Source organism: Peptococcaceae bacterium 1198_IL3148 (assembly GCA_036763105.1).
Taxonomy (GTDB): Bacteria; Bacillota; Desulfotomaculia; order Desulfotomaculales; family Desulfohalotomaculaceae; genus JBAIYS01.
In genome coordinates, this window is record JBAIYS010000005.1 from 115,344 (window position 1) to 173,014 (window position 57,671).

A 57,671-nucleotide genomic window follows, 5' to 3' on the forward strand; every position below is an offset into this window, starting at 1 on the left:
TGGAAGATACCTCAAAAAACTCAGTGCTGTTATTAAACGACATTAAAAAAGATGTGCAGAGAATTGAAGAAATTGTAGCAGACCCTAAATTTGAAGATATTGTCAAGCACTCATCCATGGTATTGGGCGAAATTAAAAAAGAAATTAAAAAAGTGGAAGAACTGGAAGATACCTCAAAAAACTCGGCTCTGTTATTAAATGAGCTTAAGAAAGATATAGAAAGAATTGAAGAGATAATTGCTAACTCTAAATTTGAGGATATGGTCAAACATTCTTCTATGGTGTTGGGGGACATAAACAAAGAAATTGGCAAAGTTGAGGACATCATTACCAATCCTGAATATGGTCTCAAGGGGATTAGGGAGCAACTGGATAACCATGCAGTGCGCGATAATATATTAACCACTGGACCATTATTTGTGGACTTCAACGGTCTGTCGGTGACCACAGTGCATTTAAAAGCGCTTAACTATAGTAATCGCCCCCAGAGTGTAACATTTATTATTCACAAGTTAGACGATAACTGTCCGTTCACCGGCGGTGACAGAGAAGTAATGCTAGCTGATATTCCACCCTCTTGCGCCCGATTTGCCGAAATACCTTTAGAAGAATCTGTACAGAATCTGGAAATTAAAGCAGTGTTGAGCGACGCCACCAACCTATTTGTCTACGCCGCCATACTTGATGCTTCCAACCCAGCGGGCAGTTTTGTGCAAAAGGATATTTTGCACTCAGAGTGGTCCCCGATCAGAGTGAAACCCCACTGCCATGATAATTTAGACATTCAATCGGCACCTTTGGAATTAAATTCCATATAATATCTAGAAATATAAAATTCAGGGGGTTGAAACATGCTAAACTTGACCAGAAGATTGGTGGACCAATTAGACCTAAGCGACTATCAAGACCAGCTAGTATCGGTTATCTACAGTTGTGGTGATGCGGTAATTAAAGCCACCGGAGTACTAAACCTTACCGGTGTGGATTTTATTGAGCTGGTGGAACGCAACCCAGAATCACTCGTCAGGGTACAAATTTTACTGCCTGACGTCGAAGAACAAAGACACCATCGGGTATTAATACCGCTGAGAGCAATTTGTAGTATAGCAGCATAATATGCAGTAAAAGCCGGCACCCCAGTGGCCGGCTTTTGATATTATTAATTTCCTACATATTCACTAAGCTGCTGGCAATTACATATAGTGTGATATGAAACTGTATGGGGGGATAATGTGATTTCATTGTGCATGATTGTCAAAAATGAAGCCCACTGCTTGGTTCGGTGTTTGCAAAGTGCCCAGGGCTGTGTGGACGAAATTATTGTTGTGGACACCGGGTCCAGTGACGATACCGTAAAAATTGCCAAACAATTTGGCGCTAAGGTTTTTTATTATCAGTGGCAGGATGACTTTGGGGCAGCCCGCAATTTCAGCCTTGACCAAGCCAGCGGCCACTGGATTATTTACCTAGATGCCGATGAAGAGCTGGCATATGGCTGTTGCCAGCATTTGAAAGCGCTGACTGAAGTGGATGACGCCGACGGTTATTATTTTACCATCAATAATTTTACCGACCAAGGTGAACCCATAAAACACATTAGCGTCAGGATGTTTAGAAACAAACCTCAGTATAGATTTAAAGGCAAATTGCATGAACAGATAACCGACGGAATGGTGCTCTACAACTCGGGCCTCACCATCAATCACTATGGCTACTTGGCCAGCACATGGGTAACCAAAAACAAAGCCCAGCGCAATTATCGCATTAATATACAAATGGTGGCTGCAGAGCCAGAAAATGCTTTTTACTTATATAACCTGGGTAACGCCTGTTGTAACTTAAACGACCTCACTGGGGCAGTAGATAACTACCGCCAGGCTTTACAACATCTAAATCTGAGCGACAATTATGCCCCCAGTGTCTTTATCGCCTATATATCCTGTCTGCTAAAACTAGGGCGAATAGAAGAAACACTCACATATATTGATCTTTGCCAAACACATTTCCCCCATTATGTAGATATTTATTTCTTAGCCGGAGAAGTATACCAGGCTCTGGGCATGATGACCGAAAGTGTTAATTGCTATGAGAAATGCTTGGCGTTGGGGGAAAACCCCGGTGGGAGGTATACTTCCCAAACCGGGGTGGGCAGTTTTCTACCCTGTTTCCGACTGGCAGAGATTTATCAATCCCAGGGAGAACTAAACAAAGCCATCGGTTGGCAATTGTGTGGCCTCAGAATAAAACCCGATCAGGCGCAATTATCGGTGTTGAAACAAATGCTCAGGGAAGTGGATAAACACCCCAGTACATGAAGGGAGATTGAAATGGCAAACTCCATTAGTCTTTGTATGATTGCCAAAGACGAAGCTCATATCATCGGCCGATGCCTTAACAGTGTTCAACCCTATGTTGATCAAATTGTAGTAGTGGATACCGGTTCCACAGATAACACTATTCAAATAGCTAAACAGTTGGGGGCAGAAACATATCAATTTGCCTGGCAGCATGACTTTAGTCAAGCCAGAAATTATTCATTACAATTTGCCAGCGGAGATTGGATTTTGTTTTTGGACTGCGACGAAGAACTGGATGCTGACAGCGGCGCTGAATTAAGAAGGGTAATTTACGATGACAATTACGATGGTTATTGGTTAAACTTTGTTAATATCTATAATAACCGACCCAGCAATAACTTTTTATCCTTTCGGTTGTTTCGAAACAACCCTAAGTTCCGTTTTGAATGTCCCATCCATGAACAAATACTACCCTCGGTGATTAAACAGGCCACCGCCGAAAGAATTGGCCGGGCCAATGTTACAGTGTACCATTACGGCTATGAGAATAGTGAAGTGGAGGCTAAAAATAAATCCCAGAGAAATATTACGCTGTTGCAAAGGGCCCGTCAAGAGTATGGGGATGCAGGATTTATTAACTTTTATCTTGGTGTTGAATATCAGCGGATCGGTGACCACCAAAGGGCTTTAGAACATTACAGATTATCGCTTAACAAAAGCGGCACCGATGATCCTTACACTGCGGCAATGATTAGAAATATTGTACATTGTTACATGCACCTCAATCGCCAGCAGGATGGATTACAATTAATTGATGACTACTTAAAGGTTTATCCAGATTATACCGACCTGATCTATTTAAGGGGCGTTCTTTACTTCCAACTGGCTGATTATCAAAATGCCCTGACAACGCTGAATCAGTGTATTGCCATCGGCCCACCCCCCAAGCATTACTTGTCATTGGAGGGCATTGCCGATACCAAACCAAAAGATTTAATCCATCGGATTGTTAAATTGCTAATCGGGCAAGGAAAACATTTAATTGCCCAAGGATGCCATTCCCAAGGGTATGCCATGTTAGACAGCGCCTTGGAACAACTTGAAAAAACACCCAACAATGACCTATTTGTTGAGTTAATCACTGCCCTAGATTAAAACAGCCTTGCGTCGTAACGCAAGGCTGTTCTGTTTAATGTTGATTTAAAGGGCCATTCTTTTATCATCATCTGGGTGTGGGGGTGGTGGCATCATGCCCCAAAATGGCCTTACCGGTGGGTACCGGTGCTGCTGTGGCATACTGCGATATAGATTATCTTGCTGCAGTGGCTCCACTGGTTCCGGTGCAACTAATGTTGGTGCAACCGGTTCTGGTTTAGGCTCTGGAGCTGCGGCCGGCTTAATTTGCACCACCGGTTCGGTAATCGGAGTATAACTGGAATTATAGTTGTAACCAGAATTATAATCAGAGTTATCCTTTGACTTTTTACTACGACTTCTAACCAACGTCACCACACCGGCAGTAGCCAAACCAAAAACTAACACACCACCGCCAGCTAACAAAGCTGTGGCCAGCGTACTGAGGGACTTTTTCTCTACCCCTTGGGTTTTAGCCAGTACTTCATTATTGTGGTCAATTGAATTTAAAATTGTTTCTGCCCTTTCCAGCAACAAATCATCATCTAACACCAAATCCCAGTCTCGATCTTCGAACAAATCTGAAACATACTGATCTGCCATTACTTGTTCTTTTTTTTGAAACAACATTCTATCTAAGTGATCTGTTGTCTGTGCTATCTCTTTAAATTCAGCATCAATCAATTGTCTGTTGTCAATTGGTTTTGGTTCTACTTTTTTTCTATCCCCTTGATTTCTATACTCATGCCTATGTTCATGTTCTCTGTCTGATTGCCTAAAGGATTCTTGATTAGCATTTTTGGCCTTCACAGCATGATCGTCATCTTTGATTAACATATCCAGTAATTTTGATATGCCTTCCAGTGTTTCCCTGGCTTCAGCCATTTCTTTGCTGCGCTGTTCAGCCTTGGCTTTGGCCTGTTGTTGTAGTTCCTCTAAATCGTCATGTTCCTCTTGATAGTCATCTCGATTATCCTGATCTTCTTCACGCTCTTGATCCTCTAAATCTTCCAGACCTTCCAAATCATCCAGGTCTAGCTGATCCTCTGAGTCGTCAAAATCTAAGTTCACTAGATCCTCTGCAAATTGTTCCAAATCATCATCAAAATCTTCATCACCGATATCTTCTTCCAGTTCATAATCATCTAAGTCTTCTATTTCAACTGTCAAATCATTTTCTAGCTCCACTAGATCGTCAAATTCAAGTTCGCTACCGTCAGGATATGTGACAAACTCTGATTGGGTTTGCTCAAAGTTCTCTAATTCTAGGTCGTCTAGTTCCGCTGTGTCCTCTAATTGTTGATGGGAAAACCTGTTGTTTTCCGTCACGGCCATCTCCTCCAAACTGTTTCTGTTTTCCCGCCCTTATTGGGAAAAACAAAATCTCTGTTCTTACAGATTATTGCAGTAGAGACAAAAAAGTGACAGTTTAACAGTTTGGAAATAATGGTAATTAGCCTTTGCTACAGCATTTTAATGATGGCAGCTGCCATTTGACTGGTGGTGGCGTTACCGCCCAAATCGGCGGTGACATCAATCCCGGCTGTTAGCACCTTTTCCACCGCCAGAGCAATTTTATCTGCAGCTGCAGTTTCTCCCAAGTGTTGTAGCATTTGGATGCCCGACAATACTAAGGCCAGCGGATTGGCTTTATTTTGACCGGCGATATCCGGAGCACTGCCATGGACTGCTTCAAACACCGCATAGCGGTCACCAATATTGGCACCGGGAGCAACCCCCAGGCCACCCACCAGACCGGCACACAGATCAGACAAAATATCACCGTACAGGTTAGGCATCACCAACACATCATAATGCTGGGGGTTTTGTACCAACTTCATACTCATGGCATCGACGATTACCTCTTGGTACTTTATCTCAGGGTATTCAGCGGCTACCTTGCGGGCCGCCTGTAGAAATAAACCATCTGATAATTTCATTATATTGGCTTTATGTACCGCCGTTACCTTTTGTCGATGGTTTTTAACGGCATAGTCAAAAGCAAATTGGACAATCCGTTCCGAAGCTTCCCGGGTAATGATTTTAATGCTCTCGGCGGCGTTATCGCCCACCATATGTTCGATGCCCACATATAAATCTTCGGTGTTTTCCCTCACCACCACCAAATCAACGTTATCGTAACGGCTGGTGATGCCCGGCAATGATTTAACCGGTCTCAGGTTAGCATACAGGTTTAGTTCTTTGCGCAATGTTACATTAACACTGCGAAAACCGCCCCCCACCGGAGTGGTCACCGGCCCTTTGAGAGCAACTTTATTTTTGCGAATGGAATCCAACACATATTGGGGCAATGGGGTACCATGTAATTCAATTACTGCCGCCCCGGCCTCCACCACTTCCCAGTTGATATCAACTCCGGTGGCATCGATGATTTGCCGAACCGCCGCAGTAATTTCCGGTCCGATCCCGTCACCGGGAATCAGCGTCACATTGTGTGTCAAAGTAATCACTCCAAAGTTTTACAGGTTAAAATCGCCGTATTTTCTAAAATGAGCTGCCAAACCGCCGTCATTAAGAATTTTGATCATCACATCCGGCAGTGGTTTCGCTGCAATTTCAATTCCTTTAGTGAGGTTTTTAACCACCCCGGCGGTCAAATCCACTTCCAATTGATCGCCTTGGTCGATTAAATCGGTATCACATTCCACCACCGGCAAACCGGTATTGATGGCGTTGCGATAAAAAATGCGGGCAAAGGATTTAGCTAATACCGCTGCGATGTCAGCATTGATAATGGCCAGCGGCGCCTGTTCTCGAGAAGAACCACAGCCAAAATTGTTGCCAGCCACGATAAAGTCACCGGCAGTTACTTTGCAGTAAAAATCCGGATCTAAGTCTTCCATCACGTGTTTGGCCAATTCCTTCATATCCAGGGTTTTAAATTTATATTTACCAGAAATAATGTAATCGGTATTGATGTCGTCTTGGTTAAATTTATGCACGTTGCCTGTTAATTTCATGTTTTCACCTGCTTTTAATTCAATTTAGAGTAGTTCTCTGGGGTCGGTAATCTGACCATAAAGGGCAGATGCCGCCACTGTGGCCGGTGAACCTAAGTAGATGTGGGCATTACCATTACCCATTCGTCCTTTAAAGTTGCGGTTGGCGGTGGATATAACGTTCTCACCGTCTGATGGTACGCCGTTATGGGTGCCCACACAGGGACCACAACCGGGAGTTACCACCGCCGCACCGGCTCTGACTAAAGTTTGGATAATCCCCTCGGCCATGGCCTCTAAATAAATTTTCTTGGAAGCCGGGGCCACGATTAATCTGACATCGGGGTTAATGGTTTTGTCTTTAAGTATGGAGGCCGCTATGCGCAAATCCTCCAACCGACCATTGGTACAGGTGCCTATGACTGCTTGCTGGATAGGGGTACCTAACAGATTACTAATGCCGGTGACATTGTCCACTCGGTGGGGCATGGCAATCTGGGGCTCTAGGTTAGATACATCATATTCTTTAATGTCGGCATAGACAGCATCGGCATCGGCTGCAACCGGGGTAAATTCTTCATCGGTAAATTGCTTTAACCAAGCCAACGTCTTTTCATCGGCTTCCATCATACCGGCCTTAGCGCCCATTTCAATGGCCATGTTCGATATGGTCATACGGGCATCCACCGATAATGCTGATATGGCCTGGCCGGTGTACTCAGCCGCTTTATAGGTGGCACCATCGGCGGTAACATCCCCAATTAAGAACAAAATTAAGTCTTTGGCGTATACCCCTGCCGGCAGTGTACCATGGCAAACAAATTTAATGGTTTCCGGCACTTTAAACCACATCTTGCCAGAAACCAATCCGCCAGCTAAGTCCGTTGACCCCACTCCGGTGGAAAAGGCATTCAACGCCCCGTAGGTACAGGTGTGAGAATCAGCACCGATCACTAATTTCCCTGGGCCCACCTTGCCGCTTTCCGGCATCAGTTGGTGACAAACGCCCTCGCCAATGTCATAAAACTTAAATTTCTTTGCTTTAGCAAACTCACGCATCAGTTTGTGCAGCGCCGAAACCCCTTCGTTAGGGCTAGGGGAACTATGATCAATCACCATCGCCACCTTACTGGGGTCAAACACCTCTTTACCGTTCATATCATTAAAGGCTCGGATGGCCAGCGGTGATGTGCCGTCTTGGCCCATCACCAAATCTACATTTGCCACTACAATATCGCCAGCATGTGCAGTTTGACCACAGTGGCTGGATAGAATTTTTTCTATAATCGTCTGACCCATATTAATCCCTCTTTCCATGATGTCCGTGGGTTGGACCGAAATAGTCTTCATAAATATACATTAATTCTTTATCGAATAATGTTCGTTTTAGTGAAACCGCCGCCGCCCTTACTTTTGGCAATAATTGTTCGGATTCATGACGGCTTAATACAATGCCATATTCAGCAAATTTCGCCCTCAATGCCGCCGTTCCGGAGTGCTTGCCAACTACGATCTGCCGCTCCAAACCAACCTCTTCCGGCTGGAAGGCTTCGTATGTCTTAGGGTTCTTTAGTGCACCATCAGCATGGATGCCGGATTCATGGGAAAACATGTTGGAACCAACAATGGCTTTCCAAGCGGGCAACTCCCGGCCGGAGGCCCGGGAAACATAATCAGCAACCTCTACAAACATATCGGTTTTAAAACCAAGGTCGATTTTAAATAGGTGTTTCAAAGCCATGACCACTTCTTCTAAAGGCGAGTTACCAGCCCGTTCTCCCAGGCCTAATACCGTAACGCCCACATAGTCAGCCCCAGCTTTAACTCCGGCCAGTGCGTTGGCGGTGGCCATTCCAAAGTCGTCGTGGGTGTGCATTTCAATATCTATATCCACCGCTTGCCGAATTTTAGTGATGTTGTCAAAGGTGGTAAAGGGGTCCAGAATACCCACGGTATCACAATAGCGCAGCCGATCAGCTCCAGCCTCTTTGGCCACTTTGGCATATTGAATCAAAAAGTCGATATCGCTGCGGGAAGCATCTTCAGCATTGGCGGATACATATAAACCATTCTTCTTAGCAAATTCCACCGCCCGGGCCATGTTTTCCAATACCCATTCTCTACTTTTGTTTAGCTTATATTTCATGTGAATATCCGAAGTGGAGATGGAAATTGCCACCGCATCGACGCCACATTCCAGGGATGCTTCGATGTCTTTAATTACCGGACGGTTCCACCCCATAATGCTGGCCTTTAAACCAGATTTGCAGATGGCCTTGATTGCTTCCTGCTCATCCCCTTCCATAGTTGGAATACCAGCCTCAATTTGGTCCACACCCAGTTCATCCAAAAATCTAGCGATCCGGATCTTTTCGCGGTTAGCAAAAACCACACCGGCGGTTTGCTCTCCGTCTCGCAAGGTAGTATCCACTATATGTATCTTCCTTTGTTCCATCTTAAAAGCACCTCCTAAATTTTGTTGCATCGTCTATTAAATAATATAAAACATAAACTTGAACAACTTTAGATTGTATAATATCACAACCAACTAGTGATTTAAAGTAAACCAGCATTTTTATACTGTATACATTTATTTTTAGCCCTGAGCAACGTTTTATTTTAATTAGGTTTTTATTACCATATCTTTTCTTTCTTTTACTTCCTCTTGCACCTGTACAACTTTTTGTAATTAACATCTGTATAATTGTGCAACTATTTAACCAGTCAAATGTTTAAAAACCCAACTGCAAACAGCATTTGTAGGTATTTGATAAAAAATAAGCCTTCCATTAAAGGAAGGCTATTCTAACAAGGCTTTCACCCGCATCGGAGTATTACTCCATACTTCTTCACCAAAATCTTTTAGCAACCGTTCTTTTACTAATTCCTTTTGTTTTTTAGATAGTTCCGGCTGTTTATCACGCCGACCAATGGCCACAACTTTATCATTGTATTGATTTTGATCCACATCGTCCTGAGGTTGGTTGCGACGGGGAAAAGTCAACTCTTCATTGACTTTACCATTTTCATCAAAATAAACGTAATATAACCGCAACGAATCTAAATAGATCGGTGACTTGTTCTCATGTACATAGTTAATGTCCGCAACAATTGCTTTTTTGCCTGCTAAATCAGGGAACAAACGACCGTCCTGCAGCGCCGTTACTGCCACTCTTTTTACCTTACTTTCGGTCATCAAATATAAGCGTCTGTTAACTCTATTGCCCTTTTTGTTGGTGATGGTGCCAGTTATTTTGTGATCAATATTTTCGCCGGCCCTGCTGATCACCACCACATCTGTATCAGTAAGAATGGATAGTAGTCCTTCCCGGAGGTCAAAAATCACATCTCCCAGCAAAGGAATGACAAAACCGTCTTCAATTTTTCGTTTGTTAATGGTTATTGTACCCACCAGCGCCAATATTTCTATAAATCCATCACAGGCGTCACATTGGGATGCCGGAGCCTGACAATTTTCACAGGCTTCCACTTCGTCAAAGACAAAGTTGTCCAGCCTAAACACTTTGGAATTAGCTTCAGCATCACTTGATATATGCACCAGTTTGACGTTAAGCCCTTTCCACTCTCCCATCATTACGTTATAAAATATTTCCCTGGAAGCTGTAATCATGCTTTCCTCCGTAAATGTTCACAAATTATCTTTGCGATATATGATATGCTATTGCAACTTTTCTTTCAACAGTTTATTTACCAAACCTGGGTTTGCTTTGCCCTTGGTGGCTTTCATGGTTTGTCCCACCAAGAAACCAATGGCCGCGGTTTTACCATTGCGGTAATCCTCCACCGACTTGGGGTTATTGGCGATGATTTCTTCAATGATTTTGGTTAGCTCACCTTCGTCGGATATTTGTACCAATCCCTTTTCCTTAACAATGGTAGCCGGTTCTTTGCCGGTGGCCACCATTTCTTCTAACACTGTTTTAGCAATTTTACCACTGATGGTCCCTTGGTCAATTAGTTTTAACAGTTCAGCAAATTGTTTTGCTGTGATGGGACTATCGGTAAGTTCCTGCTGGTTAGCATTCAACAATCCGGACAGATCACCCATAATCCAGTTGCTAACCACTTTTGGCTGTGGAAAATAATCCAGCACTTCTTCAAAGAAATCAGACATTTCCTTGATGGCGGTAAGCACCGAAGCGTCGTATGCAGGCAGACTGTATTGCTCTACATAACGGGCCTTACGACTGTCCGGCAATTCCGGCAGGCCATCTCTAAGCTCTTTAACCCACTGTTCATCTATCACCACCGGCACCAAGTCCGGGTCTGGGAAGTAGCGATAATCCTGGGCCTCTTCTTTACTGCGCATTGAAATGGTAATGCCTTTTGCTTCATCCCAGGTGCGGGTTTCTTGCACAATTTTGCCCCCGTCTTCAAGTACTTCAATTTGCCGCTCAATTTCATATTCCACTGCCCTTTGTAAGGCTTTAAAGGAGTTCATATTCTTTATCTCTGTTTTAGTGCCTAGCTTAGTTGTGCCAACTGGCCTCACAGAGACGTTGGCATCACAACGCAGCGAACCTTCTTGCATTTTACAATCGGATACACCAGTATATTGTATTACAGACCGCAATTTTTCAACATAAGCCCTGGCTTCCTCAGCGGAACGCATGTCTGGCTCGGACACAATTTCCACCAAGGGCATGCCACCGCGGTTATAGTCCACCAGTGTATAAGGGCTAGCCATGATTGTGCCTTGGTGTACCAGCTTGCCTGCATCTTCTTCCATGTGCATATGGTGAATGCCAATGCGTTTGGTTTCTCCACCAACCTCAATATCTAAATACCCGCCTTTAGCTATTGGTAAGTCAAACTGAGATACCTGATAGTTTTTAGGCAAGTCAGGGTAATAATAGTTTTTACGATCAAACTTAGAATAAGAAGCGATCTCACAATTTAGGGCCAAACCTGCTTTGACAGCATATTCCACCACTTTTTTATTTAGAACCGGTAGTGTACCAGGTAGTCCCAAACAGACTGGACAAACATGGGTGTTGGGATCACCCCCAAATTCGGTGGAACAATTACAAAAAATCTTGGTGTTGGTTTTTAACTCCACATGTACTTCTAAACCAATAACAGCTTCCCACTTTGTCACCACTGTTACCTCCTTTATAGCGCCGGGCGCTGCCGGTGAAATTCAGTATTTTGTTCAAAGGTATAGGCCGCCCGCAACATGGTACCTTCACCAAAGGGTTTGCCGATTAATTGCATGCCAACGGGCAACCCGTCCACAAAGCCACAGGGCAGACAGATACTTGGTACTCCAGCCAAGTTTACAGATGATGTAAAGATATCCTGTAGATACATCTTTATTGGATCATCGATATTTTCACCAACTTTAAAGGCCGGTGTGGGAGTGGTAGGTGACAATATTAAGTCATACTTTTCAAAGACTTGATCAAAATCCTGCTTAATTAAAGTGCGCACTTTTAAAGCCTTGAGGTAATAAGCGTCATAAAAACCGGCAGATAGAGCATAGGTTCCCAACATAATCCGCCGTTTTACTTCTTCACCAAAGCCCTCACTGCGACTTTTGATAAACATTTGTAAAATGTCATCGGCGTCTGTGTCCCGATAACCAAAGCCTACCCCATCGAAACGTGCCAGATTTGAGCTGGCTTCAGCGGTAGCAATGAGGTAATAGGCTGGCAAAGCATATTTAATATGGGGTAAGCTGACTTCTTCCACTTCCGCTCCTAAGTTAGCTAGGGTAGCCACCGCGCCTTCAATTACTTGGCGCACATTGGCACCTAAACCTGCAGCCATATACTCCTTAGGAATACCAATTTTTAAACCTTGCACATTATTTTCTAAGTACTTGGTGTAATCCGGCACATCATATTGGGCAGATGTTGAATCCCTATGGTCATGACCACAAATGGCATTGAGCATTAGGGCACCATCGGTAACATCCTTGGTCAAGGGGCCAATTTGATCTAAAGAAGAAGCATAGGGCACTGCTCCATAGCGGGATACCGCGCCATAGGTGGGTTTTATGCCCACCACACCACAAAAGGCCGCCGGTTGTCTAATGGAACCACCGGTATCGGTACCCAATGCCACTATACACTGGTCAGCGGCCACCGCAGCGGCCGAGCCGCCACTGGAGCCCCCGGGTACTCTGTCGGTATCCCAAGGGTTATAGGTGGTATGCATGGTCGAAGTTTCAGTGGAAGAGCCCATGGCAAATTCGTCCATATTGGTCTTGCCAACCATTACCGCGCCAACGGCATTTAGTTTTTCTATTACTGTGGCGTCAAAGGGTGGTACATAATCAGCAAGCATTTTAGATGCACAGGTTGTGGACACACCGGTGATACAAATGTTATCCTTAACCGCCACTGGAATACCCGCCAATGGAGATAATTTTTCTCCGGCTGCGATCTGCTTGTCCACGTTACGGGCGGTTTCTAATGCCTGTTCCTTAGTTAGGGTGATAAAAGATTTAACTTTTTCTTCCACAGCATCAATCCGTTTATACACTGCAGTGGTAATTTCCTCTGCACTAACTTCTTTGTTCACCATCAATTGGTGCAGTTGATGGGCGGTCATCTGATTAAGAGACATACTTATCCATTCCTCCTTAGAAAAACTTGGTATTTGCCATGTTTTCTGGCAAATGCCTTAGTTTTTCTTATACTATCATCCTTAATTCTTATGTCATTTGATAGTGTAGAAAAACGCCGGTTATACCGGCTTAGCATTACAGTATTTTCGGTACTTTTATAAAGTTGCCCTCTGAATCCGGCGCAATGGCAGTGGCCTTGTCATTAGGCAGGTGATCGCCTACTTTATCTTCTCTAAAGACATTTTCGATAGGCAGCACATGGGCAGTGGGAGGTACATTTTCTGTGTCCAATTCTTGTAGAGCGCTGGCGTGTTCTAAAATATCATTTAACTGCTTGGTATAAATGTCCTTTTGCTCTTCGCTCAGCTCTAACCGGGCTAACAAAGCAACATGCTCGACATCTTTCTTACTAATCAATTTAAAAGCACCTTCTTTCTATTGTACAAAAAGCGTTGATTGCGTGGTAATTATCAAAAACTGCCAATATTATACCAAAGTTTATAATCCTTGCGCAAGTTGGCACCCATTAATAGTAAACCCCTGGAATACCAGGGGTTTAGCAATTTATATTTTAGTTGTGTTGCTTGTTTTTCATCTCATCGATGTATTCGGAAATCATTTGCACCGATAAGCCACCGTGAAAGCGTGGTTCACCATTGATGACAGTCAAAGGAGGGGTAAATCTACCCATAATTTCTTGCACTTGTGGATATTCATCCAAACTATCATTCATAATATCTACATAGCTCAGGGTGACAGTGTCACCATACATAGCTTTAACATCACTGGCAAAGTCTTCAAAGTCTGCCCTGGGGTCTGAAGAACCACAACTGGTTCTATTATTTACACCTCAACCACCGGTAAATACCGGCACATTACCGCTAAAAACAATAATTGAAATTTTTTCGCTCACTACATAGCCCTCCTTAAATAGCTAATAATTGCTTATTAATTATTGCTTGAGAAGTTTTTTAAAGTCTTCTTCAGCAAGTATTGATACGCCCAATTTTTGGGCCTTTTCTTGTTTAGAACCCGGGTTTTCACCAACCACAACGTAGTCAGTCTTTTTGCTAACACTGGAAGTGACCTTACCGCCCAATCTTTCTATCGCTGCTTGGGCCTGTTGCCGGGAAAAGCTTACCAGCGTACCCGTTAACACAAAGGTTTTTCCTGTTAATGGCTGATTGTCTAAAATTGTTGTTTCTTCACCAAGGGTATTAATCCCTGCTTGAATTAATCTTTTAATTAAATTTTGATTGGTTTGTTGGCTAAACCAATTGACGATACTTTGGGCCATTTTGGGGCCAACTTCCGGTATGGCAACTAACTCTTCCTCACTGGCTTGGGACAAGGCCACCAGCGACTTAAAATGATCGGCCAATTTTTTAGCCGCCGTTTGACCAACATGGCGAATACCCAAAGCAAATATCAATTGACCCAACGGCCGGTTTTTACTGTTCTCGATGGCATTGAGCAAGTTTTGGGCAGATTTTTGGCCAAACCGTTCTAAATTGATAATATCTTGATATTTTAAGCGATACAAATCTGCAGCATCTTTAATTAGCCCGCTTGCCAGCAGTTGGGTTACCACCGCCGGCCCGAGACCCTCTATATCCATTGCCGGTCGGGAAACAAAGTGGAAAATTCCTTCGCGGTTACGGGCGGGACAACCTAGATTGGGGCAACGGGTGGCAACCTCTCCGTCCACCCGGATGACAGCGGTACCACATTCAGGGCATTTGTCTGGGTAAACAAACTGCCGCTCAGCCCCGGTCCTTTTCTCCGGTAACACCTCCACAATTTCTGGAATTACATCGCCGGCTTTGTGCAACACCACAGTATCACCGATTTTAATATCCTTTTGTTTGATGATATCTTCATTATGTAAAACCGCTCGGCTGACGGTACTGCCTGCCACCGTCACCGGTGTTAAGTAGGCGGTGGGGGTTAAGACGCCAGTGCGCCCCACGCTGATTTTAATGTCTTCTATTTTGGTGATGGCTTTTTCCGCCGGAAACTTATAGGCAATGGCCCAACGGGGACTTTTGGCGGTAAAGGCCAATCTTTGCTGTTGACTTAATTGGTTAACCTTAATCACCAGGCCATCAATGGCATAGGGTAAATCAAACCGTTTATCGTGCCAAGTTTGAATGTAGTCTATTACCTGAGCCATATTATTAAACACTTTAATATTGGGGTTAATGCGGAAACCCAGTTCCTTTAGCCATTGTAACCCCTGGGCATGGCTGGTTATTTGTTGCCCCTCCATTTGACCGATGGCATAAATAAAGGTACTCAATTTGCGACTGGCGGTGATCTTAGAGTCTAACTGCCGAAGGCTACCGGCTGCGGCATTGCGGGGATTGGCAAAAAGCTGTTGCCCGGTTTCTTCCCGCTGGGCATTCAGTCTAACAAAGGCATCTTTGGGCATATATGCCTCCCCCCGCACTTCCAACAGCGGGACTGGTTGCCGCAATTTCAGTGGTATACTGCCCACTGTTTTTAGGTTTTGAGTAATGTCCTCCCCGGTTTCTCCATCACCCCGGGTGGCACCTCTGACCAATAAGCCATCTTGGTAAATCAGTGAAATGGCCAAACCATCTATCTTTAACTCCACAACATATTCCAGGTCTTCTTCTCCTAGGCTGGAACGAACCCGGCGATCAAAGTCATGCAGTTCTTCCTCACTAAAGGCGTTCCCAAGGCTTAGCATCGGTAGCAAGTGTTTAACCGGTTTAAAACCCTGCTGCACCTGCCCCCCTACCCGTTGGGAAGGTGAATCTGGAGTTACCAGTGCTGGATACTGCTGCTCCAATTTGATCAATTGGCACATTAAAGCATCATATTTTTCATCCGTTATCTTAGGGTTGTCTAAAACATAGTAGTGATAATTATGTTCTTCAATCTCACGGCGCAGATCGGCAACCTGCTGCCTTACATCTTCCGAAACTGTCAACAAGGAGCACCTCCTTTTAAATCAAACTAAAACGGCGGATGAGCAATAAACATGGCGGTATGCTGAATTATCCAAGCCGCCGGAACAAACAAAACTTGGGCTAAAATTGTTCCTCCCAGCCTGGTGACCGCCAGGTAAAAGGACATTTGTTTAACATCGTACTGATCCCGCTCGCCCCGCAACGCCTGATCGGTAATCATCGCTGCGGTGGGATCAACCACCATGGCAAACATCAACGTGGCAAAACCATTTACCACTCCGGACAACACTGTGGTGGTGGCCCTAAATTCTGGAAACAGCGCCCCGGCGTACAGTGCCGACAACACACCGGTGGTAAAGATACCGTTGGCAATGAAGTTAAGCCATAAAAATGTGGCTGGCAACTTAGTTTTACTATCCCGTACCCGTTCCACCACGTCCTTTTTCGGCATGTTAAGGCTGCGCAGCAACCCCACCACCCTTTTGGGCGAAAAGATCAGCATAGTCAACATTTTCGGCACCGACTTAACCTCATCAAACCACATAATTCCCCGCACAAATATGCGCACAAAGGCCGGTATCAAAAAAATCCCCACCAGTGTACCCACCGTGGCAGCCACAATCACCAAGCGAAAATCTTGATTGAGCAGGGCCAATTCCGCTTGATAGTTGGCGGTTTCCGCAATTGTTGCCATCTCTGCACCGGGGTTGGCGGCAATGAATCTTTGAATGGCATGTTCCACTATGGATGACATTAAGGGTGCCAGCACCAAGTTAGCGGTGCTGGCAAACAGAGAGATCACATTAAAAAGCGAGTAGGCAATGGCTAACCGCTTAGTGTGCACCCCCGCCGGTCTAACGGAATAAATCAACGTATTAATCATGTGAATAAAGGCAATTAGTATTGCCGCCAACAACAAACGAGACATTAACTACCTCCACTAATATTATTGCCAGGTCGAGGCAGTACCAATCGTTACCAAATGGTTTAATTAACCTTTTCCAACGGTGCATATTCTGCGATCAACTTCTTAATTCCTTGGTTCGGGAAGGTAACCGTTAGCTCGGCGTCTTTTCCTGTTCCTTTAACAGACACGATTACGCCCATACCCCATTTTTTGTGAACAACCTTATCCCCCAGTTGGTAATCGGCAATTACTCTATTGGTACCATCAGCTTTGGTGGCACTTTTAGCACCGATAATGGTGGTGCGGTTACTTTTAACTGGATTGTCGCGGGCCACTAGGTATTCTGGAATCTCGCTGATAAATCTAGAGGCAACGTTGGTCTGCCTTCTGCCAAACAGCGTGCGACACCAGCAATTGCTGAGATAAAGTTGCTCCTTGGCCCGGGTAATGCCAACATATGCCAAACGACGTTCCTCTTCCATTTCGGTTTCGCTGTCCAGTGATCGGGAGTGGGGGAAAACCCCTTCCTCCATACCGGCCAAAAATACCACCGGAAATTCCAAACCCTTGGCGGTGTGTAAAGACATTAAGGAAACCACGTTGGAATCCCCTTGATATCTATCTTGATCAGTCATCAGCGAAATACCCGCCAAAAAGTCCTCTAGGCTGCCGTCCACATTGTTTTTATCATACTCTTGGGTCACCGTCATAAATTCCTTTAGGTTCTCTAACCTGGTGCGGGCATCCACCGTATCCTCTGCCTCCAGTTCATCCCGGTAACCACTTTGCTTTAATACTTCTTCCACCAGTTCGGTGACACTCAAAAATTCCTGCTGCTGTTTCAAATTGTTGTAAAGCTCGGCCAAACTGTGGCAACCAACCTTGACCTTAGCCGTCAGCCCAGGAATTTCAATAAATCTGTTCAATGCTTCTAACATGTTCAATCGGTTTTGTTCTGCCCAGACTAAAATTTTGCTGACCGACGCCGGGCCAATGCCCCGTTTGGGCACATTGATGATCCGTTGCAAACTGTAAGAATCATGGGGGTTAACGGCCAACCGCAGGTATGCCAACAAATCTTTAATTTCTTTGCGGTCATAGAATTTTAACCCACCAACGATGGTATAGGGTATATTGGCGGTGAGCAAACTTTCTTCTATCGCCCGGGACTGGGCATGGGTGCGATAAAGGATGGCAAATTCTTGATAATTGCGCCCCTTATCAATGCCTTGACGAATCATGCGGGTGATGTAAAAGGCTTCATCCCTTTCATCTTCACAATTTTTAATCACAATGGGCTCACCACTACCCAAAGCGGTAAACAATTCCAGCTTTTTGGCACTGGCATTGTGATTAATCACCGCGTTGGCAGCATCCAAAATAGTCTGGGTGCTGCGGTAGTTTTGTTCCAGTTTAACAACTTTAGCTTCGGGGTAGTCCCGCTCAAAACTGAGGATGTTGGAAATATCCGCCCCCCGCCAACCATAAATGGATTGGTTGGGATCACCCACCACACAAAGGTTGCGATGGCGTTGAGCCAGTAGGTTAACCAACACATATTGGGCCCGGTTGGTATCTTGATACTCGTCCACCAAAATATATTTAAATCTATCCTGATAAAAGGTCAAAATATGCTGGTGGTTTTGGAACAACCGCACCGTCAGCACCAATAAGTCATCAAAGTCCAAAGCGTTGTTGCGCTCCAACTTTTCTTGGTACAGCTTGTACACCTTAGCCACCATTTGATCGTAATAATCAAAGGCTTGGGCATCAAATTCTGCTGCCGACATCAATTGGTTTTTGGCGTTAGATATGGCGGCAGACATACCCCGGGAAGTAAATCTTTTATCGTCAATATTCAGTTCCTTCAGGCAATCCTTCAATACTGTCTGCTGGTCTGAATCATCATAAATAACAAAATTGCGATCGTAATTGAGCGCTTGAATTTCTCGACGCAAAATACGCATACAGGCAGAGTGGAATGTACTAACCCATATATCGTGAGATTGTTCCGAGGGTACCATTTCCTCCACCCGTTCTCTCATTTCTCCCGCTGCCTTATTGGTAAAGGTAATGGCCAAAATATGCCATGGGGATACCCCCTGTTGCAACAGGTAACCAATTCTATGAGTTAAAACCCGAGTTTTACCACTGCCAGCACCGGCCAGCACCAACAGAGGGCCATCCACATGTTGCACTGCTTCCCGCTGTTGCGGGTTTAAATTCTCTAAAATATTTTGCATGTTAAACCTCCACAAAGACTATTGCATCGCATCATCAAATTATAACATAAAAACCCAGGGCATAGGCCTTGGGTTAATATTTTAATGTTTGATTATTTTATGCTAAACCAGGCGACCCAGTACCACTTTATCTATGTCTGTGAATTATCCACTGAGAATTCCAGCAGCCTTTGTGAACTGAACCCGAGCCTTTGCGGTGCCCGGTGGCGCCGGTTCGGTAATGCCGGTATAAACCAACCATTGTAAAAATTGTCCTGCTGCACCTTTGGGAATAACAATGCTAAGACCTAACCCTATTTCGATGCCTCTGGCATCCAGCCAGCGCACCTCTGCCAGTGTATTACATATCTGGGCTTCATTACTCCTAAAGCCAAAGTTAAACAGGTAGCAATGACCCTCAGCCTCTTTAAGGCTAATGTCCTGAAATAGCACACCACCCTCACTGGGCACACCAATTACATTATCTGCAGCATCCAACCACGCAACAACGGCAGATAGCACTGGCGCTTCATTAGAATTAGCAGCAAAGCTGAACAGAAAAGAAGAATTATCCGGTAAGTTATCAATCCTTACGTCTTGGGATAATATACCCTCACCTTCGGTAAGGGCTTCTGCCATTCCTGCAAAGCTGTTGCCAAAATTGGGGGCAAAGTTAAGTGGAGCGTTCCAGCCAGTGAAGCCTAGCTCAAAACTGGGATTTTGTAATAAATTGGTGCTGGCCACTGGCGTTAAAATAACCTGATCGATTTCCAAAGTGGCATTTTCACTTCCCGCAGCCTTACTAAATTGTAACCGAGCCCAGGCAACATTTGTTGGCGGCCGATCTGTTATATCAAAATAAGTTAGTCGGGTGTTGGCGTCAGCTTCATCGTCTTGAATAATTAGCATTCTTAATCCAACAGCGATGGAAGTAGATAGACGCTAAATTTCTTACAGATTATATTATAGTGGTAACTAAATAGTACTAACGATGCTATAGTCATTACTATTTCTGACACATATGAAACCTGTTGACATGCTTATAAGCAAATTTTCTCTCTGGAATATTAAGTTTATTGAAAATAATAGTTCCTATAAATGTAAAGATTAAAAATATAGTAAGTATATACAAATTTGCATTTACCATCTACCGTTAAATAACAGGGTTTAGATACTAGATTTAGCCACAACAACTGTAGTAATAACGTTCAAAAGTCTCCAAATTCTTTCGGGTGTTATTCATTGCAACAGTACCTATATTCCATTGCATACTACCTCTGACGTTCATCTTTGTTGCGGTGTTGAAATCTTCCGTAAGCTGTTTTCTAAAATTGCTTATTAATACGTTTACTCTGCAGCATAATTCTTCCTCTGACCGAGCCACTACTTTAATTCCACGTATCATCAAAATGACTAGGTCACCCTCATGTTTAAGTATAGGTTTAAAGTATGATCTAATATAGTTTAAAATTTGAGACACCACCATTTTTTATTGTCTTTACAAACTCTTCTAAATACATGCCTACCTCCTTTGAATCCGTTTAATTACTAGCAGGCCAGCTATTGTTAAAATTAAACCAAAATTTCATGGAACCCATCCTCTTTACAATGTAATACTGTAAGACACAAGGGAGCACCCGTCCCCTGTGTTTGAATAATCCTCTATATATTAGAGTGTCCATAAACTTATTTGGTTTCAAAAATACAAAAATTGTTCTTTAATTAATTAAATTAATTTAAAGAACAATTCTGTACAGCAGTATTGAACAATTTTATCTATGGCGGTTACCTTTTATTCCTTAAATTTTAAATCTCAACTTCTTTACCCAAAATATATCTCATACATATATTTCTATCATCTCCCACATAGCAAAAGCGCTCTAGGCGTTCTACAGGAGTAATATCCTCCCCGAGCATATTGCTATCATCGATTACCAAGGCATTGAAACAATATCCGTCATCAAACGCCCCTACGTTATTAAAGTATCTTCCGCCAGAACGGGTTGCCATATAAAAAGCTTCGGCGAGATTTACAGCTTCCCACTGGGGGTCAAACATATTACGAATTTTTGAGTGCTGAATAGTGCTTGCTATTCCCCTGGCAATTGATAAACTTGCACCCGAACCGATATCACTGCCAATTGCCAAGTTTATACCCATTGCCAAAAGTTTTTTAACTGGCATTATGCCACCGGCATTAATATTTGCCGTTGCATCGGGACAATGGACGGCCATGCAGTTTGGGTTTTTCATCAATGCCAAAACATCATCATCCATAAAAATGCAGTGTGCCATTATGGTCGGTGTTTTGCCAAGTAAATTGTTTTTATAAAATATTTCTGCTTCATTTTTGTAATTAGGAAAAAGTTCCTTACAAACCCTCATCTCATTAACGGCCTCACACATATGAGAATGAACGGGAAGGCCATATTTTTGAGATAAGCTTCCCAATCCAGCCAACAGTTTCTCACTGCAGGTAATGGCAAACCTGGGCACGATTGCAGGCTTTACATTTCCGCCTTTCTGATGCTTTTCGACAAATCTTTCTGTTTCGATAATAGACTTTGCTGTATCCTCGATATAATAATCAGGACTATTCTGATCCATGTTTAGCTTGCCTGTAAAGGCAAACAATCCCCTTTGTTCAAGTATATCGAACAAAATTTCAGATGCTTCATAATGAATAGATGGAAAGCAATTAACATGCAAAGTTCCTTGGCGTAGTAGCTCATCTACAAAATAACCATACACCTTGCTGGCATAATCTTTATCCTTAAATTTTGATTCATTTGGGTAGGTATATGTATTTAGCCAATCCAGAAGTTCTCTATCCATTCCTATGCCTCGTTGCAAATATTGAGGTGCATGCACATGCATATCACAAAAACCAGGAATGATAAGGTTGTTTCCCCAATCGATAATATTTTCCTTTGGAAACCCATCTGGCAATTGGTTATAAATTCCCTTTACAATTCCATCAACAACCAGTATATATGAATCCTCTTTACAAATCAGAGTATCTTTATCCTGACTGTAGATGACATTTCCCCTGTATGCTCTATATTTACCAAGGTTTTCCATTTAATTCTTCTCCTTTTTAACCCGCCCTAGCATTAATGTGGCAAATTTTTTAAAATCTACCAGATGATCTTCAATTATTTTCTGGACAATAGCTAGATTCAGTTTCTGGTAATCATGAACAGCAATGTTCCGAAAACCAACCATGGCTTTAAGGTTCTTTGCCAGTTGTTTATCCACGATGGCATTTTCACTTAAAATATCAAAGGCATCGCCACTGGTTTGCGGAATACCTAATTTATTTTGGGCCACTAAATGCATCGCCAAATCTATACATGCTTCACAGGCTCTTTGGATGTTTAAAATGATAGAATCCTGCTTGGTGTAGTTATTTAAATTATCGGGGTTGCCATCATATTCTTCATTTATCCTTTTTATACATCTTTCTATAACCTGTACTTTATTTAGAATGACATCCTTACTCATAAATTGACCCTCGCCTTGTTATTTGTTCTATAATACAGCGCCGTTCTTCGTTTAGCCGAGCATATTTTTTTAAGGTCAGCATTTCAAATTGCATCCTTCTGTTATCGTCACTGCAATAAATGATTTTGCCAGAGCCCACCACCTGGGCTTGAAAAACAGTTGATGCTTGTTGTAAATTTACTAAATCCACATCTCTATCTAAAATATCCGCCAGTTCTTGAGCGATCATAAAAACTTCATAGGCACTTAGGTCTTTATCGCTTAAAAAAGCAATATCAATATCGCTGCCGGAGTGCATTCTACCGCTCGCCGCTGACCCAAATAGTACAATCAGATACGGTGCAATTTTTTCTATAAGGTGCTCGTTAATCAGTTTGATTTTTTCCGCTCCTATATCCATAAACCACACCTGCTTTCCGTTCTTATAAGTATAATAACAGAAAATTATGATTGTATCTATTGCGCTATGAATATCATAAAAGCGCCCTTAACGAGCGCTTTTAGTCTTGCCTATAGTTTTTTAACAAATTCAGATTTCAATTTCATTGCTCCAAAGCCATCAATTTTACAATCAATATTATGGTCCCCATCAACCAGACGTATATTTTTTACCCTTGTACCCATTTTTATTGCTGATGAACTTCCTTTTACTTTAAGATCTTTTATTACCGTTACAGTATCACCATCATTTAAAACATTTCCATTTGCATCTTTAACAATCTTATTATCTGCACCATTATCAGTCTCTGATTCTAAAGTCCACTCATGTGCACATTCTGGACAAATTAAAAGATTTCCATCCTCGTAAGTGTATTCCGAATTACATTTTGGGCAGTTTGGTAAGTTACTCATAATTTCATTCTCCATTCGTTAATCTCTCTTTCTTTTATAATCCAATTTCAGCCGCATTTGTACGCATACCCAGTATGCATTTGTTAATAACATCGTCAAGCTTCATATTAAGATTTTTACATCCTTGTAGAATCACATCGCGATTCACGCCGGCTGCAAAACTTATCTTTAAGACCAACGGCGCCCCAATAGTCTACATCTTCTCCCGCCTCTGTGGCAAAATAGCGCATTACCGCTTCAACTGCAATACCGTGCCGAATAAAAGCATCATTCTTATTGTATTGTTTTAATACAGACATTGCTTTTTCTCTCATAACTTAAACCCTCTTTCTTTTTTTGCCATATCTAGCTCTTTATTACTCTATCACATCGCCATACCAATTGGTATTTTTTCAAACGCATTAAACGCAACTTAAAATTATTTATGTTTTTTGTATTATCTTGATAACCTGGAACAGTCAGAGGATTCCCATTCAAATTTCTATAACCAATATAACAAAAAACAATTACCACTAGCAATGAATGTACCGTAATTTTTTGTGCTACGCAGTGAAAAGCGCAGCATATGGATAAATCACCCTCTATCTACAACTGGGACAATAAACCTGTCCCCTTGTCCCTGCTGCCTATTGACTTAGCTAATAAGTCTTGTTATTGTTAACCAAGATCGGGTAATAGGTTGACGATAAGGAGAGAAACTATCTGTGTTAAAATTAATCAGCGAAAAAATTAGTGCCGGTAATAAATTAAGTTATGAAGAAGCGTTATATTTATCTAGGATTAAAGAAAGCAATTTGGCTGATTTAATATCTCTAACAAGCCAGATAACTGCAAGGTTTTGTGGCAGTGAGATAGATACCTGCTCAATCATTAATGCTAAATCTGGGCGTTGCTCGGAAGATTGTAAATTTTGTGCACAGTCAGCTCATTTTAATACGGGCTGTAAAGATTACCCGTTAATGAATTGCGAAATGGTACTTCAACATGCTAAAAAAGTTGAACAAAGAGGTATTAATCGATTTGCCATAGTGACAAGTGGCAAAGAACTATCAAATAGTGACTTTGAAAAGATTATTAGCATATACAAAACACTTCGGGAAAATACAACCTTAAATTTGTGTGCCTCTTTAGGTTTGCTTGATGAATATAGAGCCACTAAATTGAAAAATGTAGGAGTTACAACGTATCACCATAACCTTGAAACAGCAGAAAGTTATTTTCCTAATATCTGCACCACCCATACATATCAGCAACGAGTTAATACCATCAAGGCCGTTCAAAATGTAGGGTTAAGAGTATGTAGCGGTGGCATTATATCTATAGGCGAAACTATGGAACAGCGATTAGAACTAGCATACCAATTAAAAGAACTAAATGTAGAATCAGTGCCCATTAATATTCTTAATCCGATTTCCGGTACACCGTTAGAAAATCAAGTGCTTTTATCACCTCTAGAAATTATTAAGACGATTTGCATTTTTAGATTAATTTTACCTAATGTAACGTTACGATTTGCTGGCGGAGTAAAAAATGCCTTGGGGGAACTTAGGGTATTAGGCTATTTAGGCGGCATAAACGCTTCGATAATAGGTGATTTTTTAACCACGCCCGGCGCAGATATTGATAAAGAATTACAATTAATTAACCAATTAAGGTATTCAAAGAAGGCCCCTAAATAAGGGACCTTCTTTATTTTATTTAAGAGCCAATTGCGCCCAAGTTCATAAGCCTTTTCAATTAGCATTCAAATATGCATAAAGACGATCAATCACTAATTTCAATCAAGCAGACATCTGCCACATATAAATAGAAGATGCAAAGACTAGAACATCTGCGTCATTAATTGCTTGATATATATGCCTTGGGCATGTCGAAAAAATAGCTAATAAGTTAATAGAAAAATCTTTGCTAAGTATCATATTTAATAACGTTGATGTATATGTTTAACCATAAAATATTTCTCCAAATAAATCTTATATGCAACCAAATTAGATGCACTAGAAGTGATGAAATATGATTATCTACACTGAAATTGGACATGTAATTGAAAATCGTTTGTTTATAATTTATAACGAATGGGAGTTAGATGCCCAAATGAAAGTTTTATCCGACTTTCTAAACAACTTTCTAAATATTAAAAGGTTATTGCTGAGTAGTGATATTGTGCCTAATATCAGTAAAGTAATAAAAACACTTCTTCTAAATGAAAACCCAAATATCGACACTAAAGACCCAGCGCATAATTTAACTGATATTGAATGTTTACAGGGATTATTAACTGAACGACAAAAGCTTGATAAAAATAAACTTTTTCCCAACAGGATTGGATATCGCACTTATGAAGAGGTTTTAGAAAGATTAGTTGTACTAGATAGAATGATTGCTGAGTTAGTTGGCAAAGATGAGGAAAAAGTAGCCGTAAAGATAAAAGAAACAAATTGTTGTTGAAAAGAATGGCGGTTAGATTAAGTTGTCGATTGATCAATATGATATAATTACCATGGGTATATTTTTAGGCATAAGGGAGACAACCTATCTAGATGCTATAATAATTCATCACTGCAATTGAATGGAGGCTTTCCTTTGGCAGAAAGCAAGCGAACTATTAAAAATGCCAGTTTGATTGGAGAATATGAAAATATTTTTAAATGTCCATTCTGTTCTAATCAAATGCACTTAGTTGATTTAAAAAGTTTAATTTGCACTAACCGGCATTGTTTTGATTTAGCTAAACAGGGCTATGTAAATCTGTTCACCCATGCTATTAAAACTAAGTACGATAAACAAATGTTTAATTCCAGAAGAGTTATTTGCAACATCGGTTTTTTTGATCCACTGATCGAAAAAATTAGCCAACTGATACTTAATGAAATAAAAGCTAACGGTGATTCAGTTAAAATATTGGATGCTGGCTGTGGCGAGGGTTTTCATTTATCCCGTATAAAAGAAAAAATATCGCAATCCACTGCCATTGATTTACTAGCAGTGGGCTGTGACATTTCTAAAGAAGGCATTATCATTGCTGCCAAGGCACATCCCAATAACATTTGGTGTGTTGCTGATCTTAACAAATGTCCGTTTAAAGACAACCAGTTCAATTTCATTCTGAACATTTTATCTACCGCTAACTATACCGAGTTTCAAAGAATGCTTGCTGATGATGGCATAATCATCAAGGTTGTTCCCGATAGCAGCTATCTGCAGGAATTAAGACAAATCTTTTATGAGAAAACGGATAAAGCATCCTATACCAATAATCAAACAGTAGAACTATTTAAAAATAATTTAAGTTTTGTAGATATGCAACGGGTTCAGTACAGCGTACCGATAGACAACACAACCATAGAACATTTGATTCACATGACTCCTTTATCCTGGGGAACAACGGAATCACAATGGCAAAGGGCGTTAGAAATGAATTTAAAAGAAATAACTATTGACCTAACCATTCTGGTTGGGAAAAAAAAGGGGCTGTTGCAGAACCTGCTGTAGTAGGGAGCGGTTTCCACGCAACCCCCTAAGTAACATAGGTTTGGTGCAGGGGCAGGCATGAAAACCTGTCCCACACTGCTTTTTGCAACAGTCCCTCTAAATTTACTTATCTATTTTACCGGCATATTTTTCCACCGCTCTGGTGGCTACATTTAGTCTGATTAACGAGCCAGGCCCACCAACACAACCGCCTTCGCAACCCATGCCTTCCACAAATACAAACTGATCACCGGCGGCCTGTTTAGCACCACTTTTCAAGGCGGTTAAGCATTCCCTCAGGCCCTGGGCTCTAATTACCTCCATAGGTACATCGGTCAAATGCCGCGCCACCGCACCGCAAACACCGCCGGTTCTGGCAAATAAACGACCAAAGGGTGAGGCGTCACTCATTTCCACTGGTTCACAGTCGGCGGGGACAATCTCCGCCGCTGACAAAATTGCCGCCAACTCTTCAAAGGTGATGGCATAATCTATTTCGTTACCCATTCTAATTTCTGCCTTTTTGGCAATGCAGGGGCCGATAAATACCGTGGTCACGTTATTGTTGTAGCGGTCTTTAATTAGTTGACCAGTTACTCTCATTGGTGACAGTGCTGTGGATACCTTATCGGCCAATTCAGGCATTTTTATCTTGATTGCTTTGGCGTGGGCGGGACAACAAGAATTGGTCATCAGCTTTTGATCAAGATGTTCTTTAATCTCTTCCGCTTCCCATAGGGCCACCACATCTGCACCTTTGGCTGCTTCAATAACGTCATCAAAACCTAATTGTAGCAGGGCAGATTTAATATGATCTAAAGTAGCCTTAGGTCCAAACTGACCGGCAACGGCCGGTGCCACCACTGCCACTGTAGGTTGTCCCTTGTCTTTAAGTGCCACAATTACCTGTTTCATTTTTGATGTATCGGTAATGGCACCGAAGGGGCAAACGGTAACACATAGTCCACAGGAAACACAACTCTCTCCATTAATCACTGCCCGGCGATCTTCATCAAAGGTGATGGCGCCCATGGCACAGGATCTTTCACAGGGACGAGAAATTTCCACAATGGCGTGGTAAGGACAGCTTTTGGCACAGATGCCACATTCCACACAACTGTTATTGTCAATATAGGCCCGAGTTTGCACCACTGATATTGCTTTCTTCGGGCAACTGTTGCGACAGGGATGGGCAACGCAATTTTGACAAGCATCGGTAACAATAAATTTATTTAGCGAACAACCGTTGCATGCCTCGGGGATAACAGTTACCAAATAATCTTCATCAGAACCTGCACCCATGGCTATGCGGATGCGATCTTCAGCAATGGCTCTTTCTTTAAAAATGCAACAACGATAACGAGCCGGCCCAGCGGGGATTATTTCCACCACTAGTTCTTTAATTGCCTGTTCAGTCAGCTGATTACCCTCATGGTTTAATAACCATTGGGCCACTTTGGTCAGAACATTCCTGCGCAGAATAGTTATTTCTGAAGCTGGATTCATCTAGTTTCCCCCCTTATAATCTAGTGCATTTGTGATGATTATTACAAAATAAAATATTTATGTCAACTCATTGTGGATAAGTCGTAATGTTAACAAAATTCGCCATTGTCTAATAAGCAAAAGAAAAAAGGGTCTGTTGCCCCAGTCCCTTTTATGTAAACCAATTTATTATTTTCTTCGCTTGCCCAGTTCAGCAAAAATCTCATTTGGAGTTACTTGTTGTTCTGCCATTAAAACCAACAGGTGATAAATTAAATCCGCCACTTCATAGGTAACTTCTTCTTTGTTACCGTTTTTGGCACCGATGATTACTTCGGCCGATTCTTCACCCACTTTTTTGCAAATTTTATCTATCCCTTTGTCAAAGAGGTAAGTGGTATAGGAACCCTCAGGGCGCTGTTGTTTCCGTTCCAAAATGAGTTTATACAACTGATTAATAATTTCCGCTGACACCGCCGGGTCACGCTGTTGACCATATACCTTTTGCGGGTTAAAAACTTGTTTGTCCATCACTGTGACGGTGCGATCGGCATTAACTTGGTAGTGAAAACAGCTTTTGTACCCCTCATGGCAAGCTCCACCGCCCTGTTGTTCGGCCAGTATTAATAGCGTATCTTGATCACAGTCGTAATAAATTGACTTTACCCTTTGCACATGACCGCTGGTTTCACCCTTATGCCACATTTTTTGCCTGCTGCGACTGTAAAACCAGGTTTCGCCAGTTGCCAGTGTCTTTTCCACCGCCTCTGGGTTCATCCAAGCCATCATTAAAACTTCTTTGGTGGTCATATCTTGCACAATGGCCGGGATTAAGCCGACATGGTTGTACTTTAATTTATCAATGTCAAATTGCACCCAAAATGCCCCCTTGTGTTTGTTACTTTCTCACCGCAATGCCCTGCTGAGCTAAAAACTCTTTGGCCTCGGCAATGGAGTATTCTCTAAAATGAAAGATCGAAGCAGCCAGGGCGGCATCGGCCATGCCTTTGGTAAAGCCATCGGCAATATGTTGTAAATTTCCTACACCGCCGGAGGCAATGATTGGGATGTTTACTGCTGCGGCAACGGCTTTGGTCAATTCCAGATCAAAACCTTCCTTGGTGCCATCTCGATCCATACTGGTGAGCAATATCTCCCCCGCCCCTAATTCTTCTACCTTCTGGGCCCATTCAATAGCATCGATACCGGTGGGTTTACGGCCGCCATGGGTGTAAATCTCCCATTTGTTTGCACCCACTTGCCGGGCATCTATGGCCACCACAATGCATTGATTGCCAAATTTGTTGGCCCCTTCATAAATCACCTGGGGGTTTTTGATGGCTGCGGTGTTGATAGCCACTTTGTCTGCTCCGGCCCTTAGCATCTCTCTCATATCGGCCACTGTGCGGATGCCACCGCCCACTGTAAAGGGAATAAATACTTGTTCGGCAGTGCGTTGTACCACATCCAACATGGTGGCTCGACCGTCACTGGTAGCAGTAATGTCCAAGAATACCAGCTCATCAGCACCTTCGCGATCATATAGGGCTGCCAATTCCACCGGATCGCCGGCATCACGCAAGTTAACAAAGTTAGTGCCCTTAACCACCCGGCCGTCAGTCACATCCAGGCAGGGAATAATCCGTTTTAATAACAATGCTACACCCCCTACCCTTCGGCTAGCGTCAGTGCTTCTTTAATATCCACTGCACCGCTATAAAGGGCTTTACCCATAATGACACCTTCCACACCATCTGGCTCCAGTGCCTTGATCTCCTTGAGATCAGCCAACGTTGACACCCCACCGGAGGCAATTACCTTGAGTTTTGTCGCCCGGGCCATTGCCCCGGTGGCCTCTAAATTAGGCCCCTTCATGGTGCCATCACGGCTGATATCGGTAAATACAATTCTTCTTACACCAATTTCAACCATATCATAAGCTAAATCCAATGCGGGCATCCTGGACTCCACTGCCCAACCGTGAACAGCAACCCTGCCATCCCGGGCATCAATGCCCACCACAATTTGTTCTTCACCGTATTGCCTCACCGCAGTCTGTATCATTTCTGGATGATTAATGGCTGCTGTACCTAAAATTACTCGGCTTACCCCTGCTGCCAAAAGCAGCTCAATGGTTTCTAAGTTTCTAATGCCGCCGCCAACCTGAACTGGAATATCCAATGCCGACACAATGTCTTTAATCACCGACAAATTCTTTGGCGCTCCAGCAAAGGCGCCATCTAAATCCACTACATGTAGATATTTGGCCCCTGCATTCTGCCAGTGTAAGGCCATTTCAATTGGTTGATCAGAATATATCGTTTCTTGATCTAAACGCCCTTCCACCAACCGCACACATTTACCATCACGCAAATCAATCGCCGGAAATATTAACATGTCGCCACCAACTTTCCAAAATTCTCCAGTATCTGTAAGCCCAACTGGCTACTCTTTTCTGGGTGAAACTGAATGCCAAAAACATTTTGGCTGCCAACAATCGAGGCAAAAGATATTCCGTAATCAGTGGTGGTTAAAACAAGTTGGCTGTCCGCTGGGTCAACATAGTAAGAATGCACAAAATAAACGGCTGATCCGTTTTCCACCCCCATTAACAACGGACTTTGCTGTTTAATTTCAATTTGGTTCCAACCCATATGGGGGATTTTATAACCGGGGGGTAAGCGACGAACTTTGCCTGGAAAGATGCCTAAGCCCGCGGTTTCGCCCCACTCTTCGCCGGATTCAAATAATAATTGCTGTCCCAAACAAATACCCAACAGAGGCTTGCCCGATGCAGCTAACCTTTGTAATGGTGCCACCATACCCATTTGCTTTAAATTTTCCATAGCATCAGCAAAGGCCCCAACACCAGGTAACACTACACCACGGTAGTTTTCCAACTGGTTGGGGTCTGACACAAAGTCCGCTTGAAAACCCACCTTTGCAAAGCCCTTTTGCACACTGCGCAGGTTTCCCATACCATAATCGACAATTGCTATCATTTGTAAAAAACGCTCCCTAACCCTTATAGTAGTCCCTTGGTGGAAGGCACACCTTTAACCTGGCCATCAATAGTAACCCCTTGTCTCATGGCTCGGCCTAGGGCCTTGAAGATGGCTTCAATAATATGATGGGTATTTCGACCGCTGAATAATTTGATATGTAGAGTGATACCGCCATTCACCGCCAACGCCCGCAGAAATTCTTCCACCAATTCAGTATCGAACTCCCCCACCTTTTGGGCCGGTAGATTAACGTCCATTTCTAAATGGCCTCGGCCGCTAAAGTCGACCACTGCCAGCGCCAATGCTTCATCCATCGGTACAAATGCCTGTCCGTACCGGGCGATACCTTCTTTGTTGCCCAAGCTCTGGCGTACCGCGTTGCCGAGGCAAATACCCACATCTTCCACGGTATGGTGCGAATCCACACATAGGTCTCCCTGGGCATAGAGCTCCAAGTCAAAACCACCGTGTTTTGCCCATAGATTCAACATGTGATCAAAAAAGCCGATTTCTGTACACACTTTACCGCAACCGTCACCGTCAATATTTAACTCCAAAGAGATGTTGGTTTCTAAAGTTGTTCTTTCAATTTTCGCCATGCGCTTCATTTAGTTCACTCCATTGGTGATTATTGCCTTCGTTGCTTGCAATAATTGTTCGTTTTCTTCGGTGGTGCCGACACTTATTCTTAAATGGTTAGGCAATGACCGGCCTAGGTTTCGTACTAGAATGTTTTTTTCTAATAGTTTACGGTGCAACACATTGGCATCCATGTCGGTGTGCACCAGCATAAAGTTGGCATTGGTGGGATAAACCTTTAATGATGGCAACTGGGATAATGATGTGATCATTTGGTCGCGATCAGCAATAATTTTTTGCCATTGATCTTTAAAATGGGGCAAGTATTTTAAAGCTACGCCGCCAGCAACCTGGGAAAAACTATTCAGGTTATAGGGTTGCTTAATGCGCAGTAAAGCATTAACCACTGTCTCATCAGCCAGTAAGTAACCAATCCTTAAACCTGCCAAACCAAAGGCTTTAGAAAAGGTGCGCAAAATTACCAAATTGGGATACTTGGCCAGTAGCGGTACACAATCTTCACCGCCAAATTCTATATAAGCTTGGTCAACCACCACCACCCCGTTGGTATTAGCCAGCACCTCTTCGAGCACTTGTAATGATGTGCCATTGCCAGTGGGGTTATTGGGACTGCACAACATCACCAGCCTAGCCGATGTTGCTTTGACTGCCATATCAATTACATTGGGATTAATGCTAAAGTCTTGTTGCCTCGGCACTTCCACCGGTTCGGCACCGGCAATCCGACTGTGAATCCGATACATCGAGAAGGTTGGCCCGGCAATAACCACTTTACCGCCACTGCCAAAGGCCATCGCCAAATTAAAAATCAGCTCATCGGAGCCATTTCCCATCAATACTTGCTCCGGCTGTACCCCAACATAACTGGCAATATCCTGGCGCAACGCCTCCGCCATGGGATCGGGATAGCGTGGGAACGCCAACTGTTTCAGCTGGGCACTGATTTCTGCCAATGCCTCTTGGGGAAAGGGGTACGGATTTTCGTTAGCATCTAATTTAATGGTACCGGGATAATCATGTGGTTGATAGGGTTTTAATGTGCGTAAATCTTCCCGCATTAGCAACTCAGGATTAAACTTAACCCTAGACATAGTATTTTCCCCCAATTCTACCTAACTATTAATCATTTCCGTTCTCAATGTTTTTCAATCTTAATCGCACAGCATTGGCATGGGCATCTAAGCCCTCAACCTCCGCCAATCTGACCACATGTTCTCCCAAACGGGCTAAAGTGGCTTTAGAAAAGGATATTACTGTGGATTTCTTGATGAATGTGTCTACGTTTAATCCGGAATAAAACTTAGCGGTACCTCCAGTGGGCAAAATATGGTTCGGCCCAGCCAAGTAATCTCCCACCGGTTCTGGGGCGTATGGTCCCATAAAGATTGAGCCGGCATTCTGTACTCTTCCTACCCAGGTGAAGGGATCATCCACCAACAGTTCCAGATGTTCTGGGGCAAAACGATTGGCCAGATTAAAGGCTTCGTCTAAATCCTTAGTTATTACTATTGTACCATAATCGCCCAGTGAGCGTTTGGCCACGTTTCTCCTAGGACTATCAATAAGTTGTTTTTCCAGCTCTTGTTGCACCTTTTGGGCCAATTGCTGGTCCGGTGTTAGCAATATCGACGCTGCCAACGGATCATGTTCAGCTTGGGACAACATATCCGCTGCCGCATAGGCCGGATTAGCATTGCTGTCGGCAATCACCAGCACTTCACTGGGACCGGCCAACATGTCGATGCCCACTTTGCCATATACTAATTGTTTGGCGATTGTCACATAAATGTTGCCGGGTCCAGTTATTTTATCCACCGGCCTTATGGTTTGGGTGCCATAGGCCAATGCGGCTATCGCCTGAGCCCCACCCACCTTGTAAATCTCAGTGGCTCCGGCCTCAGCGGCAGCCACTAAGGTATAGGGGTTCACTTTTCCGTCTTTGCCGGGGGGTGTAACCATCACAATTTCCTTTACCCCAGCTACTTTGGCGGGGACAATGTTCATCAACACCGATGAAGGATAAGAAGCAATTCCCCCTGGGACATAGCTGCCTACCCGATATAGTGGGCGGACCATCTGTCCCATCACTGTGCCCTCGGCGTCTGGCTCAAACCAGGAATCAGACCGTTGTTTTTGGTGGAAGGCATTAATGCGATCCCGAGCCAATCTAAGGGATTCTAAAACCTTAGCATCCACCAATTGGTAGGCCTCTTCAATTTCTGCAGTTGTTACTTTTAACTGGTCTTTAGTCAGGTCTGCCTTATCGAACTCTTTGGTTAATCTGATTAGGGCACCGTCTCCCTCGTTGCAGACCGCCTCGATAATCTTTGCCACCTGACCGGCAATGTCTTTTTTGTCAACCTCTCGGCGGTAAAGCAAACCGCTTAATGCCAAATCATCGGATTTTAATACTTTAATCATCAAACAAGCCTCCATCAATCACTTCTCTAAATTTTTCCAGTAAATTATTGACCCGTTTCGCTTTGTACTGGTGACTTACTCGGTTGGCAATCAACCGAGAAGTAGACCGCATAATGTCTGCAATGGGCACTAGATTATTTTCCCTCAGTGTACGACCGGAGGAAACAATATCCACAATCATTTCACTCAATCCCACCATGGGTGCTAATTCTATATTACCATGTAATTTAATAATTTCCATCTGTAAGCCCTGGCTGCGGAAATAATCCTCAGCTATTCTGGGGAATTTAGTGGCCACTTTGGCGTGTCCCCATTGTTCAAGCTTGATATCCTGCAGCCGTTCCGGCACCGCCACCACAAAGCGACAACCTCCGTACTTTAAATCCAGCAGTTCATAAACATCCTTTTGTTGTTCCACAATGGTATCTTTACCCACCAAGCCAAAATCAGCCGACCCATATTCCACAAAGGTGGGAATATCTGTGGGCCTACAAATAATATAACGCACCCCCTGCTCCTCAACGGTAAATAGCAATTGACGAGAATCCTGTTTTAACACATCACAATTTAAACCCACTGCCTCTAACAATTTAATGGTTGGTTTAAACAAAGTGCCCTTGGGTAACGCAAAAGTTATTAAATCAGCAGCTGCTACCAAAACGCCGCCTCCTTTAGTTAGTTAAAGTAATGATATATTAAAATGATAAACCCCCAAGCAGGGGGTGTCAAGATATTTTTCCCAAAATGTTAGTAATTAAGCAAAAATTAGCGTGACAAATCATAGTTAGTCTGCTACAATCTTGGTTAAGTTAGTTGAGTTTAGGTGAGAGCAAGTTTACAACTACATACGGAGGTGAGGTGAGTTGAGATGAGACGAGAAGAGCCTAGGTGTGGGTAAGCGGAGTATAACTATTTTGTTAGTTAGCCAGGCAATCTTGTTGCCTGGTTTTTTGCATATTAAAAAAGATGAGTAGAGGAGAGATGAGAATGAAAACAGAAAATATCACCACAGTACCGACAAATCGCACTAAAACAGTGGCGGTGGTGGCGGTATTAATTGCCATTGGTGCTGTATTAAGAATGTTTGCCCCCAACATTTTAGGTATTACCCCTAACTTTGTCATTGCCATGTACTGCCTAGCCATTATTCTACTGCGCCCTAATTTGGGCGGCGCCATCGGCATCGGCTTTGTTGCCGGTGCAGTCAGTATGATCTTCTCCAAATCACCCATTCCAATGTTAAACTTAATTACCGAGCCGGCGGGCGCCATGGCCTGCCTGTTAATGGTTAAATATCTACCCAATCTGGAGTTAAAAAAGTATAGTTTTAAACCAATATTGGCCACACTAATTGGCACGCTAATCAGCGGTGGGCTCTACGTCGTATTAAACTTCCATTTTGCTCTAAAACTCCCCCTGCCCGCTATGCAAGCAGCATTGATTGGTGTGGTGATTCCGGTGGCTTTGATTAATGCCGTCATCGCCCAGGCCCTCTATGCCCCAGTCAAAAGATTTATTAAGCTTTAATGGGGGATAAAGCATGATAGTTTATCAAGTGAATAATTTGTCTTTCAACTACAATAAAAACGGTATCCCAGCCATTAATGGGTTAAATTTAAGCATCAAACAAGGAGAATTTATTGGCATCACCGGTCCCACCGGGGCCGGTAAAAGTACCCTGGTTAAATGTTTAAACGGCATTATTCCCCATTATCAAAACGGTGTGCTGGCTGGCCAAGTGTTACTACTGGGCCAATCTATCAGTGAAATATCCCTAGCAAAAATTGCGCGGATTGTGGGTAGTGTATTTGATGACCCAGAGGCGCAAATTGTAGCCATGGATGTAGAACAGGAATTGGCCTTTGGTTTAGAAAACTTGGGGGTAGAACCAGCCATTATAAATGAAAGAATTACCGAAGCGCTACGATTGACTGGTATCAACAACTTGCGCCACTGCGATACCGCAGCACTGTCCGGAGGTCAAAAACAACGGTTGGCCATTGCAGCGGTGCTGGCATTAAAACCCGAAGTGCTGATTCTGGATGAACCCACCTCAGAACTGGACCCCATCGGCACTAAGGAAATTTTTCAGGTGCTAAAGGAATTAAATCAACGGCAGCACATTACCATCATTGTGGTGGAACAAAAAACCGAGTTTCTGGCTCGCTACGCCAGTCGAATTTTGGTGATGAACGGCGGGCGTATTCAGATGGACGATTCCCCACGCCAGGTGTTCTCTGATATCAAAAAACTCACCCAGTTGGGGGTGCAGCCACCACAGATCTTAGATTTAGCTCACCAACTGGGATTAAGTCATCTGCAACCAATTACCGTAGCCGAAGGAATAAAAATAATTAATGAGGTATTTTACCATGGGTAAACCGATAATTAAAATTAAAGATCTTTGCTACAGTTATAATGGCACTGACCAAATTTTAAATAACGTTAACCTAACCATCAATGCCGGCGAGTTCGTTGCCTTGGTGGGACAAAATGGCGCTGGCAAAACAACGCTAGTTAAACATTTGAACGGTTTGTTAAAACCAACGGCTGGTCAGGTAATTATCGGTGATATTGACGTAACCAGCAGCAAAACCTCTGTGCTGGCACGCCAGGTGGGATTTGTATTTCAAAACCCCGACCATCAAATTTTTCACGATCGGGTGGAAAAGGAAGTGGCCTTTGGTTTAAAAAACATCGGCCTGGCAGCCAGTGAAATTGCCACTCGGGTGACCAATGCCCTGGAATCGGTGGGCTTGTTGGCAGAAGGGCAAACCTATCCCTTCGACCTCAGCAGAGGACAACGACAGCGGGTGGCTTTAGCCTCGGTACTGGCCATGCGTCCCCCAGTGATTGTGCTGGATGAACCCACCACCGGCCAGGATTATCGAGAAAGTACTCAAATAATGGAAATTGTGCGCCAACTAAATTTGGCCGGACATACCATTATCATTATCACCCACGATATGTCACTGGTGGCGCAATACGCCCAGCGGATAATAGCCCTTTGCGGCGGTGAAGTTTTAATTGATGGCTCGGTGCAACAAGCATTTGCCCAACCTCAGTTGCTGGCCCAAACGCTGCTAGAGTTACCCCCCATCGTTAGATTGGCCCAGGGACTGGCGGGCGGGTTAGAAAATTTGTTGACCGTTGAGCAGGTTAGTACAGCATTAAACTCCCGAAGGGGTGAACACAATGGCCTCAGCAATTGAATACATTGCCGGCAACTCCAAAGTGCATCAACTAAATCCGCTGACCAAATTGGTTTGGCTGGTGGCGGTAATGCTAATTGCATTAGTGTTTACCGACGGTTATTATTTACTGGCAGTTTTAATGTCAGTACTGATGGTGGCAACGGTGGCTGGTATATTGCCAAAATTGCTACCAATAATTAAAGGATTATCCGTCTTCGCCTTTATTTTAATGCTACTACAGTTGGTGTTTTGGCGGCATGGTCCGGTGCTGTTTTATTTGCTGCCAGGGCAGCACTTGCCAATATATAGTGAAGCAGTAATTCTAGGCGTTAGCATGGGACTGAGGATGATGGCAGTGGTGCTAAGCTTTTTGGTGTTTTTAGCCACCACTCAATTTAAAGATATCGTGTTGATACTGACCGATAAACTGAAACTACCTTATGATTATGTGTTTATGTTTATGACCGCCCTGCGTTTTATCCCAGTATTTTTGACCGAGATTACCAAAGTTAAAGAAGCCCAGGCTTCTCGGTGTTGCCAAGTGGATGGTGGCAACCCAATGGTGAAAATAAAATCCTATTTCCCGGTGGCTTTGCCGCTGGTGATTATTTCATTACAAAAGGCTGATAAGTTGGCCATGGCTATGGAAACCCGTGGCTATGGCAGCGGCCAGCGCACTTACTTTAAACAGCAGAGTATTTTGCCCCAAGATGTCATGTTAATGGTTACCTGTGTCCTTTTGGCACTGGCTGCCATCATTGTTAGAGTAAACGGTTATGGTGGTTAGTGTGTAAAAAACGCCCCTGGAAACCCAGGGGCACAGGCGCGTTTATCTTTTAAGTTTAAAACTTTTCAGATATCAATTTCGGTTGCATAAATAATTGTAGGTAATCTTTGCCACCGGCCTTGCTGTCGGTGCCAGACATTTTAAAGCCGCCAAAGGGATGGACGCCCACTAAAGCGCCGGTACATTTGCGGTTAAAGTATAGGTTGCCAACGTGAAACTCTTTAGCTTTAATCAATTTCAAGCGGTCTTTAGCAAAAACTGAACCAGTCAATCCATATTCAGTGTCATTGGCTATATCAATTGCTTGATCAAAGTTCTGGGCTTTGATTATTGCCAGCACTGGGCCAAAAATTTCTTGCTGGGCAATAACAGCATAGGGGGACACCTCTGCAAAGATTGTGGGTTGAACATAAAAACCACCCAAGCTTTCCATTGTCTCTCCGCCCAATAGTAGTTTCCCTTCCTGCTTGCCGATTTCCAAATAAGTCTTAATCCTGTTTAAGGAAGCCTGGTCAATTACCGGTCCCACCGGATGATTATTGACAGCAGGCCCAACACTCAATTGACGGGTTTTTTCTACCACTAGGCTGACCACCTGATCATAAACATCCTCCACAATAATTGCTCGGGAGCAAGCCGAACATTTTTGGCCTTGGAATCCAAAGGCAGAGTTGACAATGTTAGTGGCAGCGTCCTCCAAATCGGCACTGCTGTCAACAACAATGGCATCCTTGCCACCCATTTCTGCAATGACACGCTTAATGCATTTTTGACCAGGAACAACTTTAGCAGCCAATTCGTTAATTCTCAAGCCAACTTCTTTGGAGCCGGTAAAATTAACAAAGCTGATTTGGGGACTGCTGACTAAATAATCACCAATTTCCCCACCACTGCCGGGCAAATAGTTAACAACTCCCTGGGGTATGCCAGCTTCATTAAGTACTTCCATAAATTTAGCGGCCACCACCGGGGTGTTACTTGCCGGTTTAAGCACCACTGTGTTACCAGCCACCACCGCCGCCATCGTCATTCCTGCCATAATGGCCAGCGGGAAGTTCCATGGTGGAATTACCACGCCAACCCCTAAGGGAATATACACCAGTTCATTATCTTCTCCGGCTATGCGAGTAAGGGGTTGAGGTTCAGATAATCTGTATATTTCACGTCCGTAATATTCGAGAAAATCAATGGCTTCGGCAGTATCAGCATCTGCTTCTGCCCAGTTTTTACCCGCTTCATACACTAACCAACTGGAGAATTCATTTTTCCTTCTTCTTAATATGGCAGCGGCTTTAATCAAACACTTGGCCCGGTCCTGAGGTGGTATTTTAGACCAACTGGTAAAGGCCTCTTCAGCAATGTCTAAAGCCATTTGGGCTTCTTTTACCGTTGCTTGACAAGCAAAACCAACAATTTGCTCTTTATGGGCAGGGTTAATTGATGTTATTTTCTTTTCGGTGTAGACCTCTATGCCATTAATAATTAGCGGGTACTCTTTACCCAGTTGCTCTTCCACAGATGCCAAGGATTGTTTAAAGTTCTCAGCCACTTGCTGGTCAGCAAAATTTAAAAAAGGCTCATTGACATATTCCTTTAACATTAAGTCACCCCACTCTACATTTTTGTTAAAACAAAAAGGCTGGTTAATACCCCTTTAAAAAAGCAACATTAACCAGCCTTCATATTTACAAAAGCCCGGGAAAACTTCTCCTTTCCAAAGGGGAGGCTAACCTGTTTCCCAGTTAACCCTATCGGCCATAGCACCATAGTACAAACCGTAGGTAATATGGCTCGGAGATATAAAGTATGTTAAATTTTATAAATATTTAGTTCTATATAAATGTTCAAAATCCTTTTTGCTTACTATAAAAATAATAGTATTTAAAAGTTGTCTTATTTGGGTAATATGCGATAAATTTTATTTAATAACCTAACTTTAAAACCAAAGTTTCCTTGGGCAATGATGTTTAAGCAACCATAATCCTGGCACAGCGTAAACATTTTGTTAAGGGGAATGTCCATTAAACTGCATAATATCACTCTGTTTACTCCGGCATGACCAACAATTATTATGTTCCCCTTGGTATTTTGACAAATATTATTGAAAGCCTTCATTACCCGGTCTCTGAGGTCACTAAAGCTCTCACCACCACTGGGACGATAGTTGACCATATCCTCGCCTCGTTTTTTAAATTCCCGGGGATATAATCTGCGGACCTCTTCAAAGGATTTACCTTCCCACTGTCCTAAATCTATTTCGCGCAGTTCCTTTAGTGGTGTAATAGCAATATTTCCTTTAGCCGCCACAATTTGAGCAGTATTTAAAGTCCGCTTCAAATCACTACAAAATATTCCCGATATTGGCATACAACATAATTCCCTTTGTAAAAAATACGCCTGTTTGATGCCCTCGTTGCTGAGGGGCAGATCTGTTTGACCAATAAAACACTTCTTACCAACACCCTGAATTTCTCCATGCCGCACTAAGTAGATTAACCGATGTTCCATGTTTCAACCTTCCCATTACTCAATATGTCTTTAATGCGTCGGTCAATGGTCACTGCCCTTTGCTGTCGGATTAGTATTTGGGCCATTATTTCGGGACTGTGGGCATACCTTTCCTTCGCTTCTTTAAATCTCTCTTCCAAAGAAACCACCCGGTCTCCTTTGACCAATTTATCCGCCAAGTAAACAATTTCTGCTTCAGTTAGAAAATCATCTGCATATAATTCTATATCATTGTGACAAGCCACTATTGCGGCCACTTCGTCATATCCCAACCGCTTGATAATTTTCGCCCCTGTATCGGCATGGTTTGGCTGTCCCTTTGCAACGTCATGCAGCAGGGCAGCAGCGTTTATTAAGTCTATATCCAAATGACAACCGGCTTGGTTAAGTTGATTGGCTAAATGACTGGCTAATTGCGCCACAACCACCCCATGGTTGATAACTTTAGAGGACACACAAAATTTATTAAGTATTTCCATGCACTCTGCGGTGGTGGGTGATTGTTTGCTATAATAACAAGAAATTATTTGGTCGTAATCACCCTCTGTATCCATATCTAAGGTAACACCTTTATCCGGTACCGCTAGATCCACCGATTTGGATACAAAGCAGTTCAGTAAAACCCTTAGGCCCCCTGAACCGGGCCAAGCTAATATTTGCTTTTTATACTTGGCTGATATTAAGGGCGGGTGTCCCCTAACACCCCGATAGCAAGGATAAATTATTTCTGCTTGGCCACCTTTATAAGTGTGCAACATTCTTTGGATGGTTTTAACCTGTACCAAGGGAATATCCGCCGGCCAAATGAAAAAAGCTGCCACATCTTTTTCTAAGCCACTGACCCCGGCGGTTATTGATGAAAACATTCCCGTTGCATACTGCTCGTTATAGATTACCCTAACATTGTAATCCTTTAATAGTGCCCGAAGGGCATCTGCATTATGGCCCACAACCACCCGAATATCTTTAATGCCTGCTTGCATCAACGTTTGAATGGGTTTTTCAATTACTCGGCCACCCCCTAGGGGTAACAGTGGTTTAAAGGAGTGCATCCGACTGGAAAAACCTGCTGCCAACAATATAGCAACTACTTTACCAGTCATCACTTTAATGCCGCCCTAACCTTGATTAATTCAGCCACAATGCTGACGGCAATTTCTTCCGGTGTTTCGGCAGCAATTTCTAAACCGATGGGCGAATAAACCCGAGCTAAATCATCTTGGGTAATTCCTTCGTTCATCAAGGCACTATAAATGGCATCCCGTTTTCTTTTGCTACCAATCATGCCAATGTAACCAGCCCGGGTGGATAACGCCTGCTGCAATACAGTTTTATCATGGGCGTGACCCCTGGTGACGATGACAATAAAACTATCTTTGTCAATGGCTAAATTGTTAAAGGGCTGTTCAAAGGACGGTATCACCAACACCTGATCAGCGGTGGCAAATCTGTCCCGATTGGCAAACTCTGCTCGGTCATCTAAAACCACCGTGGCAAAATCAACCATTGACGCCACCGCACATAATTTTTGGGACACATGCCCAGCACCAAAGATATAAAGTGTATTGGCATTGTAGATGGGATCCACCAAATATTTATCATTGTTAAAGGTCAACACCTGGGGATACCGCCCCTTACTGACATTAAACACCGTTTCCACAGCTTCGCTAGGCAACAGTTGCTGTTCGGCATTCCCTGGTTGTAGTAATAAATGTTGATTAATAATTTGGTCGTTGGTGCTGTCATAATACTTGGTCACCAGCACCGCCCTTTGACGGTTTTGTTGACAAACTAATAATTGGCTGTAGGTGTCTTTAAGATGGTCATTTTGACCATCCATGCATTCAATAAGCACTTCAATCTGACCGCCACAGATCATATCCATTTGATCAACGTCGGCTCCCCTAAGATTAAAACTCTGCACCACTGGGTTGCCGTCTGCAATTACCTGGGCTGCCTGACGCTGTACTTTGGCCTCCAAAAGGCCGCCGCCAATGGTGCCAATAATGGTTCCATCCTGTCGTACAATCATTTTGCTGCCGGCGGTACGGGGGGAGGAACCAACATTGCTTAGTATTGTAGCCAGCGCAAACTTTTCACCCTCATTTAATAGCTGCATGATGCTTTGATAGATGTTAGCCATTATTTATCTCCTTCCCTTAAATCATTAAAGGTCCTTTTAATAGTACCATTACTTATCCAATTAGTTTCTATAAAATTAACTGTACCCAATTGCAAAGTACCACTGGCAATAGCATTTGCCACTGGAGTAACTTTAAGCAACAGTTCCCTAATTAACCCTTTGGTTCTTTGGACATTTGAACCAGGTAATGTTTTTACTTCCAGATTTAATTTAGTAACCTCTCCTGCCGCGGTAATGTTAACCCGGAAATCCACAATTTCTTTAATTGTAAAGATTATTTCATCCAGTTGGGACATGGTCAACTGTTGATTTGGTGCCAATGTAACCACATTGGTTAAGCGCCCGGTCACTTTACCCATCCGCAACAACACCGAGCCACAGGGACAACGCTCAGGGATAAACCTAGCCATATCTCCGGTGGCGTAGCGAATCAGGGGCATCCCCACTCTGGTCAACGTGGTAAAGGCCACTTCTCCCACCTCGCCGGGGGCAACTGGCTGGCCGCTATCGGGATCAATAATTTCAAAATATAAATCCGCTTCCCGCAAATGGTACCCGTTTCGGGCAGCACATTCCACACCGCCGCCCAAGCCCATTTCCGTCATGCCATAGTGGTTGTACACTTGGCATTGCCAAATTCGCTGCAGTTCTTGAACAATGGTGGCTGGCACATAATCAGTGCTTAATAATACACTTTTCAATTGTAGCGGTTGCATAATTTCACTAGATCTGGCCAATGCCAACACTTGCACCGGAATGCCCACGATGGAGTTAATGCTCTCCCGATGCAAAATCTCTAAAGTACCATTGACATCTTGGAGTGGCCCGTGCAACACTGCGGTAACTTCAAATCTAGCCAGCGCTTTCTTTAGTAAGTCCCCCACGCTGCCGGGTCTTTCCCCTGGCAACATAATCAACACCCGATCTCCCGGCGCCACCAATGTCGACATGCCGTGGTGAAAAAAATCAATGGTCAGTTGCTGGTCAGCAGCAGTAAAATATATTCGCTTACTGGTGCCAGTGGTACCCGAACTTTGTAGCGATACCACCCGGCTAATTTCACTTTGGGATACACACAAAAAATCGTAGGGGTTGCGCTTAAGGTCATCGCTTGGGGTAATGGGCAAATTGGTGATATCACTTAGCTGTTTTAAAGGAAAGGTATTTAGTTGATTTAGTTTTTGTCGATAATAATTACTTTTTTCCCTTGCCAGGGCAATGGTTTGGTTCAATTGCTTTAATTGGTAATGGTTAATTGCTTCCCGGGTTAATTCACTACACCCGATTTTTTTTTGAATCCAGCTGTCCAACGGAGTTATCTCCATCTTGTTTCCCCCTATATAAACTGTTGCCATTGCTAGCTGTCAAATTATAGGCACAAAAAGGAATGATATCACCTTGGGGGCTGACGATGTGAATGCAACAATCCCGCACCCGTTCTATATCTAGGTTCCATACATCTTGAAAGGCCATTCCTGAGATGGTAAAGGAATGAGTCTTTACCCGCTGCAGAAATACATCCCAGCCGCCAAAATCAATTGGTTTGTTAATCTTTACCTCTGGGTAAGACCAATATTTAGACACAAATTGCCGCGCCTTTTTAGAACCCTCTGCCGCCATCTCAATACTGCTACCGCAACAACTGGATTTGTTTTTTGACCAACACATCAGTTGGCCGTCGGGCATTAACACAAAGTTGCCGTGAAATGAACAGAGAGCATTTTCGCACCCCGGCGGTAGAAAATTATCTGGCGCTGTCAATCCCGCCGTTTGCTCACAAATACTACTAATTACCTCTGGTATGGTGATGCGCTGCTCATCCTTTGGTGGTTCTGGATAGCGGCCGAAATAACTGACCGGTTGGAAATGCACTCCCCTGACACCGGGGGCATACTCCAGGGCAAAGCGAATAATGTCACCAATATTGTCGGTGTTAACCCCTGGCACCAGCGTTGGTACTAACACCACGCCAATGTTTTCGGCAAGGCAATTTTCTATGGCAGTAATTTTCTCGGCCAAAAGCTGGCGCCCCCTTAATGCTTGATAAATGCTGTCTTTAGTACCGTCAAATTGTAAAAAAATAGAGGCCAGACCAGCTGCCCTTAATTCTTTAATATAATTTTTGTCCTGGGCCAAGCGAAGACCATTGGTATTTAGTTGGATAAAATTAAAGCCCATTTGCCGTCCCATGGCCACTATTGGCGCCAAGTCATTTCGTACAGTGGGTTCGCCACCGGAAATTTGCACGTTGTACGGTCCACCGGCAGCCAATAATTTCTGATACCACCCCTTAATGACCGTTATGTCCGGATCATCCCTTTGGTCGGGGCTGGCATCGGCAAAGCAAAAACTACAGTTTAAATTACAGCGGTGGGTCACTTCCAATAAAGCGGTGCAGGTGTGCTGTCGATGGTCTGCACATAAACCACAGTCAAAGGGGCACCCTTTATCCACCTCGGTAAAGCACACTTTTGGGGCAGAGGGAATTTTAGGACGTTTCCAAGATTGATATTCCGGTTGCCCCCGCCACAGCACCACTTGAAAAAAACCGTGTTTCGGGCAAGCTTTTTCCATATATACATTTTGCCCCCGCAGCACTTTATAGGCTGTTAACTTCTGTAGGCAGTGGGGGCAAAGACTTTCGATGGTTTCGATGATTTCCCCCTTATCTTTAATCATTGCCATCACCGGTCAAACTAATGTCTTGTTGCTCTAAAATCTCTTTCACTTTATCAAAGGTTAAGGCTACGATAGCCCCACATTTGGCAATATCTTGTTTCTGCTTGGGATCATCACCAATAATATCATAGCAGTTAATACTTGGGTGTTGCTGCTCAAACCAAGCCACCAATTCATCTATCATTAGGTATAACCTAGGATTGTCAGCGGCATACAGGCTGAGCAAACATACCCCACCGGTCAGTGCCCCACAGATTCTGCCGGTAAAACCCAATCCCCCGGCTAAACCACTGCTAGCCCGGATTAAATCAGGGTTATCCTTTCCCTGCAGTTCCAGACCCAGTTGTAATAAAATTTGACTACATTTAAGCCCCTGCTGAGCCAGTTCAAACATGCGAAAGGTTGTGTCCGCCATGGCTATCCCCTTCCTCTTTGGTAGCAATAAGTAAAAAGTATCCTAGTTTTACTTGTTGCAATGTATTTTGTATTTTTTGGGCTCGCTGGCAGCCCCCCAACATTTGGCACCAAAATTCATTCATTGAGCCGTGGGTAAAAATTAAATGTACCATCAACTCTTTTAACAATTGGGTATGGTCTTGCCAAAGCTCTATTTTAAAGCCTGCATCGGTCATCAGCTTTAACCAGGCAGACCTTTGCTTGGCACCGCTCAGACAAGTGCTGGCATCATCATGCCAATGGACGCTGATGTCCTCGCTTCTGATGTATATATCCGAGACGATTAATTTACCCTGGGGCTTTAACACCCGGTGCACTTGCTTTAAACAAAGCTGTAGGTCGGACATAAGTGACAGCGTGCATTCAGCGATGACACCGTCCATTTCACTGTCATTAAAGTTTAGGCATTCTCCAGTGCCCTCAAATATCGGCAAGTTGGCATTTCGCTTTTTGCCGCTGGCCAGCATTACTGGAGAGGGATCTATGCCCACCACTTGTAGGTGGTATTGATTGATTAGGCGTTCCACTGTGGCGCCGTTGCCACAACCGACATCCAATAGCTTTGCCCCGGCTGGAAAAGCACAGATGGTCATCGCCCGATCGGTAAGCGTAAACCCGCCGGGCCTTACGGTGCTACCGGTAACCTGCTGAATGGTTTCGCTTTCGTATATCCGACAGCTTTCCTTGGCCATTATTTATCCTCCAAACTTCTTTCCACTTCGGCCATTTTACCCAACGCCAAGTCTTCGGTGATTAGCACCAATCCACATTGAGGGCATTTCAGTAGTTCCACCGGAAAAGAGCCCCCCAGGTAACTGACGTTAACCTTACCCAATTCTAACTGGCAATTACATTTGGCACAGCGCCAAGGGGTGTTAGTATTTTCTATCGGTCTATAGCTCATAAATTCACATCCTAACCTAGGTGCATGCGATGGCAATATGCATTGTAAATTCTAAATCCATCATTGTTAGCAGCATATTCAACCCAATAGGTAATGTTTTCATTTCTATGTCCTGCCAAAAATCTGCCGGTATCAGGGTTGATAAATTTCTCGCCACTTTTCTCCGCTGATTCAATGGTTTTTTGAATATCTTCCTTCAGTATAAATCTTTGGCGTATAAGTTGCTGCACGTCTTCATCAATATAAAGTTTTATTTTTTCGTAACTAGCCATTTGTTCCATTTTTTCTCCCCAATAAATAGCCAATAGTTTTTGTTTCAACAGCGTTCTGTTTTCCCGCCTCATAGAATAATCCACCGCTTCATTGTTGTCATCTATATTTTCGGGATAGATTAAGTCCAACAGGTGATAGGTTTTTTTGCCTTGGGAAATAAAGAAATCTCGACACATGGCACAGTAAGTTAAATAATCACTGTTGCTTTCATTAATGCAACTGTCAATCACCTTATTTGTTAAAGGTGGGTTAGAGGCATACATTAAGCCACCGTAACCGCAGCATTTAGTCTGTTCCCGATTATATGCCAGTTCCTCTATTTCACAACCGAGTTTTTCAGCCAAGTTGCGTACACTTTGATGAATTTGTGGTTGCTCCCTGGTGGCACAGGGATCGTGCAGTGCTAATTTTAACAAATTACCATTTTTGTTTTGTTCTGGCAACCCAATTTGGTCCAGCACTTCCCACAACGATAGCAACTTCACCTGGGGCAGATTTTCTTTGATTGTTTTATAGCAGGTGGGACAGGCGGCAATAATTTGCGGACAACCCAGTGCCTGCCACTGATCTTCTATTTCCTTTAGCAACGTCTGAAACAGTTGCTGTTCACCAGCCCAGTCCGCTGGCACTCCACAGCACCGCAACATCATCCCGACACCGCCAGTTAGTTTTTGTTGCAGGTACCCATAAACCTTTATCACCTGCTCAGGGGAAGAGGCACTGAGTTGACAGCCTGGAAAAAGGGCATATTTACTGGTCTCCATCCCCGGCTGATTTCTATTTAATGCAAATTTTTTGCTGTTGTTAAACTTTAAATCCCGCAGGGGAAAATCAAAGGCTGACGGTGGCATTTTGCCCCGCTGCACCATGTTGTAACGGGCATTTCTGCATAGGGTTCCCATATCAAAGTCATTTGGACAAACAGTGGCACACAATCCACATAAATTACAAGAGTTAATCATTTTATTGGCATAGTGCAAACCCATAACAATGGATTCATTATTATATATTTCTCGCACATATTTTTTGGGATAGCCATTGTAATGGTCCAAAAAAGCACAGCCTTTAACACATTCCAGACATTGACACTGTAAGCACCTTCTTGCCTCTGCCACTGCTTCTGCCTTATTGTAACCGTCCATATCCTTCATGGGCACCTTGGGTAACGGCGTTATCCCTTTAGTATTGGTATAGAGACGGGTTTGGTAAGGGCCCTCATTGGTACGTCCCGCAGTTAACGACACCCTCTGGATGTGGCGGTCAATGGAAGTGGCAGCTTTGCGTCCCCATGCCACCGACAGAATGGAAGAATACCTTGACCCAGCGTCAATCATGCTACCACCGGCAAATACTCCTGCATGCTGGGTCGCTAAAGTAAAGTCGTCCACTTGTAAATCTAAGGCAAGAGCTTTTTGGTTACCCAAACCAAGGTAAATGGCATCGTATTCATTAATTAATTCCGGTAAAAAAACATCTTTTCCCAAGCTGGTATTAAGTCTTAAGTCGATATTCATTTTATTCAACACAGCCAAATCGGCATTGATCATTTGTTCCGTCAATACATTGCCCAAGTATGACCATACTTTACCACCCAACACCGCCAAGGCTTCAAAAATTACAACTGCATACCCCTTCTTAGCCAAGTCATATGCGGCTGTAAGTCCGCTTAAACCACCGCCAATCACTGCCACCCGTTTGTTCCTTTTTGGTAGGGGTGTTGCTTTGGGCGCGGTTAAATAATCATTGTTAACACAAAATTTTTCTAATTCACCAATGGATAACGGCTCCCCCGCTTGCTGCCGCTTGCAGTGGTTTTCACAGGGGCGGTCACAAATATTGACCACAATTCTGGGGAAGGGTATTTTCTTTTGCAATATGGTGGTGGCTGCATGAAAATCCTCTTTAGCCACGGCGGCGGTAAAACTACGGACATCGACATGTACCGGACAAGTAGCGGTACAGGCAGGAGGGTGCTCTTGGATACACTTGTTTTCCCATTCCCTTAATTCTCTTTGTTCCATACCTGATCACCCGTTTCAATTATTGATGGGTTAGGGGCGAGCCTGAAAAGGCTCGCTCCCTGATAGATAAGTTAGTTAGCTGCTTTTGCTTTTAACCCAGCCAACACTTTTTCTGGTAACGCTGGCAACTCGGTAATTCTCACACCGCAAGCCCGATAAATGGCGTTAATTATGGCAGCGTGAGGACTGGTCAGCGGCATTTCCCCAACGCCGGAGGCGCCAAAGGGACCCAATGGCCGTGGAGTTTCCACATAAATGATTTCCATATTATCTGGTACATCTTTAATGTATGGTAAACCGCAGTTCTGTAACGTGGTGTGCTTATTCAAATCCTCAAAGTCTTCAGATAAGGCAAAACCAAGGGCTTGAGTCATACCACCATAAATTTGACCGTCCACCACCAGTTTGTTCATTACAGTACCCACATCGGCCACGCAGGTTAGTTTTAATACCTGGGTTTTACCGGTATTAATATCAACTTCCACTTCAGCCATGAATACACCATACATATAAGTTGGGAAAGGATTGCCTTGGGCATTTTCGTCACAATCTGTGCATGGGGCAGTAAATTTACCAGTATAACTCACCGGAATGTTTTCCGCCACCATTTCATCGTAGGTTCTGTAACTGCCATCTGCTTTCTTCATGGCTGCCACCAGTGCTTCGCATGCATTCTTAATGGCGTTACCAACGGCTACTTGGGAACGACTGCCGCCGGCTGGACCACCGTTTGGACATTTTGAAGTATCGTTCAATACCAACTTAATTTGATCTGGCTTTAAACCAATTTCCCTTAATACTTCATGGGAGGTAACAACACAACCCATATCGGCACCTTGACCATGGTCATGCCAAGTGGCGTAAAGAGTTACTCCCTCTGGGGTCAGCTCTACCCGAACTTCGGCACTGTCGGCGCCGTCCAAGCCACAACCGTAGACACCAATGGCGATACCAACGCCACGTTTTTTATCAGCGGTGGACTCTTTCTCTGCCCGGGCCAATGCCTCTTTATATAATGGACGCATTTTGTCTAACATTTCCGGCAGGCTGTAAACATCCGGTTCACAACCGGTTGGGGTGGTGGCTCCTGGACGGTAAACGTTCTTATAACGCAGCTCCAGTGGGTCAATACCAAGTTTTTCTGCCAATTCATCCATCAGTACCTCAGATGGGAATTCGCTTTCCGGTGCTCCATAACCCCTAAAGGCAGCACCCCAAGCATGGTTGGTACATACTGTGCGACCGATACCGCGAATATTGGGAATATCATAACCGGCAGCAATATATTGGTTACCCCGCAGTGTCAACAGGTCACCAAATTCTGAGTAAGGGCCATGGTCCACAGAAAAATCGTATTCCATACCCAACAACTTACCATCCTGATCAGCAGCATATCTTAAGTGGGTCCAGAAGGGAGACCGCTTACCAGTATAGGTAATTTGCTGATACATATCAAAGTTTAAGTAAACCGGTCTTTGGGTAGCCATGCAAGCAATCCCTAACAGTGCCTCGTTAGTGGGGCTAAATTTGTAACCAAAGGTACCTCCAGCCGGGTTCTGTACCATCACCAATTTTTCCGGTTCAATTCCCATACCGGGAGCAATCATGGCAGCGTGCAAATGCAAGCCAATACTCTTGGAATGAATTACCAAGCGACCTTCATCATCATAGTAGGCAAAACCGCAATCCGGCTCTATTGGCAAGTGAGGTTGACGGCTGGTATAAAAATCATCCTCTACCACCACAGCGGCCTTTTCGAAAATTGCTTTAGTATCTTCACCTTTAACAGTCTTTTGTTCAAAGTAAACGTTTGGTGTTCCTGGGTGAATTTCAATGGCATCATCGGCCATGGCTGCTGGAGCGCTCATATAGGTCGGCAGTTCTTCCAGTTCCACCTTCACCTTTTCTGCAGCCGCCTTGGCATGGGCTTCGGTGTCGGCACAAACAATGGCAATGGCATCACCATATTGGAATACTTTGGTATCACAAAGGATTGGTCTATCCCAACCATCCCCTTTGTTGCTGGGGAAGGTGATTAAACCGGTAATGCGGTTCTTGCCCTTAACGTCTTTGTGGGTAACTACTTTAAATACACCTGGCATAGCTTCTGCTTCAGTGGTGTCTATGGAAAGAATATTGGCATGGGATACTTTGGCTTGGACTAAAGCCAATTTCAAAGTGTTTTCTGGCAATTTGTGCAGGTGATCTGCGCCGTAATCTAAGGCACCTGTAACTTTAGCAATGGCACTGGGACGTGGATAGTTGCCACCTTTAATCCTATTGTCCTCTGGCAATTTATAGGCTAGGTCTTTCTTTGTAATTTCGCCCCGCAGCACCCGAGCAGCATCCATTACTGCATCCACCAGCGGTTTGTAACCGGTACAACGGCAAGCATTGCGGTGCTTTTGGAACCAATCCCGCACATCTTCCCTGGTGGGGTTTGGGTTGGTGTCCAACAATCCCTTGGCTGAAACGATAAAACCAGGACTGCAGAATCCACACTGGGCTCCGCCATGTACTGCCCAAGCCAATTGAATGGCGTGCAAGTCGTCAGGGGTGCCAATACCTTCAATGGTGGTAATGTTAGCCCCGTCAGGAACTCTTTTCATCAGGGTGACACATGAGCGGATAACTTTTCCGTCCATAATTACCGAACAAGCCCCGCATTGGCCTTTATTGCAGCCAATTTTAGTTCCGGTAAGTCCCAGTTGGTTGCGGATAACGTCGGCCAGCGTTGCATTGGGTTCAACAACTACCGTCTTTACCGCACCGTTAAGCATAATAGATTTGTTAATCACCAGTTTAGCCTCCTTAACATATATTTTATTTTCAAGGTCGCTGACCTTAAAAAAATGTAAACTTTAGCTTCCTTTGCCGAAGGCACAATCGGGATAGCGGCATTCCTTACAGGTAGAGCAAAGACCGCCATGGGCAAACAGAGCAATATCACGCCGGGTTAGCTTTTCCCCTGCCAATAGCCGTGGCATCACTAAGTCAAAAATGCTGGAACGGTGATACATCACACAGCCGGGTAACCCCAGGATGGGCACATCGCCAATGTAAGCCAGCATAAACATCGCTCCCGGTAAAGTGGGTGCACCGTAAGTGACAATCTCTCCACCAGCCGCCCTAATTCCTGCCGGAGACACATCATCAGGGTCCACAGACATGCCGCCGGTAACGGTGATCACTTCGACACCGGCCGCTAAAAAATTATTTATGGCCGTCACAATCATTTCTACACTGTCTGAAACCAACGTTTGTCCAATCACTTCACTGCCCCATTGCTGCATTTTTTGCCGAATAACCGGGCCAAACTTGTCCTGTATGCGCCCATGATAGACTTCACTGCCCGTTGTTACCACACCCACCTTACAGGGCTTTAGTGGCTTAACCTCCACAATTGGATAGTTTATTCGACAAATTTCCTCAACTTTCTGAATATTAGTGCTAGCAGTGGCCAATGGTATAATCCTGGTGCCAGCCAAATTTTTACCTTCGTTAACCACTTGGTTGTTATGTATAGTGGCAAACATAGTGTCTTCAATGGAATTAATTTGGTATAATGCCTCAACGTTTATTTTTAATAATCCTTTTGTGGCTGCAATAAGACTTACCTTGCCTTCGCTTGGTTCGGCAAGGGTTACTCCAGCACCCGCTGCCGCCCGGGCAATCCTAAGGGCAGCTTCATCTTCATGCACCATTCCATCCCGTAAATCCATCACATACAAGTGTTCTTTTCCAATATCCAGTAACCGGGGTATGTCCTCTGGCTGAATGATATGCCCCTTTTTAAAGGCTCGGCCTTTAAATTTACCTGGGATTATTTGGGTGATGTCATGGCACAGTACAGTTCCCACCGCTTCTTCCACTGGCAAAACTTTCATCAAAGCATCTCCTTTATCCAACCAAGAATAGTATAAAAAAACACAAGCCAAGGTGCGGATACAACAGCACCTTGGCTTAACACCAAGTTCAACTGTGCCCCTTTCCACACCGGGAGGCTTATTGGTTTCCCAATAAACCCTATCGTCCTAACAGCCATAGCAAAGCCTTAGCCTGATAGAATCGGAGCAATATTAAATTAATAACAATAAAAGCCAAGGTGCGGATAGCAATAGCACCTTGGCTTTAACACCAAGTTCAACTGACTCCTTTCCACACCGGGAGGCTTATCGGTTTCCCAAATAAACCCTATCGTCCTAACAGTCGTAGCTTCAAGCCGTAGACTGGTAGAATCGGAGTAATATGATATTTTTGATTCGTATTACTATATATATTAGTACCTTTGTAATCGCTTAGTCAACACAAAATTTAAATTATTTTTACAAATCAGTTGACAATTGTTGTTTTTGTCTTTAACTACATATATTCCTGGTCGTGGATATACAGAACTCTGTAAATAATTTTTGAGCAATAGGTCAATAATTTTCTGTCGTTGAGTTTTTAGCCTGACATCACTTTTATAGAAAAATGATACCGCAATGGCACCCTTTACATGACCATACTCTTTTCTCAATAACAACCCTTGATCAGCAAAAGAAGAAAATTCTAAATACATGTCAAAAACTCTATCGCTGTAATCTCCCAAAGCACAGGCAATATTCTTTATTGCCTCTTCCCCTTCGCTGTATAGGCCCACAGCTTCTCCGGGACAAAAACTGACCAACAACTTGCCCAATTTCTCTGATACCAACAATTATTCGCTCCTTTCCAAACGGGAGGCTAGCTCGTTTCCAAACTAACCCTAACGGCCAGTAAACCTTAGTATTTACATAAGTACTTACCTTAGGCATAAAGGCTCGGAGTTTTTAATTAGTTGTACTATTAATTTGACAGTATATTCAATAACATATTACTATTCTTGGCCATTGATAAAAATAACTTTAGCAACGCCGGTTGATTTAGCGTCGGCTTGCTCTTGGGTGGAGGCGCTAAGGGCTAATTTTACCTTTAAACCCTGGGCTCTAAGGGTTTGGGCCTTTTTCACTGCGGCAGATAAAAAGCCAGATTGCCAGGCCACCAGCACATCCACGGTATCTTCCTTTGCCGGACCCTGTTGTTTTTCATTGGCCACCAATAATTGATCAATGCTTAGGGCAAAGCCAGTGGCCGGTAAATTAGAACCAAAGTGTCCTAGCAAATGGTCATATCTACCGCCACCGCAAATGGGAAAGCCCAAGGACAATGTATATCCTTCAAAAACCACTCCAGTGTAATAATCCAATTTCAACAGCAATCCCAAGTCGATGGCCACTTTATGTTGGACACCATAGCTGGTGAGGGTATTATATACTTGCTTCAAATTATTGAGCGCAGCCATGGTTTCTTCATTATCCAACAACTGGGCAGCCTGATTTATCACCTCGGGGCCACCCCTCAATGACATTAGACTGGTAAGCCGCCTTTGATCCGCCGGAGACAGGTCGGTGGCTGACAACTGTTCAGTTAACTTTACAAAGTCTTTATTGCCCACCGCAGCTTTAATTGTTTCCACTTGTGCTTCAGGTAAATTAAATTCTTTCATCAGTGAATGGAACAGGCCGACATGGCCCAGACTTAAGCGGAAATCTTGCAACCCACAAACTTGCATCGCTTCAACGGCCAACGCAATGGCCTCAGCATCAGCCGCTGGCCCGGAGGCACCCAGTATTTCTACGCCCGCTTGATAGATTTCCCGCTGTCTGCCCACCAGTGGTTCCTCATAGTTAAAAGCATGGGACAAGTAGTACAGACGCAAAGGAAAATCCACATTGCGCATCCTGGTGGATACCAACCGGGCGATGGGACGAGTCATATCCGGTCTCATGGCCATCAAATGACCCTGACGGTCTAGGAATTTATACAGTTTATCATCATCGCTGGTGCCTGAGGTTAGATTTTCAAAGTACTCAAAGGTGGGGGTAACCACCTCTTGATAGCCCCACTTTTCTACCAGGTCTGCAAAGCTTTGTTCCATTTGTCTTTTTCGTTTAGCCTCTGCAGGTTGCAAATCCCTTACTCCATCGGGTAGCCTGCCTAATCTAGGTGACGCCATTTCTATCTCTCCTGTTCGTCCAATGGTTTTTCTGAACCATTTTGCTGCTTCGCTAAACGCTGTAACGCCAACTTATAACCATCGGCACCGTAATTTAAACAGCGTTTTACTCGGCTGATGGTGGCTGTGCTGGCCCCGGTTTTAGCCGCTATATCACCGTAAGTGCGGTTGGCTTGCAGCATTTTAGCCACTTCCAATCGTTGGGCCAATGCATGTAGTTCAGAAACAGTACATATATCTTCAAAGAAACGATAACAATCATCTATATTTTCTAACGTTAGTATCGCTTCAAACAACCGATCATTTAAAGGTTGTTTCAATTTGCCTTGGTATTCCATTTCTATCCCCCCAATGATCTTATTATTTCCGCAATTCGACGTTTATGATATAAAATCCTTTAATACGTTAAAAAAAGAAAGTGGCTGTTTAAAAAGTATGCTTGCAGTTAGCACTTTGCTACTCTTTTACATATATATGTTAATAAATGATTTATCAATACCGAACTGGAGGAAAACAAAATGATACCTATAGCCATTGCACACTTAAAGGGAGGTCCATTGGCACCTAATATCAGAGGCATTGTGCGTTTTTACCGGGTACCTGATGGCACTTGGGTTTGTGTCGAGGTAACCGGCTTGCCCAAATATCAGCCTGCCACCAACCATCAGCAACCCATTGGTCCCCATGGTTTTCATATTCATCAGTTTGGAAAATGTGAAGTGGGGTCACCCAATGATCCATTCCAAGCTGCCGGCGGCCATTGGAATCCCACTAACCAACCCCACGGCAATCATGCCGGAGACTTTCCAGTGTTATTTTCTAACAACGGTAAAGCAAAAATGTGTTTTTTGACCAATAAATTCGAGCCCAAAGAGGCCATTGGTAAAGCAGTGATCATTCATCAAAACCCAGACGATTACCGCTCGCAACCAGCAGGCGATGCCGGCAAAAGATTAGCCTGTGGAGTAATTAGAGCTTACAACCAATGCCCCCATTGTGGCAAAAGAATACCGTAGCATGCATAAAGGCTAGTAAATTTAGGATTTACTAGCCTTAATTTATAATACTTTATTTACTATTGCCCTAACAAATGCTTGGGAGTCAGCTAAACTTTCTTTCATAATTGCATATACTTCTCTGTCATCCACTTCTTGGTAAAGATGAACTATTCGGTTACGAAACTTTGCCATTTTAATAAAGGTTGTTTCTTTTTCTTTAGGTAAAATACCCTGATCCACTAAAATAACAAAGGCTTCTGCATAGGTTTTGGGAGCTTTATAACGTTCTCTAGCAATTATGTCTAATTCCTCTCTCTAACCGATCTGCACATCTGGCAGAAAAATAACACCTAAATCTATATCACTGTATGCGGTTTGATATTCGCTGCTGCCATAGGAGCCAAATATGTAAACCGCAGCTATATTTTTTCTGTTTTGTAGCACTTGTTTTAACTTGGGAATTAAGGCTTCCATCGACACTTTAATCCAACGCCTTTCAGCTTTTTGCCGTTAGTTATATAAAAATACTACCATATAAAGGAAATAGATGCAACGCTAATAGCGGGTCCTAATGGTTTTAGCAAGTCTTTCTAGCCCTTCCAGCATAACTTTAGTTGGGCATGCTATATTCATGCGCTCGTAGCCATTACCTTCTTCTCCAAATATATATCCTTCATCAAAGAACAGCAGCGCTTCCTGGTGCATTAGCTTCTCAAGTTCATCATTATCTAAACCCAGGGCATTAAAATCCAGCCACTGTAAGTAAGTTCCTTCAAGGGGATATACCTTAATCATGGGCATATTTTCTTCAATATACTTTTTAAGTACCAGATGGTTTTTATGAATATGGACTATTAATTGATTTAACCAGTCTTCACATTCTGTATAGGCTAACTCACAGGCTTTATAACCCAGAATGTTTAATGAAAAAAGTCCGGTAGACATAATATACTCAGTATACTTCTCCCTTATTTCTTTGTTAGGGATGATAATATTAGACGTATGCAATCCTGCTAAGTTAAAGGTTTTGCTAGGTGCAGTACAGACTATCATATTATTTGCCAGCTCGTCAGAAAGACTGGCAAATACAGTATGTTTATAGCCAGGCATTACCAGGTCAAAGTGAATCTCATCAGAAATAATCAGCACATTATTTTCTAAGCAAATTTCCCCTACCCGGTGCAACTCTTCCTTTGTCCACACTCTGCCCACAGGATTATGGGGACTACAAAATAATAATATTTTATTATTGGGATGCTGTGCTTTCTTTGCTAAATCCTCATAG

Annotated in this window: 57 protein-coding genes, 1 pseudogene and 4 riboswitches (2 of these 62 cut by a window edge); of the genes and pseudogenes, 12 read left to right on the forward strand and 46 right to left on the reverse strand. The window is 43.6% G+C overall.

Annotated elements, in window-relative coordinates:
• The 4 genes from V6C27_06740 to V6C27_06755 form a co-directional block, all read left to right on the forward strand.
• Nucleotides 1-818: the 3' portion of a hypothetical protein gene (locus V6C27_06740; GenBank protein MEG6616124.1), read on the forward strand. 862 nt of this gene lie to the left of the window's left edge; the window shows 818 of its 1,680 coding nt (coding positions 863-1,680); the start codon falls outside the window, past its left edge; it ends in the stop codon at nt 816-818.
• 33 nt (nt 819-851) lie between these two features.
• A complete protein-coding gene (locus V6C27_06745) occupies nt 852-1,115 on the forward strand; it encodes a hypothetical protein (protein MEG6616125.1) in 264 nt (87 codons plus the stop codon).
• 117 nt (nt 1,116-1,232) lie between these two features.
• Nucleotides 1,233-2,315, forward strand: a complete 1,083-nt coding sequence (locus tag V6C27_06750; GenBank protein ID MEG6616126.1) for a glycosyltransferase — start codon at nt 1,233-1,235, stop codon at nt 2,313-2,315.
• A gap of 12 nt (nt 2,316-2,327) precedes the next feature.
• Nucleotides 2,328-3,452, forward strand: coding sequence for a glycosyltransferase (locus V6C27_06755; protein ID MEG6616127.1), 1,125 nt, complete (start codon nt 2,328-2,330; stop codon nt 3,450-3,452).
• Nucleotides 3,453-3,497: 45 nt separating this feature from the next.
• Here V6C27_06755 and V6C27_06760 read toward each other — a convergent pair whose 3' ends face one another.
• The 19 genes and pseudogenes from V6C27_06760 to V6C27_06850 all read right to left on the reverse strand — a co-directional run bounded on the left by V6C27_06760 (nt 3,498) and on the right by V6C27_06850 (nt 23,718).
• On the reverse strand, nt 3,498-4,760 hold the full coding sequence (locus V6C27_06760) for a hypothetical protein (GenBank protein ID MEG6616128.1): 1,263 nt from the start codon (nt 4,758-4,760) through the stop codon (nt 3,498-3,500).
• Between the two features lie 134 nt (nt 4,761-4,894).
• Entirely contained in the window at nt 4,895-5,893 is a 999-nt protein-coding gene (locus V6C27_06765) for an isocitrate dehydrogenase (NAD(+)) (GenBank protein ID MEG6616129.1), read from the reverse strand.
• A gap of 18 nt (nt 5,894-5,911) precedes the next feature.
• Nucleotides 5,912-6,412 (reverse strand): 3-isopropylmalate dehydratase small subunit, encoded by a 501-nt coding sequence (locus V6C27_06770; protein MEG6616130.1) that lies wholly within the window; start codon nt 6,410-6,412, stop codon nt 5,912-5,914.
• 24 nt (nt 6,413-6,436) lie between these two features.
• Complete coding sequence (locus V6C27_06775) at nt 6,437-7,690, reverse strand: 3-isopropylmalate dehydratase large subunit (protein ID MEG6616131.1); 1,254 nt, start codon at nt 7,688-7,690, stop codon at nt 6,437-6,439.
• A gap of 1 nt (nt 7,691) precedes the next feature.
• A complete protein-coding gene (gene nifV / locus V6C27_06780; protein ID MEG6616132.1) occupies nt 7,692-8,846 on the reverse strand; it encodes a homocitrate synthase in 1,155 nt (384 codons plus the stop codon).
• 345 nt (nt 8,847-9,191) lie between these two features.
• A complete protein-coding gene (locus tag V6C27_06785) occupies nt 9,192-10,022 on the reverse strand; it encodes a hypothetical protein (GenBank protein ID MEG6616133.1) in 831 nt (276 codons plus the stop codon).
• A 48-nt stretch (nt 10,023-10,070) separates the two neighbouring features.
• Entirely contained in the window at nt 10,071-11,510 is a 1,440-nt protein-coding gene (gatB, locus tag V6C27_06790) for an Asp-tRNA(Asn)/Glu-tRNA(Gln) amidotransferase subunit GatB (GenBank protein MEG6616134.1), read from the reverse strand.
• 14 nt (nt 11,511-11,524) lie between these two features.
• Nucleotides 11,525-12,982, reverse strand: coding sequence for an Asp-tRNA(Asn)/Glu-tRNA(Gln) amidotransferase subunit GatA (gene gatA, locus V6C27_06795; protein MEG6616135.1), 1,458 nt, complete (start codon nt 12,980-12,982; stop codon nt 11,525-11,527).
• A gap of 136 nt (nt 12,983-13,118) precedes the next feature.
• Nucleotides 13,119-13,400, reverse strand: a complete 282-nt coding sequence (gene gatC / locus V6C27_06800) for an Asp-tRNA(Asn)/Glu-tRNA(Gln) amidotransferase subunit GatC (GenBank protein MEG6616136.1) — start codon at nt 13,398-13,400, stop codon at nt 13,119-13,121.
• A 154-nt stretch (nt 13,401-13,554) separates the two neighbouring features.
• Complete coding sequence (locus V6C27_06805; protein MEG6616137.1) at nt 13,555-13,755, reverse strand: hypothetical protein; 201 nt, start codon at nt 13,753-13,755, stop codon at nt 13,555-13,557.
• Between the two features lie 180 nt (nt 13,756-13,935).
• Nucleotides 13,936-15,942: an NAD-dependent DNA ligase LigA gene (gene ligA / locus V6C27_06810; protein ID MEG6616138.1), complete on the reverse strand. Its 2,007-nt coding sequence runs from the start codon at nt 15,940-15,942 to the stop codon at nt 13,936-13,938.
• A 23-nt stretch (nt 15,943-15,965) separates the two neighbouring features.
• Nucleotides 15,966-16,847, reverse strand: a complete 882-nt coding sequence (locus V6C27_06815; protein MEG6616139.1) for a lipid II flippase Amj family protein — start codon at nt 16,845-16,847, stop codon at nt 15,966-15,968.
• Between the two features lie 59 nt (nt 16,848-16,906).
• Nucleotides 16,907-19,069 (reverse strand): DNA helicase PcrA, encoded by a 2,163-nt coding sequence (gene pcrA / locus V6C27_06820; GenBank protein MEG6616140.1) that lies wholly within the window; start codon nt 19,067-19,069, stop codon nt 16,907-16,909.
• Nucleotides 19,070-19,213: 144 nt separating this feature from the next.
• Nucleotides 19,214-19,957, reverse strand: a complete 744-nt coding sequence (locus tag V6C27_06825; GenBank protein ID MEG6616141.1) for a hypothetical protein — start codon at nt 19,955-19,957, stop codon at nt 19,214-19,216.
• An 897-nt stretch (nt 19,958-20,854) separates the two neighbouring features.
• On the reverse strand, nt 20,855-22,129 hold the full coding sequence (locus V6C27_06830) for an amidohydrolase family protein (GenBank protein MEG6616142.1): 1,275 nt from the start codon (nt 22,127-22,129) through the stop codon (nt 20,855-20,857).
• Nucleotides 22,130-22,552 (reverse strand): DUF86 domain-containing protein, encoded by a 423-nt coding sequence (locus tag V6C27_06835; protein ID MEG6616143.1) that lies wholly within the window; start codon nt 22,550-22,552, stop codon nt 22,130-22,132.
• Entirely contained in the window at nt 22,545-22,952 is a 408-nt protein-coding gene (locus V6C27_06840; protein MEG6616144.1) for a nucleotidyltransferase domain-containing protein, read from the reverse strand. Before V6C27_06840 ends, V6C27_06835 begins: the two co-directional genes overlap by 8 nt.
• Nucleotides 22,953-23,062: 110 nt before the next feature.
• Nucleotides 23,063-23,404: a zinc ribbon domain-containing protein YjdM gene (locus V6C27_06845; GenBank protein MEG6616145.1), complete on the reverse strand. Its 342-nt coding sequence runs from the start codon at nt 23,402-23,404 to the stop codon at nt 23,063-23,065.
• 34 nt (nt 23,405-23,438) lie between these two features.
• Nucleotides 23,439-23,718 (reverse strand): annotated as a pseudogene (locus tag V6C27_06850) (hypothetical protein).
• A gap of 390 nt (nt 23,719-24,108) precedes the next feature.
• Here V6C27_06850 and bioB point away from each other — a divergent pair.
• The 3 genes from bioB (at nt 24,109) to V6C27_06865 (ending at nt 26,896) form a co-directional block, all read left to right on the forward strand.
• A complete protein-coding gene (gene bioB, locus V6C27_06855; GenBank protein ID MEG6616146.1) occupies nt 24,109-25,083 on the forward strand; it encodes a biotin synthase BioB in 975 nt (324 codons plus the stop codon).
• Between the two features lie 334 nt (nt 25,084-25,417).
• Nucleotides 25,418-25,852, forward strand: a complete 435-nt coding sequence (locus tag V6C27_06860) for a hypothetical protein (protein MEG6616147.1) — start codon at nt 25,418-25,420, stop codon at nt 25,850-25,852.
• Between the two features lie 135 nt (nt 25,853-25,987).
• Nucleotides 25,988-26,896: a methyltransferase domain-containing protein gene (locus V6C27_06865; GenBank protein MEG6616148.1), complete on the forward strand. Its 909-nt coding sequence runs from the start codon at nt 25,988-25,990 to the stop codon at nt 26,894-26,896.
• Nucleotides 26,897-26,998: 102 nt separating this feature from the next.
• Here the strand turns inward: V6C27_06865 and V6C27_06870 are convergent, their stop codons facing one another.
• The 9 genes from V6C27_06870 to hisG form a co-directional block, all read right to left on the reverse strand.
• On the reverse strand, nt 26,999-28,381 hold the full coding sequence (locus V6C27_06870; protein MEG6616149.1) for a monomeric [FeFe] hydrogenase: 1,383 nt from the start codon (nt 28,379-28,381) through the stop codon (nt 26,999-27,001).
• Nucleotides 28,382-28,549: 168 nt separating this feature from the next.
• Nucleotides 28,550-29,236 (reverse strand): bifunctional phosphoribosyl-AMP cyclohydrolase/phosphoribosyl-ATP diphosphatase HisIE, encoded by a 687-nt coding sequence (hisIE, locus tag V6C27_06875; GenBank protein ID MEG6616150.1) that lies wholly within the window; start codon nt 29,234-29,236, stop codon nt 28,550-28,552.
• Nucleotides 29,237-29,258: 22 nt separating this feature from the next.
• Complete coding sequence (gene hisF / locus V6C27_06880; protein ID MEG6616151.1) at nt 29,259-30,017, reverse strand: imidazole glycerol phosphate synthase subunit HisF; 759 nt, start codon at nt 30,015-30,017, stop codon at nt 29,259-29,261.
• Between the two features lie 11 nt (nt 30,018-30,028).
• Nucleotides 30,029-30,757, reverse strand: coding sequence for a 1-(5-phosphoribosyl)-5-[(5-phosphoribosylamino)methylideneamino]imidazole-4-carboxamide isomerase (hisA, locus tag V6C27_06885; protein MEG6616152.1), 729 nt, complete (start codon nt 30,755-30,757; stop codon nt 30,029-30,031).
• A complete protein-coding gene (gene hisH / locus V6C27_06890; protein MEG6616153.1) occupies nt 30,751-31,362 on the reverse strand; it encodes an imidazole glycerol phosphate synthase subunit HisH in 612 nt (203 codons plus the stop codon). Before hisH ends, hisA begins: the two co-directional genes overlap by 7 nt.
• Before the next feature lie 23 nt (nt 31,363-31,385).
• Nucleotides 31,386-31,973 (reverse strand): imidazoleglycerol-phosphate dehydratase HisB, encoded by a 588-nt coding sequence (gene hisB, locus V6C27_06895; protein MEG6616154.1) that lies wholly within the window; start codon nt 31,971-31,973, stop codon nt 31,386-31,388.
• Nucleotides 31,974-33,056, reverse strand: coding sequence for a histidinol-phosphate transaminase (gene hisC / locus V6C27_06900; GenBank protein ID MEG6616155.1), 1,083 nt, complete (start codon nt 33,054-33,056; stop codon nt 31,974-31,976).
• Between the two features lie 28 nt (nt 33,057-33,084).
• On the reverse strand, nt 33,085-34,386 hold the full coding sequence (gene hisD, locus V6C27_06905; protein MEG6616156.1) for a histidinol dehydrogenase: 1,302 nt from the start codon (nt 34,384-34,386) through the stop codon (nt 33,085-33,087).
• A complete protein-coding gene (hisG, locus tag V6C27_06910) occupies nt 34,379-35,044 on the reverse strand; it encodes an ATP phosphoribosyltransferase (GenBank protein MEG6616157.1) in 666 nt (221 codons plus the stop codon). The genes hisD and hisG overlap by 8 nt, the downstream gene beginning before the upstream one ends.
• 329 nt (nt 35,045-35,373) lie before the next feature.
• On the opposite strand from hisG, the gene V6C27_06915 reads away from it, so the two are divergent.
• The 4 genes from V6C27_06915 to V6C27_06930 are packed head-to-tail and all read left to right on the forward strand — an operon-like array spanning nt 35,374 to nt 38,367.
• Entirely contained in the window at nt 35,374-35,913 is a 540-nt protein-coding gene (locus V6C27_06915; GenBank protein ID MEG6616158.1) for a tryptophan transporter, read from the forward strand.
• Nucleotides 35,914-35,926: 13 nt separating this feature from the next.
• On the forward strand, nt 35,927-36,766 hold the full coding sequence (locus V6C27_06920; protein ID MEG6616159.1) for an ABC transporter ATP-binding protein: 840 nt from the start codon (nt 35,927-35,929) through the stop codon (nt 36,764-36,766).
• Nucleotides 36,759-37,598, forward strand: a complete 840-nt coding sequence (locus V6C27_06925; GenBank protein ID MEG6616160.1) for an ABC transporter ATP-binding protein — start codon at nt 36,759-36,761, stop codon at nt 37,596-37,598. Before V6C27_06920 ends, V6C27_06925 begins: the two co-directional genes overlap by 8 nt.
• Nucleotides 37,582-38,367 carry an energy-coupling factor transporter transmembrane component T gene (locus V6C27_06930; GenBank protein MEG6616161.1) on the forward strand — a complete coding sequence of 262 codons (786 nt, stop codon included), beginning with the start codon at nt 37,582-37,584 and terminating at the stop codon, nt 38,365-38,367. The genes V6C27_06925 and V6C27_06930 overlap by 17 nt, the downstream gene beginning before the upstream one ends.
• A gap of 55 nt (nt 38,368-38,422) precedes the next feature.
• Here the strand turns inward: V6C27_06930 and pruA are convergent, their stop codons facing one another.
• From pruA to V6C27_07005, 15 genes are all read right to left on the reverse strand, one after another.
• Nucleotides 38,423-39,967, reverse strand: coding sequence for an L-glutamate gamma-semialdehyde dehydrogenase (gene pruA, locus V6C27_06935; protein MEG6616162.1), 1,545 nt, complete (start codon nt 39,965-39,967; stop codon nt 38,423-38,425).
• Between the two features lie 91 nt (nt 39,968-40,058).
• A riboswitch (molybdenum cofactor riboswitch) is annotated at nt 40,059-40,176 on the reverse strand.
• An 84-nt stretch (nt 40,177-40,260) separates the two neighbouring features.
• Nucleotides 40,261-40,875: an alpha-ribazole phosphatase gene (cobC, locus tag V6C27_06940; protein ID MEG6616163.1), complete on the reverse strand. Its 615-nt coding sequence runs from the start codon at nt 40,873-40,875 to the stop codon at nt 40,261-40,263.
• Entirely contained in the window at nt 40,860-41,978 is a 1,119-nt protein-coding gene (locus V6C27_06945) for an NTP transferase domain-containing protein (protein MEG6616164.1), read from the reverse strand. Before V6C27_06945 ends, cobC begins: the two co-directional genes overlap by 16 nt.
• Nucleotides 41,978-43,018, reverse strand: a complete 1,041-nt coding sequence (locus V6C27_06950; protein ID MEG6616165.1) for an XdhC family protein — start codon at nt 43,016-43,018, stop codon at nt 41,978-41,980. Before V6C27_06950 ends, V6C27_06945 begins: the two co-directional genes overlap by 1 nt.
• Complete coding sequence (locus tag V6C27_06955) at nt 43,018-44,343, reverse strand: AMP-binding protein (protein MEG6616166.1); 1,326 nt, start codon at nt 44,341-44,343, stop codon at nt 43,018-43,020. Before V6C27_06955 ends, V6C27_06950 begins: the two co-directional genes overlap by 1 nt.
• The gene (gene trsS / locus V6C27_06960) at nt 44,294-45,703 is read right to left on the reverse strand and encodes a radical SAM (seleno)protein TrsS (protein ID MEG6616167.1); all 1,410 of its coding nucleotides are present in this window, start codon (nt 45,701-45,703) and stop codon (nt 44,294-44,296) included. The genes V6C27_06955 and trsS overlap by 50 nt, the downstream gene beginning before the upstream one ends.
• Nucleotides 45,690-46,112, reverse strand: coding sequence for a C-GCAxxG-C-C family protein (locus V6C27_06965; GenBank protein ID MEG6616168.1), 423 nt, complete (start codon nt 46,110-46,112; stop codon nt 45,690-45,692). Before V6C27_06965 ends, trsS begins: the two co-directional genes overlap by 14 nt.
• A complete protein-coding gene (locus V6C27_06970; protein MEG6616169.1) occupies nt 46,084-46,845 on the reverse strand; it encodes a class I SAM-dependent methyltransferase in 762 nt (253 codons plus the stop codon). The genes V6C27_06965 and V6C27_06970 overlap by 29 nt, the downstream gene beginning before the upstream one ends.
• The gene (locus tag V6C27_06975) at nt 46,845-47,057 is read right to left on the reverse strand and encodes a CLJU_RS11820 family redox protein (protein ID MEG6616170.1); all 213 of its coding nucleotides are present in this window, start codon (nt 47,055-47,057) and stop codon (nt 46,845-46,847) included. Before V6C27_06975 ends, V6C27_06970 begins: the two co-directional genes overlap by 1 nt.
• Before the next feature lie 11 nt (nt 47,058-47,068).
• Complete coding sequence (locus V6C27_06980) at nt 47,069-49,351, reverse strand: FAD-dependent oxidoreductase (GenBank protein ID MEG6616171.1); 2,283 nt, start codon at nt 49,349-49,351, stop codon at nt 47,069-47,071.
• 71 nt (nt 49,352-49,422) lie between these two features.
• Nucleotides 49,423-52,149 (reverse strand): molybdopterin cofactor-binding domain-containing protein, encoded by a 2,727-nt coding sequence (locus V6C27_06985; GenBank protein MEG6616172.1) that lies wholly within the window; start codon nt 52,147-52,149, stop codon nt 49,423-49,425.
• 63 nt (nt 52,150-52,212) lie between these two features.
• Nucleotides 52,213-53,238 (reverse strand): molybdopterin-binding protein, encoded by a 1,026-nt coding sequence (locus V6C27_06990; protein MEG6616173.1) that lies wholly within the window; start codon nt 53,236-53,238, stop codon nt 52,213-52,215.
• A gap of 81 nt (nt 53,239-53,319) precedes the next feature.
• A riboswitch (molybdenum cofactor riboswitch) is annotated at nt 53,320-53,437 on the reverse strand.
• A gap of 49 nt (nt 53,438-53,486) precedes the next feature.
• Nucleotides 53,487-53,607, reverse strand: a riboswitch (molybdenum cofactor riboswitch).
• 23 nt (nt 53,608-53,630) lie between these two features.
• A complete protein-coding gene (locus tag V6C27_06995) occupies nt 53,631-54,050 on the reverse strand; it encodes a hypothetical protein (protein ID MEG6616174.1) in 420 nt (139 codons plus the stop codon).
• A riboswitch (molybdenum cofactor riboswitch) is annotated at nt 54,042-54,171 on the reverse strand. Its footprint overlaps the gene before it by 9 nt.
• A gap of 38 nt (nt 54,172-54,209) precedes the next feature.
• Nucleotides 54,210-55,388, reverse strand: a complete 1,179-nt coding sequence (gene hisZ / locus V6C27_07000) for an ATP phosphoribosyltransferase regulatory subunit (GenBank protein ID MEG6616175.1) — start codon at nt 55,386-55,388, stop codon at nt 54,210-54,212.
• A gap of 2 nt (nt 55,389-55,390) precedes the next feature.
• On the reverse strand, nt 55,391-55,726 hold the full coding sequence (locus V6C27_07005) for a YerC/YecD family TrpR-related protein (GenBank protein ID MEG6616176.1): 336 nt from the start codon (nt 55,724-55,726) through the stop codon (nt 55,391-55,393).
• A gap of 180 nt (nt 55,727-55,906) precedes the next feature.
• Here V6C27_07005 and V6C27_07010 point away from each other — a divergent pair, with 180 nt between their 5' ends.
• A complete protein-coding gene (locus V6C27_07010; GenBank protein ID MEG6616177.1) occupies nt 55,907-56,404 on the forward strand; it encodes a superoxide dismutase family protein in 498 nt (165 codons plus the stop codon).
• Between the two features lie 42 nt (nt 56,405-56,446).
• On the opposite strand, the gene V6C27_07015 is transcribed toward V6C27_07010, so the two are convergent.
• From V6C27_07015 to V6C27_07025, 3 genes are all read right to left on the reverse strand, one after another.
• Nucleotides 56,447-56,686 (reverse strand): HepT-like ribonuclease domain-containing protein, encoded by a 240-nt coding sequence (locus V6C27_07015; protein MEG6616178.1) that lies wholly within the window; start codon nt 56,684-56,686, stop codon nt 56,447-56,449.
• A 15-nt stretch (nt 56,687-56,701) separates the two neighbouring features.
• Nucleotides 56,702-56,860, reverse strand: a complete 159-nt coding sequence (locus V6C27_07020; GenBank protein MEG6616179.1) for a nucleotidyltransferase domain-containing protein — start codon at nt 56,858-56,860, stop codon at nt 56,702-56,704.
• An 81-nt stretch (nt 56,861-56,941) separates the two neighbouring features.
• Nucleotides 56,942-57,671: the 3' portion of a MalY/PatB family protein gene (locus V6C27_07025; GenBank protein ID MEG6616180.1), read on the reverse strand. It continues 455 nt past the right edge of the window; the window shows 730 of its 1,185 coding nt (coding positions 456-1,185); its start codon lies off the right edge, out of view; its stop codon occupies nt 56,942-56,944.

Coding starts and splice junctions, on each gene's coding strand:
- V6C27_06840 (MEG6616144.1), bottom strand. CDS start 22,952: ATGGATATAGGAGCGGAAAAAATCAAACTGATTAACGAGCACCTTATA.
- V6C27_06835 (MEG6616143.1), bottom strand. CDS start 22,552: ATGAGTAAGGATGTCATTCTAAATAAAGTACAGGTTATAGAAAGATGT.
- V6C27_07020 (MEG6616179.1), bottom strand. CDS start 56,860: ATGGAAGCCTTAATTCCCAAGTTAAAACAAGTGCTACAAAACAGAAAA.
- V6C27_06745 (MEG6616125.1), top strand. CDS start 852: ATGCTAAACTTGACCAGAAGATTGGTGGACCAATTAGACCTAAGCGAC.
- hisA (MEG6616152.1), bottom strand. CDS start 30,757: ATGTTAATATTTCCGGCGATTGATTTGCGTGATGGTAAATGTGTGCGG.
- hisB (MEG6616154.1), bottom strand. CDS start 31,973: ATGAAGCGCATGGCGAAAATTGAAAGAACAACTTTAGAAACCAACATC.
- V6C27_07005 (MEG6616176.1), bottom strand. CDS start 55,726: ATGGAATACCAAGGCAAATTGAAACAACCTTTAAATGATCGGTTGTTT.
- gatA (MEG6616135.1), bottom strand. CDS start 12,982: ATGTCTCTTAATCAGATGACCGCCCATCAACTGCACCAATTGATGGTG.
- pcrA (MEG6616140.1), bottom strand. CDS start 19,069: ATGCAAAATATTTTAGAGAATTTAAACCCGCAACAGCGGGAAGCAGTG.
- hisD (MEG6616156.1), bottom strand. CDS start 34,386: ATGATTAAAGTATTAAAATCCGATGATTTGGCATTAAGCGGTTTGCTT.
- V6C27_07010 (MEG6616177.1), top strand. CDS start 55,907: ATGATACCTATAGCCATTGCACACTTAAAGGGAGGTCCATTGGCACCT.
- V6C27_06950 (MEG6616165.1), bottom strand. CDS start 43,018: ATGGCTAACATCTATCAAAGCATCATGCAGCTATTAAATGAGGGTGAA.
- cobC (MEG6616163.1), bottom strand. CDS start 40,875: ATGGAACATCGGTTAATCTACTTAGTGCGGCATGGAGAAATTCAGGGT.
- V6C27_06775 (MEG6616131.1), bottom strand. CDS start 7,690: ATGGGTCAGACGATTATAGAAAAAATTCTATCCAGCCACTGTGGTCAA.
- hisH (MEG6616153.1), bottom strand. CDS start 31,362: ATGATAGCAATTGTCGATTATGGTATGGGAAACCTGCGCAGTGTGCAA.
- V6C27_06920 (MEG6616159.1), top strand. CDS start 35,927: ATGATAGTTTATCAAGTGAATAATTTGTCTTTCAACTACAATAAAAAC.
- V6C27_06970 (MEG6616169.1), bottom strand. CDS start 46,845: ATGGCCAAGGAAAGCTGTCGGATATACGAAAGCGAAACCATTCAGCAG.
- V6C27_06755 (MEG6616127.1), top strand. CDS start 2,328: ATGGCAAACTCCATTAGTCTTTGTATGATTGCCAAAGACGAAGCTCAT.
- V6C27_06955 (MEG6616166.1), bottom strand. CDS start 44,343: ATGGAGATAACTCCGTTGGACAGCTGGATTCAAAAAAAAATCGGGTGT.
- V6C27_06785 (MEG6616133.1), bottom strand. CDS start 10,022: ATGATTACAGCTTCCAGGGAAATATTTTATAACGTAATGATGGGAGAG.
- V6C27_06975 (MEG6616170.1), bottom strand. CDS start 47,057: ATGAGCTATAGACCGATAGAAAATACTAACACCCCTTGGCGCTGTGCC.
- trsS (MEG6616167.1), bottom strand. CDS start 45,703: ATGGCAATGATTAAAGATAAGGGGGAAATCATCGAAACCATCGAAAGT.
- V6C27_06980 (MEG6616171.1), bottom strand. CDS start 49,351: ATGGAACAAAGAGAATTAAGGGAATGGGAAAACAAGTGTATCCAAGAG.
- V6C27_06860 (MEG6616147.1), top strand. CDS start 25,418: ATGATTATCTACACTGAAATTGGACATGTAATTGAAAATCGTTTGTTT.
- V6C27_06845 (MEG6616145.1), bottom strand. CDS start 23,404: ATGAGTAACTTACCAAACTGCCCAAAATGTAATTCGGAATACACTTAC.
- V6C27_06815 (MEG6616139.1), bottom strand. CDS start 16,847: ATGTCTCGTTTGTTGTTGGCGGCAATACTAATTGCCTTTATTCACATG.
- V6C27_06990 (MEG6616173.1), bottom strand. CDS start 53,238: ATGAAAGTTTTGCCAGTGGAAGAAGCGGTGGGAACTGTACTGTGCCAT.
- V6C27_06770 (MEG6616130.1), bottom strand. CDS start 6,412: ATGAAATTAACAGGCAACGTGCATAAATTTAACCAAGACGACATCAAT.
- V6C27_06805 (MEG6616137.1), bottom strand. CDS start 13,755: ATGTATGGTGACACTGTCACCCTGAGCTATGTAGATATTATGAATGAT.
- nifV (MEG6616132.1), bottom strand. CDS start 8,846: ATGGAACAAAGGAAGATACATATAGTGGATACTACCTTGCGAGACGGA.
- V6C27_06965 (MEG6616168.1), bottom strand. CDS start 46,112: ATGGCGGACACAACCTTTCGCATGTTTGAACTGGCTCAGCAGGGGCTT.
- V6C27_06830 (MEG6616142.1), bottom strand. CDS start 22,129: ATGGAAAACCTTGGTAAATATAGAGCATACAGGGGAAATGTCATCTAC.
- V6C27_06930 (MEG6616161.1), top strand. CDS start 37,582: ATGGCCTCAGCAATTGAATACATTGCCGGCAACTCCAAAGTGCATCAA.
- hisC (MEG6616155.1), bottom strand. CDS start 33,056: ATGTCTAGGGTTAAGTTTAATCCTGAGTTGCTAATGCGGGAAGATTTA.
- V6C27_06915 (MEG6616158.1), top strand. CDS start 35,374: ATGAAAACAGAAAATATCACCACAGTACCGACAAATCGCACTAAAACA.
- hisZ (MEG6616175.1), bottom strand. CDS start 55,388: ATGGCGTCACCTAGATTAGGCAGGCTACCCGATGGAGTAAGGGATTTG.
- V6C27_06945 (MEG6616164.1), bottom strand. CDS start 41,978: ATGACTGGTAAAGTAGTTGCTATATTGTTGGCAGCAGGTTTTTCCAGT.
- V6C27_06870 (MEG6616149.1), bottom strand. CDS start 28,381: ATGAATCCAGCTTCAGAAATAACTATTCTGCGCAGGAATGTTCTGACC.
- V6C27_06925 (MEG6616160.1), top strand. CDS start 36,759: ATGGGTAAACCGATAATTAAAATTAAAGATCTTTGCTACAGTTATAAT.
- pruA (MEG6616162.1), bottom strand. CDS start 39,967: ATGTTAAAGGAATATGTCAATGAGCCTTTTTTAAATTTTGCTGACCAG.
- V6C27_06825 (MEG6616141.1), bottom strand. CDS start 19,957: ATGCTAATTATTCAAGACGATGAAGCTGACGCCAACACCCGACTAACT.